The organism is Curtobacterium sp. YC1 (assembly GCF_016267665.1).
Classification (GTDB): Bacteria; Actinomycetota; Actinomycetes; order Actinomycetales; family Microbacteriaceae; genus Curtobacterium.
Genome location: NZ_CP066341.1, coordinates 2,060,906 through 2,118,576 on the forward strand (window position 1 = coordinate 2,060,906; position 57,671 = coordinate 2,118,576).

The window sequence follows — 57,671 nt, forward strand, 5'->3', positions numbered from 1 at the left end:
CGCTGACCTTGCCGGAGAAGATGCCCCGGGCACCGGGCACGAGGTCCTTCGTGCGCCACCCCTGGTTGAAGAACGTGAGGGTGAGCAGGCCCTTGCCGTCGCCGATCTTCGCTTCGAGGATCGAGCCGCGGCGCGCACGCATGGTCCGTTCGCGGACGTCGACCACCTCGGCCACGATCGTGACCGGCTCGCCGATCGCGAGCGAGTCGAGGGCGGTCAGTGCCCCACGCTCGGCGTAGCGGCGGGGCGCGTGCTCGAGGAACTCCCCCACCGTGCGGTACCCGAAGGCCTTCTCGATCGCGGTCGCCGTGCGGCCACCGAGCACGTTCGCGAGCCGCGCGTCGAGCGGCGCCGGACCGAGGTCGGGCGCGGCCGGCGCAGCGGGGGTTCCGGAGGTGACCACGCTCCAACGGTACCGGGCACGACCGACCTCACCCGCGCCTCCCGAGCGGCCTGTGGAGAACGCCGGGCCGGAGCCGTCGCGCCGGTACGGTGGCTCCATGACCCGCATCATCGCCGGCGCCGCCGGCTCCCTGACGCTCCGGGTGCCGAAGTCCGGTACCCGCCCGACGAGCGACCGCGTGCGCGAGGCGCTGTTCTCGTCGCTCGAGGCACGGGGGCTCGTCGAGGGCACGTCGGTGGCCGACCTGTACGCGGGGACGGGTGCACTCGGGCTCGAGGCGGCGTCCCGCGGTGCGGCGGAGGTGGTCCTGGTCGACCGCGCGTCGGCGGCAGCGCAGGCCTGCCGGGCGAACGCGAAGGCCGTGCAGCAGCGGATCCCCGGCGTGCGGATCGACGTGCAGCCGCAGCCCGTGCTCGGCTACCTGCGCGGCACGGTCCGGACGTTCGACCTGGTCTTCATCGACCCGCCGTACGACGTCACGGAGCACGAGCTGGCCGAGGTGCTCGAGACCCTGGTGCCGAAGCTGACGACCGACGCGGTGGTGGTCGTGGAGCGGAGCAAGCGCTCCCCCGAACCGACCTGGCCCGCGGGGCTCGCGCCGTTCAGCAAGCGGAGCTACGGCGAGACGGTGGCGTGGGAGGCCGTCGCGGACTGAACCGCCCGTGCCGCCCGTACCGCCCGTGCGGGTTCACCCGGCGGCGCCGTCCCAGTCGGCGTACGGGTCCCAGCCGGTCGTCGGCACCGGTGCCCCGCCGCGCACGAGGTCCGCGTCGCCGCGTTCCCGGACGACCCCGATCCGCCGGAAGCCCCCGGGGAGCACCGCGTCGGCCGGGAACGTCGCGAGCAGGCCGTGGTCCTCGCCCCCGTGCAGGGCGGCCTCGTCGAGTCCGGTCGCGGCGGCGTCGAGTCCGGTCGCGGCGTCGTCGAGCCCGGTCGCGGCGTCGAGCTCCAGCGTGACGCGGCTCGCTCGGGCCATCCGGCCCCCGTCGATCGCGAGCCCGTCGGACAGGTCGAGCATCGCCGTCGCCCCCGCCCCGGCCGCGAGCGGGCCGTCCGCGATCGGTGGGACCGGTCGGCGCTGCCGTCCGACGTCCGGGTCCGCGTCGGCGCCGCTCGCCACGGTGGCCGCGCGGTCCGGCTCGCCGCGCTGGTCGACGCCGTCGCGGAACAACCGGGCCAACCCGCGGGCAGCGCGTCCGAGTTCGCCGGACACCGCCAGGACGTCGCCAGGCCGGGCGCCGGAGCGCAGGACGGGTCCGAGCGGGTGCGGGTCACCGAACGCCGTGACGGTCACGGTGAACGTGGCCGACGTCGACAGGTCGCCGCCCACCACGCCGCACCCGGGGGCCAGAGCCTCCACCGCGAGCCGGAACCCGTCCGCGATGCCCTCGAGCACCGCGGCGGGGGTGTCCTGGGGTGCGGCGATGGCGACGACGAGACCGCTCGGCGTCGCCCCCATGGCGGCGACGTCGGACAGGTTCGTGGCCGCCGCCTTCCACCCGACGTCCTCGGGCGAGGACCACGCCCAGCGGAAGTCCGGGCCGTGCACCATCATGTCCGTCGTCACGACGAAGCTGCCGTCGGGAGCGGCCACGACGGCGCAGTCGTCGCCCGGACCGAGGATCGGCGCGCCCGCGGGCAGGCGGCTCGTGATGCGGTCGAGGACGGCGAGTTCGCCGAGCTCCCCGACGGTCGGTCCGGCCCAGGCGTCGTACGTCGCGTCCACACGAGAACGGTAGCCTGGACCGCGATGGACACCGCGCGCCGCACCCCTCGCACCCTCGCGATCGTGGGGGCCGTCGTGGCCCTCGCCGCCGGGTTGACCGGGTGCACGAACGCGGTGTCGATGGCGCCCGCCCCATCTGCGAACGACGCCGCCTGCGCCGCCGTGCAGGTGCGCCTGCCCGAGACCGTCGGTTCGGGATCGGCCCTCCGCGCGACGAACGCGCAGGCCACCGCCGCCTGGGGCGATCCCGAGGTGGCGATCTACCACTGCGGCGTCGCCGTGCCGACGGTGTCCGACCTGCCGTGCTTCTCGCAGGGCGGGGTGGACTGGATCCGCGACGACCGGGGCGACCAGGTCGTCTTCACCACCTTCGGACGGTCACCCGCGGCGCAGGTCGTCGTCGACACGACGAAGACCACCGCACAGGTGGTGCAGGACCTGTCCGACGCGGTGTCGACGCTGCCGAAGGACGGTCACGCCTGCCTCGACCCGTCCGACGTGCAGGGCTGACGCGGCCCGCGCCGGTCAGCGGACGGCGGCCCGCCCCAGTTCGATGAGTTCGGTGACGAGTTCGCCGTACGAGACGCCGGACGCCGCCCAGCAGCGCGGGTACATCGACAGGGGCGTGAACCCGGGCATGGTGTTGACCTCGTTCACGACGAAGCCGTCCTCGGTCAGGAAGCAGTCGACCCGCGCCAGCCCGGCCCCGCCGATCGCCTCGAACGCGCGCGCGCCGATCGACCGGATCTCGTCGGTCTGCGCCGCGGTCAGGGGCGCGGGGCAGAGCAGTGACTCGTCACCGCCCAGGTACTTCGACGCGAAGTCGTAGAACCCCTCGTCGGGCACGACGATCTCGCCGGGCAGGCTCGTGCGCGGCACGCCGTCGCGCCCCTCGAGCACGGCGACCTCGACCTCGCGGCCGACCACGCGGGGCTCGACGATGACCTTGGAGTCGTGTCCGAAGGCCAGGTCCATCGCGGCGGCGAGCTGCGAGGGGTCGTCGACGCGCGAGACCCCCATGCTCGAACCGGCGCGGGCGGGCTTCACGAACAGCGGCCAGCCGTGCGCGGCGACCGCCCCGGCGACGCCGTCCGGGTCGGCGGCCCACTGCCGGCGGAGCACGGTGCTCCACGGCGCGACCCGCAGCCCGGCGTGCTCGAGCACGGCCTTCGCCACGTGCTTGTCCATCGCCAGGGCACTCGCGAGCACCCCGTCGCCGACGTACGGCAGACCGGCGATCTCGAGCATGCCCTGGATCGTGCCGTCCTCGCCGAACGGGCCGTGCAGGATCGGGAACACCACGTCGACCTCGATCATCGAGACCGTGCCGTCGGGGTGCGAGACGACGAGCTCGTTGGTGGCGGGCGACGTCGGGAACGCGATGCGGGTGCCGTTGTCGGGCACCGTCGGCAGCACGCCGTCCTGGATCGTCCACTGCGCCGGGTCGTCGGGCTGCAGGGTGAAGGCACCGTCGCGCGTGATGCCGATCGGGACGACCAGGTACTCGCCCCGGTCGACGACGTCCATGATGCCGCCGGCCGTGACGCAGCTGATCTCGTGCTCACTCGACCGCCCGCCGAAGAGCACGGCGACGGTGGTCGTGGGCATGGTTCCCTCGGGGATCGTGGGCACGGGAGTCCCTTCGTGACTCGGTGCGGGACCGGTCACTCGCCCTGGGGCTCGTCGGTCTCGGTGAGGTGCGGCGCGATGTTGCGCGGATCGAGCCTACCGGCGAGCACCTCGCCGACCTGGCTGACGATCGGCATGTCGACGCCGTTCGCGGCGGCGAGCTCGAGGATCGGGGCGACGGATGCCAGACCCTCTGCGGTCTGGTCCATCTGGCGCACGACCTCGTCGAACCGGTACCCCTGACCCAGCAGCCGGCCGGCGGTGTTGTTCCGCGACAGCGGCGACTGGCAGGTGGCGATGAGGTCGCCCAGGCCGGCCAGCCCGGACAGCGTGGACGGCTGCGCGCCGAGGGACACCGCGAACTCGGTCATCTCGGCGAGCCCACGCGTGATGATGGACGCCTTGGTGTTCTCGCCGTAGCCGACCCCGTCGACGATGCCGATCGCCACCGCGATGAGGTTCTTCAGCACGCCGCCGAACTCGGTGCCGATGACGTCGGTGTTCGTGAACGACCGGAAGTACGGGTTCGTCGCGACGGCGGCGACGGCGGTCGCGGTGTCCGCGCTCGACGACGACACCACGGCTGCGGTGGGCTGCCGACGGGCGATCTCGAGCGCCAGGTTCGGGCCGCTCGCGACGGCGATGCGGTCCTGGTCGATGCCGAGGCCCTGCAGCAGGACCTCACTCATCCGCAGACCGGTCGCCTTCTCGACGCCCTTCATCAGGCTGACGACGGGGACGCCCTCGGGCAGCAGCTCCTTGATCGCGGCGAGGTTCGACCGCAGGGTCTGCGACGGCACCGAGACGTACACCTGCTCCGCTCCCGACAGCACGGCTGCCAGGGACGTCGACGCGGTGAGCGTGCGCGGCAGGTTGATGCCGGGCAGGTAGTCGGAGTTGCGCTTCGTCTCGGTGATCTCGCGGGCGACCTCGGGTCGGCGGGCCCACAGCACGGTGGAGGCACCGCCCTCGGCCAGCACCTTCGCGAAGGTGGTCCCCCAGCTGCCGGCACCGATGACGGCGACACGCGGCTTGTCGGCGGACTGCATCACCACCCGGATGGCGGCGGTGTCGAAGGCCCCGGGCGCCGCGGCGGCGGGGTCGGGTCGGTCGTCGTGCGGTCGGAGGTCACTCAAACCTGCCGGTCTCCTTCTGGTTGTTGGCGGCCGGGTCCCAGCGGGTGGCCGGAGCCGGTTCGCCGCGGAGCTCCTCGAGCAGCGCGGTGATGCGGCTCATCAGGACCTCGGTCACCTGGAGCAGGGTCTGCTGGTCGATCGGCCGACCGCGGTACGGCGACAGGTCGATCGGGTCCCCGACGACGACGTCGACCCGGGACGGCGGGAACAGCCGGAGCTTCTTGCCGTACCGCGCCATGATGTGCTGCGTGCCCCAGTGCGCCATCGGCACGAGCGGCACGTCGTTCTCGAGCGCGATCCGCGCCGCCCCGGTCTTGCCGCGCATGGGCCACAGATCGGGGTCGCGGGTCAGCGTGCCCTCGGGGTAGACGATGATCGCCCCGCCCTGCTCGACCAGCGACCGTCCGCCACCGAGCGGGTCACTCAAGCGGGTCCGGCCGGACCGCTCGACGGGGATCTGCCCCATGCCCGACATGAGCTTGCCGACGACGGGGACCTTGAACAGCGACGCCTTCGCCAGGAAGCGGGGCGCGCGGCGGCTCAGGTACACCGCCGTGCCGACCACGAGCGGGTCGATGTTCGTGAAGTGGTTCGGCGCGAGCACGAACGCGCCTTCCGCCGGCAGGCGGTTCGGGCCGTGCCAGTGGTAGCGCGCGGAGAACCGGAACGTCGGGATGACGATCGAGGCGACGATGCGGAAGGCCGTGTTCAGCTCACCGCGGCGCCACCGGCGCCCCGGGACCGGGAGGCCCGTGGTGACGTCCGTGGCGGACGCACGCCGGGCCTCCAGGCCGTCACCGTCGCTGCGAGGCGACACGTCGTCGCCCGATCGCGATGACGACACGCGTCTAGCCCGCGAAGTCGAAGTCGGCGCCGAGCTTGCGCAGCTTCGGGATGAAGTGCTCGTAGCCGCGGCTGATGATGCCGACGTTGGTGATGTGCGACTCGCCCTCGGCGGTCAGCGCCGCGATGAGGTGACTGAACCCGCCACGCAGGTCGGGGACGCGCACGTTCGCGGCGTGCAGCGTGGTCGGGCCGGTGATGACCGCGGCCTGCTCGAAGGGGCGACGGGCGACACGGCGGTCGTGGCCGGGCAGGCCCTCCTTGTGCACGACGATGTCGGCACCCATCTCGTTGAGCGCCTCGGTGAAGCCGAACCGGTTCTCGTACACGGTCTCGTGCACGATGCTCGTGCCCTCGGCCTGGGTGAGTGCGACGACGAGCGGCTGCTGCCAGTCCGTCATGAAGCCGGGGTGCACGTCGGTCTCGATGACGACGGGCTTGAGGGTCTCGAGCTCCCGGTAGAACCGGATGCCGTCCTCCTGGATGTCGAAGCCGCCGCCGACCTTGCGGAAGACGTTGAGGAACGTCATGAGTTCCTGCTGCTTCGCGCCCTCGACGAAGATGTCGCCGTTCGTCGCGAGCGCGGCGGAGGCCCAGCTGGCGGCCTCGTTGCGGTCGTTGATCGCCCGGTGCGTGTACCCGCGCAGGCTCGCGACGCCCTCGATGAAGATCGTCCGGCTCGGCTCGACCGTGACGATCGCGCCCATCTTCTGCAGGATCGCGATGAGGTCCATGATCTCGGGCTCGATCGCCGCGTTGCGGAGCTCGGTGACGCCCTCGGCCAGGACCGACGACAGCAGGACCTGCTCGGTGGCGCCGACGCTCGGGTACGGCAGCTCGATGTGCGCGCCCTTGAGGCCGTTCGGAGCCGTGAGGTGGATGCCGTTCAGCTGCTTGTCGACGACGGCACCCATGGCGCGCAGCGCGTCGAGGTGGAAGTCGATCGGACGGTCGCCGATGCGGCAGCCGCCGAGGTCGGGGATGAACGCCTCGCCGAGCTTGTGCAGCAGCGGGCCGCAGAACAGGATCGGGATGCGGCTCGAGCCGGCGTGGGCGTCGATCTCGGCGAAGTGCGCCGACTCGACACGGGACGGGTCGAGGATGAGTTCGCCTCGTGCAGGATCGGTGACGCGCACACCGTGCACCTCGAGCAGGCCGCGGACGACCTTGACGTCGGAGATGTCCGGCACGTCCTTGAGGATCGACGGGGTGTCGCCGAGCAGCGCGGCCACCATGGCCTTCGTCGCGAGGTTCTTCGCCCCGCGGACCTCGATGCGTCCCACCAGGGGCTTGCCCCCGCGGATGACGATCTCGTCCGACTTGAGGCCCACGCGCGCCCCTGCGGCTGCTGCGTCCTGTACGAGAGAGTTCACTACTTCACCGGCAATGTCTTCGGCCGCCAACTGGAGCGGCGGGATTCGAACTCCGTGATCGCGGTCTCGTCACGGAGGGTGAGCCCGATGTCGTCGAGCCCTTCCATCAACCGCCAACGAGTGTAGGCGTCGATCTCGAAGGGGACGTCCACATCCCCGAGCGACACGCGCTGCGTCACGAGGTCGACCGTCGCCTCGATCCCCGGGTGCGCCTTGATGGCGGCCCACAGGCGCTCGACTTCCGATTCGGTCACGATCGCGGTGATCAGGCCCTGCTTGCCGGCGTTCCCCTTGAAGATGTCCGCGAAGCGGGACGACACGACGACCCGGAACCCGAAGTCGCGGAGCGCCCAGACCGCGTGCTCACGGCTCGACCCCGTCCCGAAGTCCGGTCCGGCGACGAGCACCCGGGCACCCTGGTACTCGGGCTGGTTCAGCACGAACGCGGGGTCCTGACGCCACCCGGAGAACAGGGCGTCCTCGAACCCGGTCTTCGTGACGCGCTTGAGGTAGACCGCGGGGATGATCTGGTCGGTGTCGACGTTCGACCGCTCGAGCGGTGCGGCGATGCCGGTGACGGTGGTGATCTTGTCCATCAGAAGGTCCCCTCGGTGGCGGTGGCGGACGTCGCCGCCGCGATCTCGTCGTCGGTCGCCAGGTCCCACGGGCTGGACAGCGTGCCGCGCACGGCGGTGGCGGCGGCGACGAGCGGCGACACCAGGTGCGTCCGGCCGCCCTTGCCCTGGCGCCCCTCGAAGTTGCGGTTCGAGGTGCTGGCGCAGCGCTCCCCCGGCGCGAGCTGGTCGGGGTTCATGCCGAGGCACATCGAGCAGCCGGCGAACCGCCACTCGGCGCCGAACTCCTTGATGACGACGTCGAGCCCCTCGGCCTCGGCCTCGAGCCGGACGCGGGCGGAACCGGGCACCACCATGACGCGCACGCCCGGTGCCTTCTGCCGCCCCTGGATGATCGACGCGAAGGCCCGCAGGTCCTCGATGCGCGAGTTCGTGCAGGACCCCATGAAGACGGCGTCGACGGCGATGTCCTTCATCGGGGTGCCGGCCGCCAGGTCCATGTACTCGAGCGCGCGGGACGCCGCCGCCTGGTCGTTCGGGTCCTCGAAGTCAGCAGGCGAGGGCACGGTCTCGGACAGCGACACGCCCTGACCGGGGTTCGTGCCCCACGTCACGAACGGCTCGAGCTCGTCGGCGTCGATGAACACCTCGGCGTCGAGCACGGCGTCGTCGTCGGTCGCCAGGGTGTCCCAGTACGCGACGGCGTCGTCCCAGTCCTGGCCGGTCGGGGCGTGGTCGCGGCCCTGCACGTAGTCGTACGTGGTCTGGTCGGGTGCGACCATGCCCGCGCGGGCGCCGGCCTCGATCGACATGTTGCAGATGGTCATGCGGCCCTCCATCGAGAGCGCACGGATCGCCGAACCACGGTACTCGAGCACGTAGCCCTGCCCGCCGCCCGTGCCGATCTCCGCGATGACGGCGAGGATGATGTCCTTCGCCGTGACGCCCGGGCGCAGCGTGCCCTCGACCGTGATCGCCATGGTCTTGAAGGGCTTGAGCGGCAGGGTCTGCGTGGCCAGGACGTGCTCGACCTCGGACGTGCCGATGCCGAACGCCATCGCGCCGAACGCCCCGTGCGTGCTGGTGTGCGAGTCGCCGCAGACGACGGTGATGCCGGGCATGGTCAGGCCGAGCTGCGGGCCGACGACGTGGACGATGCCCTGCTCCTTGTCGCCCAGCGAGTGCAGGCGCACGCCGAACTCCTCGCAGTTGCGACGCAGCGTCTCGATCTGGATCCGGCTGGTCGGGTCCGCGATGGGGCGGTCGATGGCGAGGGTCGGGGTGTTGTGGTCCTCGGTCGCGATGGTCAGGTCGAGGCGTCGGACCGGGCGACCGGCCTGCCGCAGGCCGTCGAAGGCCTGGGGGCTCGTGACCTCGTGCACGAGGTGGAGGTCGATGTACAGGAGGTCGGGGTTGCCGTCCTCGCCCTTGACCACGACGTGGTCGTCCCACACCTTCTCGGCGAGCGTCTTTCCCATCGGCTCGGCCCTCCTCGTCATCGTCGGTGCACCGCGACCGCGGCACCATCAGGCGACCCTACCATTGGTATACCAACGCGTGCCACGCCCGCCGCGCTCGCTTCGTCGTGTCCGGCACGGATCCTGCGTCCGGTCCGTCGCGCAGGCCTCGTCACGCCCGTCGCACCGGCCTGGAGGCCCACCCCGGCTCCCCGACACCCGTCGCGGTGGGAGGATGGTCGCGACATGACGACAGCTGCACACTCCGCCCGCACGACCAACCTGGAGGGCGCAGCACGCGCCGCGATCGCCGGGGGCGCCCCGCTCGCCCTGCTCATCGCGCTCGACCTGCCCGAGTACGCGGCGTTCGCGGTGTTCGCCGGGTTCACCGCCATCTTCGGCGCCACGGAGCCGTACCGGCAGCGCGCCGTCACCACCGGGGTCGCCGGCCTGCTGCAGACCCTGTGCATGGCCGCCGGCGTCGGGGTCGCGCTGGCCGGGTCGCAGCTCTGGTTGCAGGCCGTCGGGCTCGTCGTGGTGCTCGTCGTGGCGGTCTGCACGCTCTCCGTGCTCCGGACCATCCCCGCGCAGCCGATCTTCCCGGTGTTCGCGTTCGTCGTGTCGGCGCTCGTGCCGGTCCGGCCGTCCGACCTGCCGCTCGTCGCGGCGATCATCCTCGGCTCGGTGGTGTGGGCGTGGCTCGTCGCGATGTCGGGCCTGGTGCTCCGCCGCGTGTTCCACCCCCACGCGCCGCACCGGTTCCGGCCCCTGTCCGGACGGAAGCACCGCACCCTGGCCGTCCTGCGCACGCCGGCGCTGTGGGAGACCGTGGCGCTCAACGTGGTCGGGGCGCTCGTGGCCGGCGGGGTCGCCGAGTCGATCCCGGTGCTCGGGCACCCGTACTGGGCGGTGATCGCCGTGGTCTCGACCCTGCCCGCGCTCCGGCAGCGGCACACCGTGGCCCGTGCCGGGCAGCGCGTCGTGGGCACGGTCGGCGGCACCGTGATCGCGGTGGGGATCCTGCTGCTCGAGCCGTCGGCGTGGTGGATCGTCGTCATCGCCGTGGTGGGACAGTTCTTCGCCGAGATCTTCGTGGCGCGGTACTACGCCGTCTGCCTGCTGTTCCTGACCCCGTTGGCGCTGGCGGTGTCGTGGCTGAGCGTGCCCGAGGCACCGGAGCTGCTGGCCCTCGACCGCATCGCGCAGACCGTGCTCGGCGCCGTGGTGAGCGTCGGGCTGCTGGTCGTCGGGCGGGCGGTGGAGCGCCGGCGGGGGCGGCCGCTCGGTGCCACCAGCGCGATCCCGACCGTCTGACGGCCGCGAGGTGCGTGGCGGCGTCGCCACGGGCCTCCCGGCAGTCGGCAGACGGTCGAGCCGCCCGGTCAGTCGCGCGGCTGGATGTTCCAGGCGTCGATCACGGGGCGGCCGTGCTCGTAGCCGAGGATGCTGACCGACGCCGTACCGAGCTTCAGCACCGCACCGTCCTGCGGCGCGAGCCGGATCCACGCGGCGCCGAGCGCACGGAGCACGTGCCCGTGGGCGACGAACACGGCGTCGTGCCCCTCGGCGAGCACCGGGCGCGCGCGGTTCAGGATGCGCTCGACGCGGACCCGGACCTCGGCGGCGCTCTCCCCCGGGGTGTCACCCGCGGGCACGCCGTCGGTCCACAGGTCCCACGGCCCGTGCCGCAGCACCTTGATCTGCGGCGTGGTCAGGCCCTCGTACGCGCCGTAGTCCCACTCGTACAGGTCCTCGTCGAGCTCCGGCTCGACGCCGATCAGGTGCGCGGTGTCCCGGGCTCGCTGCAGCGGACTCGACAGTGCGAGCGCGAACGAGCGGTCGGCGAGGTACCTGCCGGCGCGCTGGGCCTGCTCGACGCCGTTCTCGGTGAGCGGGATGTCGGTGCGGCCGGTGTGCTGTCCGCTCTTCGACCACTCCGTCTCTCCGTGACGGACGAGGACGAGTTCGCCGGGGCGTTCCGAGGTCATGTGTTCCTTCCGAGCCAGAGGCCGAGCGCAGCCGCGCCGACCGAGACGACGAGCATCCCGAGGCCGTTCAGGACGGCGAGCCGGGGCTTGCCGGATCGGAGGAGCTGTACGGTCTCGACGCTCGCCGTCGAGAACGTCGTGTACCCACCCATCATGCCCGTCCCGAGCACCACGACCACGGAGGACGGGATGGTGCCCGCCTGGCCGAGCCCCGTCAGCAGGCCCAGCACGAGCGAGCCGGACACGTTGATGAGCACCGTGGCGAGGGGGAACGGAGCGATCCGCGTGCGTGCGGTGCGGGCGCGGACGGCCCCGTCGAGCACGAACCGGAGCGCGGCACCGGCGCCCCCACCGACCGCGACGAGCAGCAGTTCGAGGGGGTTCACCGCGTGTCCCCTCCTGGTCGGGTCGGCCGCGCTCGCGGTCGGGTCGGCCGCGCTCGCGGTCGGGTCAGCCCCGCGATCCACGTGCCGAGCACGACGGCCACGAGTCCGAGCGCCACGGACAGCAGCGCGTACCCGGAGCCGGCGCCCCACCGACCGGCGTCGAGGAGCCGTGCCGTGTCGTCGGCGAGGGTGCTGTACGTCGTGAACCCGCCCAGGACGCCCGTCCCGACGAGCAGGCGGATGCCGCGCCGACGACCGGCGTCCGGACCACGGCGGGCGAGCGCGTCGAGCAGCAGTCCGAGGCAGAACGCGCCGACGACGTTGATGCCGAGGACCACCCAGCTGATGCCGTCGCGCGGGGGGAACGCCGCGGCGAGCAGCGCACGTGCTGCGGTGCCGACCGCGCCACCGAGGGCGACGAGGAGGACGAGCCGCCAGCGCAGGTGCAGAGGTCGGTCGTCGCGCACGGCGATCAGGCTACTCTCCCGGCACGGCGGCGGACTGCTCAGCGGACCACCGGCTGGCACCGCGGGCACCACCACACCCGACGCGGTGGCGACCCCACCCGCTCGACGTCGTCGCGTGCGACCACGGCGGTGCCGCAGCGCAGGCACGGGCGACCGGCGCGACCCACGACCCAGTGCCGTTCGCCGCGGCGGGTCCGCCCCGTGGTGACCTGGTACGCCGCCGGCACGGTCGCCGAGTGCAGGAGCATCCGGCGCGCGAGCACGAGCAGCGCGTCGACGTCCACCCGGTCGACCGGGGTGTCCGGGTGCGCTCCGCGGAGGAAGCAGAGCTCGTTCACCCAGAGGTTGCCGAGCCCAGCCACGTTCCGCTGGTCGAGGAGCGCCGCGCGGACGGCACGGTCCGGGCGTGCGGCGAGCCGGTCGGCGGCGTCCGCTGCGTCGAACGGGTCGTGCAGCAGGTCCGGACCGAGGTACGCGAGCACGCGCGGGACGTCGGCGGTCGCGACGTGCTCGACGACCGGGAGCGACAGGCCCCACAGGGTGCGACCGTCGTCGAACGCCATCCGGACCTGGGCGTCCCGTGCGGCGTGGGCGGGCAGGCGACGACCGGCCCCGGTGAGCGTCCACGACCCCTGCATCCGCAGGTGGGTGTGCAGCGTGGTGCCGTCGTCGAACCGGGTGAGCAGGTGCTTGCCGTGTGTGTCGTGTCCCAGGACCCGGCGCCCCGCCAGGCTGCGACCGGCGGCGTCACCACCGCGGAGCTCGCCGCGCAGCACGACGGCACCGTCGACCTGCCGCAGGCGTGCGGCGAGGCGGTGGACCGAGTCGCCCTCTGGCATGCGCTCACGGTAGCCACGACGACCGACACCGCGCGGGCACGGACGGACGCGACGTCGAGCTGCGACGGACGTGGTCCGGAACGACGGAAGCCCCCCGGGCGGACCGGAGGGCTTCGTGCTGGTGACCCCAGCGGGATTCGAACCCGCGTTACCGCCGTGAGAGGGCAGCGTACTAGGCCGCTATACGATGGGGCCGCGGCATGTTGTCGGACTCGGAGGCTAGCCACCTGTGGTGACCCCAGCGGGATTCGAACCCGCGTTACCGCCGTGAGAGGGCAGCGTACTAGGCCGCTATACGATGGGGCCGTTCCGACAACTCGACAAGTATGGCACACCCCGTGCACGCGTACCAAAACGGGGCGTGTCGCCCGGGTGTGCCGCGCCTCCGGGCCGCCGGTCTAGAACGTCAGGGACTCCCCCGGACGGAGCACCACGAGGGACCCGTGGGGCTCGACCGCCTCGCGCAGTCGTGCCGTGTGCGCCTGGTACCCGACGTCGGACAGCGTGGCCTCGTGGATCGGGAACGCCCGCGTCGGCGCGAGCGCGGCGACGTAGTCCATCATCTCGGCGACCTTCAGCCAGGGCGCTCCGACCGGTGCCGCGAGCAGCTCGACCGGCACGCCGGGATCGGTGTACGAGTCGCCGGGGTGGAACAGGCGGCCGTCCACGAGCACGCCGGTGTTGTCGACGATCGGCACCGACGAGTGGATGAGCTGATGCCGCGTGCCGTGGAAGTCGAGCGAGAACGGGCCGACCGTGCGGTGGTCGCCGTCGGTCACCACGTCGACCGCGATGTCCGCGTCGGCGAGCGCGGCGCGGACGCCCTCGGGGCCGATGACGACGGCGTCCGGGTTCGCGTCGAGGATGCGGCGCACCTGGTCGGGCGTGACGTGGTCGGGGTGTTCGTGCGTGACGACGACCGCGACCACACCGGTGGCGTCGACCGAACGGGTGAAGCCCCCGGGGTCGAGGACCAGTCGCGCGTCGCCCTCCCGCAGGACCTGGCAGGCGTGTTCGAGCTTCGTGACCTCCATGCGGCCGACCCTACGCGCCGCCCCGCCCCGCGGTCAGCGCTCACGCGCCGGCCGGCGCCCGCCCCGTCAGCCGGCGCCCGCCGCCGCCCCGCGGGCGCTCCGCACTGCGGAACCCCGCACGAACCCCGCCACTGCGGCTCCGCCCCGTTGTCCGCGCACCGGGCCCGCCCTAGCGTCCACCCCATGACCCTGCACCCCTCCGTCACCGTGCCCGGCCCCCGCCGGGTCGTCAGCGTCGACCTCGACGCTCCGCTGCCGCGCCTCGTCGCCGACGGCACGGGTTCCTCCGCCCTCGTCGTCGGGTACCGCGACGGGTTCCCGGTGACGACGCTCGACGTGCTCCTGACCGCCGACCCGGCCGACGCCGCCCGCGCCCTGGCCCCCCTCATCGCCGACGGAGCCCGTCCGGTCGGTACGGCGCTGCCCCCGGTGCCGGACCTCGAACTCCCCCTCATCTCGATCGTGGTCTCGACCATCGTGACCCGGGTCGAGGACATCCGGAAGCTGCTCGACTTCCTCGAGCACCTGGACTACCCGCGGTACGAGGTCGTCCTCGTCGACAACCGTACGAAGGTGCCCGCGGACGACCCGCTGCCCGGCCTGCTGCAGGGCCGTGACGTCCGACTCGTCGTCGAGCGCCGCCCCGGCTGCTCCGCCGGTCGGAACGCCGGCGTGGCCGAGGCGCACGGCGAGATCATCGCGTTCACCGACGACGACGTCCGCGTCGACCCGCAGTGGCTCCGGTCGATCGGCACCCGCTTCGTCCGTGAGCCGGAGATCGCCGCCGTCACCGGCATGATCCTGCCCGTCGAACTCGAGACCCCGGCGCAGATCTGGTACGAGGCGTACTACGGCGGCTTCAGCGGCGAGCGCACCTTCGACCCCGTGACGATCGTGCCCGACGACGTACCGGGCGTCATGCGGCACGCGCAGGTCTCGGCCGTCGGCCCCGACGGCTCGGTCCGCAAGCACTTCGCGGTCTACGGCATCGGCGGCTACGGCGCCGGCGCGAACTGGGCTGTCCGCCGGTCGGCGTTCGACGCCGTCGGCGGCTTCGACCCCGTGCTCGGCGCCGGGGTCCCCGCCCGCGGCGGCGAGGACCTGGCGATCTTCATCGACCTGCTGTGGAGCGGCGGCCGCATCGGGTTCGAACCGCGTGCGGTCGTGCACCACCGGCACCGCCAGGACCTCGCCGGTCTGCACGGCCAGCTCCACTCGAACGGGGTCGGGTTCACGGCGCTCATGTGCGAGCTCATCGCGAAGGACCGTCGGCACGCGCTCGTGCTGGCCCGCCTGATGCCGCGTGCCGGCAGGATCAAGCTCAAGCAGCTGGTGTCGCGGCTGGCGGGCAGGCGCGACGCGGCGGCCGAGACGATCACCGAGGCGTCGACGACCCGCATCCCCCGGTCCTTGGCGTACCACGAGTTCCGCGGCTTCCCGGCCGGCCCGGCGGCGTACTTCCGCAGCCGCCGGTTCTGGCGCGAGGTCGAGCAGGGGCGCTTCCGTCCCTAGGGGCGTGACCACCCGACGGACGGGAGGCCCGTGGCAGCGTCGCCACGGGCCTCCCGTCCGTCGCGTAGTCGCGTCCGCACCGCAGGTCGAGACCGAGCGACGGTGCGGAGCGACAGAACCGTCGTCGTCCGACACCGGCCCTGTCGCGGATCGCGTGGGGGCGCGCGCCTCAGGGGCGCCGCAGCCGCCCGACCACGTACCGCCACGGGCCGCCGAGCGCCGCGACCAGCTCGACCCGCTTGAGCCCGACGGTCGCCGCGCGGAACTCCTCGTCGACGGGCCACCCGCCGACGGCGTCCACGGCGGCCGACACCTGGTCCGGTCCCGTGCCCTGACCGAGCGCCCCGAGCTGCCGCAGCGCCCCGACGGCCCGCCGCAGCACGGCCACCGCCGTCCGGGGGCGCAGCACGAGCTTCGTGACCCACGCTCCGAGCCCCGTGCCGTAGCCGAGGGCCTGCGAGCGCAGCGCCGCCCGGTCCGACCGGTGCTCGTGCCACACGATGGCGGACGGCTCCACGGCGAGCGCCCCGCCGGAGAACAGCACCCGGGTGAACAGGTCCGGGTCCTCGCCGGCGCGTGCCGGGGTGCCGGGGCCGAGCGCGACGTCGAAGCCGCCGAGTGCGAGCGCGGCCGTCCGGCGCAGCGACATGTTGGCGCCGGTGCCGAAGGCGCCGACCGAGAACGGGAACAGCGGCAGGTCGGCCGGGGGCGCCGAGGTGCGGAACACGCGGCGGTCCGTGTTGCGCGCCCACGTCACGCGCTCGTCGAAGTAGCGCTGCGTCGGGGTGCGGAGTTCGCCGCTGGGCACCAGCCCGGTCACGCAGACCACGTCCGCGTCGCGGGCGTACGCGTCGGCGAGCGCCGCGAGCCACGAGCGGTCGACGACCACGTCGTCGTCGACGAAGGCGACCACGGCCCCGGACGCCAGGGCGAGACCGGCGTTCCGTGCGCGCGAGACGCCGGGTCGGGCCTCCAGGACGTAGCGGACCCGTGGGTCGCCGAGGGCGGCGACGACGTCGCGGGTCGCCGACGTGCTCGGTGCGTTGTCGACGACCAGCACCTCGAGGTCGTCGTGGTCGCTGGCGAGCACGGACCGGACGCACCGGCGGAGCGCCTCGGGGCGGTCGCGGGTGCCGATGACGACCGACATGCGGCCGACGGGCGTGCCCGTCGGCGCCGCCGGGAGGCCCGTGGCACGCAGGGCGCGCAGGGCCGGTCCCAGCTCGGCGGGGTCCACGGCGCCGGCCCCGTCGACGGCGACGTCGACGAAGCCGGCGACCTCGCGGCCGTCGCGGACGAGCAGGCGTGCCCGGCGGAAGCCGTCGGCGTCGGCGAGGCTGACGGCGGACGCGGCGAGCGCCTCCTGTCGGTCGACCGCCCCGACCCAGGCGGCTCCGGCCCAGGCGGGTGCCGCCGTGGACGGCATCGCGGGCGTGAGCGTGAGCACGCGGGTGGTGGTGGCCTGCTGGTCGGTCATGCTCCGATGCTCGGGCGGCGTCGCGGCAGGGTCAACGGCGGCCCACGGGGCGTGCGGCGACGGTCGCCCGACTTGCGGTTTGCCGCCAGTGGACACGCCCCGCCCGGTAGGATCGCGGGGACGACCCGGCGGCAGCACGCCGGGCACGAGGAGGACGCATGTCGATGGGCCCCAGGACCGGACTCGACGCCGCGCTCCCCTCGGAGCGGACCGTGCTCGTGGTGGACGCCGTGACGTGCGTCTGCGGGCACGTGCAGGACGCGCACGAGCACTACCGTCCCGGCTCCGACTGCGCCCTCTGCGACTGCCCGAAGTTCCGCCGCGACCGCTGATCCGACGGGGGTCCTGCGGGAAACCGCCGCTTCCCCGCAGACGGGCTGAGGGCGCCTTGTCCGGCCTGGAACGGCGCGGTTAGCGTCGCGTCCATGGCCATCTCCCCCGCCGCTCCCGCGTGCATCGTCCTCGCCCACGAGGACCCCGTGCACGTGCGCCGGCTCGTCGAGGCGCTCGACCCGTTCGCGGTGTTCCTGCACTGCGACGCGCGGACCCCCGAGCCGGTGTTCCGCGCCATGACCGAGGGACTGCCGGAACGGGTCCGGCTCCTGCCGCGCATCCGCACGGGGTGGGCGCGGTGGGAGAACGTCGCCGCCGAGGTGTCCGGGTACCGGGCCGCGCTCGCGGGGACGGACGCGTCGCACGTCGCCGTGCTGACCGGCAGCGACTACCCGCTGGCGAACCCGGCGGAGATCTCCGCGCTGCTCGAGGCGCACCGCGAGCGGTCCTTCATCGACGTGCACCCGCTGCCGTTCGCGCCGTGGGGGCGGGACGGCGGGGTGTCCCGCATCCGCTTCCGGCACTGGGCGTGGCGCAAGCACATGCTCCGGCTCCCGGTCCCCCGTCGGGTCCCCGGCGGCGTGGTGTTCTCCGGGGCGTCCCAGCTCAAGGTGCTCGCCCGGCACCACGCCGCGGCGGTCGTCGACGCCGTCGACCGGCGCCCGGACCTCGTCCGGTTCTGGCGTCGCACCTGGGTCGCCGACGAGACCTTCGTGCCGTCGGTCCTCAACTCGCCCGCGCTGACGCCCGGGTTCGCCGACGAGCACGTGCCGCAGCCGCTGTGGTGGATCGGGTGGGACGGCACGGCACGGAAGAGCCCGCCGTGGTTGACGGTCGCCGACGCCGGGCAGTTGCTCGAGCGCCGGACCGAGCCGGACGTCGAGGTGCAGCACCTGTTCGCGCGGAAGTTCTCGACGGAGCGGAGCAGTGACCTGCTCGACGTCGTCGACGGCGCGTCCGGGCTGCGCCAGGGCGCCTCGGTCCGGTCCGAGCAGGGCGTGACCGGGGCGGGGGCGGTCGCACCGTGACGGTCCCCCAGCAGACACCGCAGACCCGGCGGGAGGCCCGCGCGGCGCGGGACGCAGCGGAGGCCGCTGCGGACGCGGCACGCGGGGCAACGGAGTCCGACGACCCCGTCGCCACAGCGCCCGAGTCGCTCGACACCGGCGCCGTCGCCGTCCGCAAGGGCTCGTCCGTCCTCTTCGGTCGTGGTCTGCTGTACGTCGTCGTCTGGTCGATGCAGCTCGTCGTCTCGTCGCTCATCTCCCCAGTCCTCGCGCACCTGATGCCGCCGTCGGAGTTCGGCGTCCTCGCCTCGGCGATCGCGCTGTTCCAGGCGCTCGTCGTGCTCGCGGTCGCCGGCATCGACCAGGCGTCGGTCCTGCAGCGCGCCGAGGACGGCGACGACCGCAAGGCCCGGGGGCTGCTCGCCGTCGGCATGATCACCGCGAGCGTCGTCACCGTCGTCGCGCTCACCACGATCCCGGTCTGGGGCGACGCGGCCGGGTTCGTCGGCGAGCACCCGCTGCTCCTGGTCGCCGTGCTCTGGACGGGCCCCGCCGCCGTCGTGCAGATCTCGCTGGCGCTGCTCGTCGCGCAGGACCGCATCCGGGTCTTCGCCGTGACCAGTCTGCTGTCGTCGATCGGCGGCTCGGTCATCGGCCTCGGGCTCCTCACCTGGGTGCACGCCGACGCCACCACCTACGCCTGGGGCGGCGTCGTCGCCCAGGGCGTCGCGATGGTGATCGGCATCGCGGCCACCCGACCGCGCCTCGCCGGCCTGCTCGACGCCAGGACCACGGCGCGCGCCTTCCGGCTGGGCATCCCGGTCGCGCTCGGCAACCTGTCGTACTTCGTGCTGAACGCCGGCGACCGCATCGTCGTGCAGCGGCTGCTCGGGCCCGACGAGGTCGCCCGCTACCAGATCGCCTACGTCGTCGGCTCGGCCGTCATCCTGCTGCTGACCTTCACGAACCAGGCCTGGGCGCCGCACTTCGCCGCGCTCCGCGACGCCGTCGCACGCCGACGGCTCGCGATGCACTCCCGTGACGAGCTCTACCGGATGCTCGCACCGGTGCTCCTCGCGGTGACGCTGGTGTCGCCGGTGGCGCTGCCGGTCCTCGCCCCGGCGTCGTACCGGGTGCAGGAGCTGTCGGTCGTGGTCTTCGTCGTCGCGGTCACCGCGTACCCGGTGGTCGCCAGCGGCGCGACCGGACGGTTGCTCCTGGTCGAGCGCCGCGGCGTCGCGGTCGGCGTGATCGCCGCGATCGCCGGAGCCGTCAACATCGGGGCGAACCTCGTGCTCGTGCCCGTGTTCGGCATCGCCGGGGCCGGCCTGGCGACCGTCGTGGCGTACGTGGTCCTCGCCGCCATGCAGTTGCTGGCGATGCCGGACCGCCGCGAGTGGCGCGGGCCGGGCCCGAGGATCGTCCTGACGACCGTCGCCGCCCTCGCCGTGGCAGCCGGTTCGCTGCTCCTGCCGCAGGACGTCCTGTGGAACTGGGTCCGCGTCGCGGGCGTGCTCGCCTGCCTGCCGTGGTTCCTCCGCCGGCTGCAGACCGCCAGGGGTGGTGTGGCATGACGACGCGACGGACGACCGACGACGGCACGCGCCGGCTCCGGGTCGGGGTCCTGGTGACCGGGCTCGCCATCACCGGCGGACTCGAACGCTGCGTCCTCGAGGACACCCGCGAGCTCGTCGCCGCCGGGCACGAGGTCGAGGTGTGGCACCGGAACCGGACCGCCCCACGTCAGGACGAGGGCCTCGCACCGTACGAGGCGATGGGCGTCCGCCTGGTCGAGGCCACCGACTACCGGTTCGGGGTGCGCACGGCCGTCCGCGACGCCTGGCGCTTCGCCCGCGAGGGGCTGCGCATCCGCCGGTCCCGCCTCGACGTGCTGTGGCTGAACCGGCCCGAGTACCTGCCGTTCGGACGTGTCGTGTCGATGCTGTCCGGCGTCCCGCTCGCGGTGCACCTGCACCACGCCCCGAACTACCGCCGGCTCGGACCGATCGCCGGCGGCCGGACGCGCTACTTCGCCGTCTCCCACGCCATGGCACGTGCCTGGGCGGCGTCGGGCGTCCCCACCGACGCGATCACGATCGTCCCCAACGGCGTCGACACCGACGCCTTCCCCGCTGCGACCCCGGCGTCCGCCGACCACGCGCGTGCCGCGCTCGGCATCCCCGAGGGGACGCCGACGGTGCTCTACTACGGTCGGCTCACGCGGTCGAAGGGCGTGCTCGCCCTCCTGGAGGCGTGGGGGCGCGTCCGTGCGTCGGCTGCGGCCCGCACCGCGGTCACCACTCCCCCCTCGGTCGGCTCCGCACGACCGGCGCCGCTCCTGGTGCTCGCCGGCGCGCTCTACCCCGACGAGGCCCCCGCGGTGCGCTCGGCGATCGCCGAGTTGCCGGCCGGGTCGGTGCTCGTCCTGCCCGAACGGGACGACGTCGTCCCGCTCCTGCACGCCGCCGACGTGGTCGTCGCGCCGTCGATCGAGCCCGAGGGCTTCGGCCGCGTGGTGGTCGAGGCGATGTCGGCGGGGCGCCCGGTCGTGGCCGCCGCATCAGGCGGGACGGGCGAGATCCTGTCCGGCGACTGGGCGCGGTTCACCGTGGACCCGGCCGACCCCGACGCGCTGGCCGAGCGGGTCCTGGCCACGCTCGACGAGGCCGAGCTCGACCCCGCGCTGGGCGACCGGTGCCGTGCGTTCGTCCGGGACCGTTACGGGCGCGAGCCGCACGTGGCGGCCCTGCTCGACGCGCTGCTCGAGCACGCACGCTGACCGGCGGCCGGGCGGTCCGGCGGAGGGCTCACCGGGTTCCGACTCTCTGGCGGCCCGCTCGCCGCGGAGCGAGTCCGCGCGGGTCAACCGGCGACGGGCGCACCGGACGGCAGGGTGGCCTGCGGCGTCTCTCCCTCGGCCGGCACGTCGATCGTCATCCAGTCGATGAGCAGCGAGCCCTCGGCGTCCCGCGGCGGCAGCCCCTGCAGCGACCCCGTCTGCACGACGAGGTGCATGCGCTCCACGGGGATGTCCTCGGTCGTGGAGCCGACGACCTCGTCGTCCACCAGGAACGACATCCGCGTCGGCGTCCACTCGATCGTGTACGTGTGCCAGTCGGCCAGCGAGGCGTCGGTCTCGTGGTGGACGCACTTCTCGGCCGGGTCCACCAGGCAGTGCACGTTGAGCCAGGCGGGAGCACCGAGCGCGCCCTCGGGGAAGTCGACCTCGCCGTGCTCCCAGACGTTCTGGTCGCTCCAGAGCAGCACCGCCACCCCGTAGCCGTCGACCTCGTCGCTCCGCATCCTGATGCTGTACCGGCCCGCGGTCTGTCCGCCCCACCGACCGTCGACGAGCGGGACGACGCCGCCCGCGAGCGGGGTGCCGTCCTCGGCGGTCCGGAGGTGCATGTCGAGCACTCCGTCGTGCGCGCTCAGCGTCGACGCCTGGTAGCGGCCCGTCCCCGCGGTGTCGGCGAAGCCGTGGTACACCGTGAACCGGTCGTCGTACGCGGCCTCGAACCCGCCCGGCCCCGTGGCGTCGTCGAAGTCCTCGGAGAACACGCGGTCCCACCCGGCGCGTTCCTCCGTCGGCATCGCGACACCGCTCGGCCCGGTGCCGCTCGAGGACGTTCCCGTGGTCGCCGCCGCGACGGCCCCAGCGGCGATCACGAGCGCCCCGGCCGCGAGCGCGATCCGTCGACCCCGCGCGCGGAGCGGTGGCCGGTGACGGGGCAGACCCGCGCCGTGTGCCGGGGGTGCGCCGTGCGCGGCGGCCGACTGCTCGGCGAGGGGCCGGGTGCCCGGTTCGTCCGGGATCACTGCGCGGCCCATGCCCGGACCTCCGAGAGCCCGACGTTGATCGTGCTCGGCGAGACGCCCGTCGTGGTGAACCGCACCCACGTGACGTTCCGCGCCGCGAAGTCGACCGTGCTGGCGCTGCCGTCGTCCGGGAGCGCCCCCACCGTCACGCTACTGCCGTCCGAGAAGGTCAGGACGCCGCTCGTGATCCGGTCGTCGCCGTTGGGGCGGTCGTGCAGGACGATGCGCTGCAGGGCGACGGGTCGGGCCCAGTCGAGCTGCAGCCAGATGCCCGTCCGGCCCCAGGGCACCGCCCACTCGGCGGTGTGGTCGACCGGGTGGCCGGACACCACGCCGTCGACGGCCTTCGCGACGGTCTGGCCGTCGGCCGGGTTGTCCGCCACGGCCGTCGGGGTCGCCGAGTCGGTGACGTCGCGGAGGTTCGGCGTCGGGGTCGGAGTCGGAGTCGGAGTCGGAGTCGGCGTCGGCGTGGGGGTCGGAGTCGGCGTCGGCGTCGACGTCGGCGTCGGCGTCGGCGTCCCGCCACTGCTCGCCGGTGCGAGGGCGCGGATCTCGGCCAGGCCGACGTTCTCCGTCCCACCCCGCACCGAGGTCACCGAGAACCGAACCCACGTCACGCTGCGCGCCGCGAACGTCACCCGCTGCACCGCACCACCGTTCTCCAACGCCGGCACCACAACGCTCGAACCGTCCGAGAACGTCAACGTCCCACCGGTCACCTGGTCCACCGAGTTCGGCCGGTCGGCCAACTCGACCGCATCGAGCTTTGTCGCTCCCGCCCACCCGAGCTGGATCCACGACCCCGCCCGACCACCCGGAGCCACCCACTCCGCCGTCGGCGCCTCCGGGTACCCGCTCACCACACCGTCCACGGCCTTCACCGCCGTCTGACCGTCCGCCCCGTTCTCCGCACTCGCCGTCACCGACGCCGAACCCGTCACGTCCGACCGCGTCGGCGGCGGTGCGTCGACCGGTGCGAGGGCGCGGATCTCGGCCAGGCCGACGTTCTCCGTCCCACCCCGCACCGAGGTCACCGAGAACCGAACCCACGTCACGCTGCGCGCCGCGAACGTCACCCGCTGCACCGCACCACCGTTCTCCAACGCCGGCACCACAACGCTCGAACCGTCCGAGAACGTCAACGTCCCACCGGTCACCTGGTCCACCGAGTTCGGCCGGTCGGCCAACTCGACCGCATCGAGCTTTGTCGCTCCCGCCCACCCGAGCTGGATCCACGACCCCGCCCGACCACCCGGAGCCACCCACTCCGCCGTCGGCGCGTCCGGGTACCCGCTCACCACACCGTCCACGGCCTTCACCGCCGTCTGACCGTCCGCCCCGTTCTCCGCACTCGCCGTCACCGACGCCGAACCCGTCACGTCCGACCGTTCGGCACCCGGCTCGGAGGGCGCGGACGGCTCGGAGGGCTGCGTCGGCACCGGTGACCCGGCGGTGTACTCGCGGCTGAGCCAGCTGGTCTCGGGACGGGCCGAGCACGCCTGCCAGGACGCGCAGGTCTCGGTGTCGTGTGCGGCGTAGGTGAAGAAGGCGTCTGCCTTCGCCTGCGTCTGCGCCGCCGTCAGGTTCGCCGGTCGGTCCGCGATCGGGTACCCCATGTACCCGGTGAAGTCGTGCGCTCCGGTGTACTGCTGCTGCACCTGGTCGGTCAGGTAGGCGACCGTGTGGTGGTCGCTGTGGTCCCCGTCGCCGTACGTGCCCTCGTGGTCGAGCGTGTGGATGTCCGTCGGTGCGAAGTCCTGCACGATCCCCTGCAGCGTCGCACGCAACTGCGTGAGCGTGTACGACGCAGCCTCGGGCGCGTCGGCGACGGTGTGGATCGTGTCGCGGTCGCCGGTGTACAGCCGCTGCAGCGACGCGTAGTCGTTCGCCCAGAAGCCGTTCCCCCCGACGTTGCCGTCGGGCAGGTCCAGGAACACCAGGCTGATCCGCGGATCGGCGGTGAGTGTCTCGGTGCGCAGGGTGCGCCCGGCGACGGACGTGCTCCCGGCGGTCGACGCCGGGTCGACGCCGGCGATGCTCGCGTACGCGGCCAGCAACCCGACCTGGCGCTCCTGCCAGTACCAGCGGGGTCTGCCGGCGTCGCCCGCGGTCACCACGACCGAGCGGACGCAGCGTCCGGCCGCGATGTCCTTCCGCAGGTCCGCACCCAGGAAGAGCAGGTCGTCGTCGGGGTGCGCGATGACGCTGAGCACCCGGCCCGCAGTGCAGGCCGCAGACGTGGCGGCCGCAGCGGCCTGTCCCGTCAGCCCCGGTGCAACGAGCACCGCGAGCGCCGACACGAGCACGACCGCGACGGACGCGACGCGCAGGCGCCGTGTCCGTCGGGAGTGACCCGCTGCCGGGTCAGTCGGTGGCATGCCGCATGCCCTCGGTGGTCAGCTCGTACATGGCGGTCGTCCCGGACGACCAGACCCGCTCCCAGTAGGGCGAGTCCGCCATGGCGGCCCCGAGCTCCTGGTAGTCGTCGTCACTCTGGTACCCGTACCGCTCGTCGTAGGCGCCGAACGGCTCGGCGACGAGGGCGTAGTACTCGGTGGCCGGCCAGTTCTCGACCAGCTCGCGCGTCAGGTCCGACACGTCGCCGGCGGCGTCGTAGTCGCCGGCCGGGTCCGGGTAGGGGCCGAGGGCTTCGCGGGTCAGGTAGCCCACGTCGAAGTAGCGTGCACCGGTGTTGCTCGGCACGGCGTTCGCCGACCCGGTGAGCAGCATCAGGCTCCCGGCCGGCGCGGTGCGGTCGTAGAAGCGCGTGGCCTCGGACTGACTCCGCGTCATCACGCGGTTCCAGTCGAGCGCGGTCTGCCCGAACGCTCCGATCGCCACGAGCGCCGCCACGGCTGCGCCGGCCACGGCGAACCGCACGGTCGGGCGACGCATCCCCCGTCCGAGCAGTGCGCCCACGGGAGCGAGCCTTCCCGACGGAGCCGGGAGCGCGGCCGCCAGGATCGCGATCCACGGCGTCGCGAACAGCACGACGCGGAAGATCCCCTCCTGCCCGTAGTTCGTCGCCACCAGCAGCGAGATCGGGCTGGCCGCCGCGGCGAGCAGCGCCCAGTGCGTCCGGTCCCGACGCACGAGCACGGTGACGACGGCGGCGATCCCGAGCAGCACGAGTGCGGCTGCGGGCACGTCGAACGCCAGGCGGGTCACGAGCGGCTTCGGCAGGACGGTCATGTCGTGCGTCGGCGGTTGCACGTTGTCGAGCACGCGCCCGACGGCCGCGAGCGACAGGAACCGCCCGAGGATGTCGCCGTTCATCGCCGCGAAGGCCACCGCCGGCACGAGGACGACGACCGGCAGCCACCACGGGCGCAGCATCCGGAAGACGATGAGCGTGACGAGCGCCGCGACCGTCAGGTACGGCGAGATCTGGTGCGTGACGACGAGCACGATGCCGATGACCGTGATCCCGATGATCCGCGACAGGCCCACGCGGCGGGCGCGGGGCTTCGCGGCCACGCTCCCGTCACCGGTGTTCGCGGCAGCGACACGCAACGGGCCCGTCGCGAGCACGAGGATGACGAGCGACATCAGGATGCCGGTCGACTGCGGCGAGAAGTACGTGGTGTTCAACGACCCGGTCATCGCGGTCAGCAGGGCGGCGATCCACGGCCGACGGGCCCCCGGCAGCCAGTGCGCTGCCAGCACCCCCACCGCGGCGGTGGTGCTGAAGGCGAGCAGGACCGGGAACCACGCGGCGATGAGCATGGTGTTGCCGATGCCGCCGACGTCGGCGACCCACGCGGCGCCGGCGAACAGACCGGACCAGGTCTGGAAGATGTCACGGGACGGGTCGGTGCCACCGAACTGCCGGATGTACTCGACCACGCCGATGTGCCGCGCCGCGGCCGTGACGGTCGGGACGCCGTAGGCGATCGCCTGGGCGAGCTGCACGACACCGCCGAGCACGACCACCGGGACGGCGAGACCGCGACCCCGCACCAGCGCGACGACGGCCGCACCGACGACGAGCGCGAGCCCGACCACCAGCGCCGGGCCGAGCGAACCGAACAGGCCCGCGGGAACCGGGTCGCCCGCGTGCACGAGCGCGGCGACGACCACGACGACGAGTCCGGCGAGCGACAGCGTCGTGACGGTGGCGGTGGTCCCCCACCGGGGGCGCACGGCTGCGGTGGGGACCAGTCGCGCGCGCCGGAGTTCGGCCAGGTCGCGCGGGACGGCGACGGCGAGGGCGGCGGCCGTCAGCACCACGGCTCCGACGAAGGGTACGGTCGGTGCCCAGACGTGGAAGGTCGCCATCGTGTAGCCGATGCCGATCGTGCCGACGAGCGACGCGGTCACGGCGAACACCGCGAACCGGGCCAGGGGCACCGGCCGGACGAGCAGCATCGGGGCGACCCCGAGCAGCGCGAACAGGAAGACCGCGACGGCGCTGGCGCGCAGGGCGCCGAGGTCGGCCACGCTGCCCACGGCGGCGAGCAGGAGCGTCAGCACCACGACCGCGGCGGCAGCCAGGCGCGCGACCGGACCCATGGCGTCGTCCTGGGTCGGACGGGGTGCGTGGGTGGTGGCGAGTCCACGCTGCAGCTGGTGGCGACCGTGTGCGGTGCGGTCGATGGTCCCCGCCCCGCCGAGCCGCTCACGGAGCGCCAGGAACGGCGCGGTGAGCACGGAGCGTCGCTCGACGCGGCGCAGTCGTCGGGTCGTCGCGGTGAACTCGGCGTCGACGGCGTCGCGCCCGACGGTCCCGGCGTTGCGCCCGACGGGCACGGCGCCGTGCCCGACGCCCGCAGCGCCGTCCGGGTCCCCGTCCGGCTCGAGGCCGAGGCGGGCGAAGGCGCTCAGGGCCTCCGGCACCGCGTCGACCGAGGCGGTCAGCGTGTCGCGGTCGAGGGCGTTCTTGGTCATCCAGGCTCCGAGTCCGTGGCCGTGCGCAGCAGCGGCTGCGCGGAGCGACGCGACGTCGTCCGCCGATCGCTGCCACGCGATCGCGGCCGGTTCGACGGCGATCGCGGATCCGGCGAACAGCAGTCGGGTGAAGAGGTCGAGGTCGTCGCCGCCGCCGACGCGGGTGCCCGGCCCGAAGGCGGTGTCGAAGCCGCCGATCCGGAGCGCGGTCGCGCGGTGCACGGCGAGGTTCGCGCCGGTGCCGTAGGCCGAGGCGGCGAAGGGGTGCAGCGGCACGTCGTCCGCGGCGTCGTCGAGGCGGAACACCCGTCGGCGCACGGTGCGTCCGCCGGGTGTGTGGTCGTCGTGCCAGCGCTGCGCGGGCGTCCGCAGCTCGGCGCTGGGGACGAGCCCGGTGACGCAGGCCACGTCGGGGTCGGCCGCGAAGGCCCGGGCGATCGCGTCGACCCAGCCGGCGTCGACGACGGCGCCCTCGTCGGCGAAGGCGACGACCTCGCCGGTGGCGGCGAGCAGTCCCGCGTTCCGGGCCGCCGCGAGGCCGCCGTCGGGTGCGGGGATCGTCGTGACCCGACGTCCGTCGAGCTGCACGGTCGCGACGCCACCGTCGTCGGCGCCGTGCGAGACGACGACGACGTCGAGGTCGGGGTGGCGGTTCGCCAGGACCGAGCGCATGGTGGTGCCGGCGGCGCCGTCCGTGCAGAGCACCACCGTGACGGACGGCAGCACCAGACCTGCTGCCGGCCGACGGTCGGGCACCGGCATGGGCCGGACGGCGCGCTGCAGGGCGCGGACGTCGACGGTCCCGCCGATGCGGCGACGCTCGGTGACGTCGACCTCGACGAAGCCGAGCGGCTCACCGTGGTCGCGGACGAGCAGCCGGGCGCGGCGGTACCCCGCCGCGCCCTCGAGGGCGACCACGTCGCGGTGACCGGACGCGTGCACGTCGGCACGGTCCACCTCGCCGACCCACAGGGCCCCGTCCCAGGTGGGGACGAGCGGCCCCGCCACGATCGGCGAGAGCACCATCGCCAGGGTCGCGCGGGTCACGGTGTGCCCACCGGCTGCGGGACGGGCGTGGCGGCGGGCGTCCGCACCACGACGGTGCCGAGCACGCGACCGACGGCGTAGCCGGTGACGGTCGACGCGACGGACACCAGGATCGCGGCGGCACGCAGCCCGCCGCCGCGCCCGAGGGCACGCAGCTCGCGCAGCACCGCCCCGGGGATCACCCGGGTCAGGTACGTCGACTCGCTGGCGAGGGAGTCCCCGGTGCCGACCCGACGGCTCAGCACGGCCTTCGAGATCCCCTCGTAGTAACTGCGCCGGCGCAGGTAGCGCATGGTGACGCGGTCCGGGGAGACCCGGTGCGAGACGTTCGACCGCGGCTCGTGCCGGATGCGGGCGCCCGGACGGGCCTGGGCGATGCGGATGCACAGCTCGGTCTCCTCGCACCCGAGGGGCTGGTTGCCGACGCGGCCGATGCCGGACCGGAAGCCGCCGGCGAGCAGGATCGCCTCGCGGCGGAACGCCATGCTCGAACCGATGACGTTGCGGACGTCGCCGGGGGTCTCCGGCAGCCCACGGTAGGAGCACCCGACGATCCACAGCAGCTCGTCGGCGTACGGCCCCGCCCCGGTGGCGTCCGGCCACGAGGGGGTCGCACGGCCGCCCACGCCGACGACCTCGGGGTCGTCGAGCGCGGTGAGCATGTGTCCCAGCCAGTCGGGGTCGGCCGTGGCGTCGTCGTCGAGGAACGCGACGACGTCGGCGTCCGTCAGGGCGACACCCGTGTTGCGTGCCCCGGAGAGGCCGCGGTCCTCGGTGTTCGCGACGACGCGCAGGTCGGGCCACCGCGCGGCCGCCCGGGCGAGGAGCTCGGGCTCGTGGTCGATCACCACGACGACCTCGGGCGCCTCGGGCTGACGCCTGGCCGACTCGACGCTGTCCTGCAGGTCGCCCCAGCGCTGCTGGGTGTAGGCGCAGATGACGACCGCGACGCTCGTCACGCGACGTCCTCGTCGGCGCCCACGACGGCGGCGACGACGGGCGCGCCGACCGCGGGCACGACCGGGCTGACGGGACCGACCGGGACCAACGGTGCGGCGGCGGCCGGCGCCGCGGGCGTGGCCGCGAGCTGCTCGGCGGGTGCGACGACGCTCATCGCCGCGCGCCGGACCTCGGCACGTCCGATCGCCGCGCGGCGACGCTCGTGCATGATCGACTTGAGCACGCGGATGCCGTCGGTCACGGCGTTGAGGTTGCTGGCCCCGTGCACGCGGAGCTTCTCGTGGCTCGGCACCTCGGTGATCGCCAGCTCGGCGGCCGACCACCGGCAGGTGAGCACGGTCTCGATCTCGAACCCGTCGCCCCACAGCATCGAGCCGTCGGCCGGCTTCGGCAGCTCCGACGACAGCAGTCCGATCTCCGGCAGCACGTCGGCCCAGAAGGCGTTGTAGCCGTAGCAGAGGTCGCTGTAGCGGGTGCCGAGGATGATGTTGCAGAGCATGTTGAGCCCGCGGTTGCCCAGGTTGCGGACGACGGTGATGTCGTCGCTGCCACCGCCGAGCGCGTAGCGCGTGCCCTTCGCGACGTCGGCGCCGTCGACGAGCGCCTGCACGAAGCGCGGGATCTCGTCGGGGTCGGCGGAGCAGTCGGCGTCGAACATCACGACGACGTCGCCGGTCACGGCCTCGAACCCGCAGGCCAGGGCGTTGCCCTTGCCCTTCCGGGTCTGGTGCACGACACGGATGTCGGGCATCACGCGCTGGGCGGCGGCCACGGTGTCGTCGACGGAGTTGCCGTCGACCAGGATCACCTCGTACACGGGCGGGAGCTTCGGGAGGATGATCTCGAGGTTGCGGGCCTCGTTCCGCGCCGGGATGACGACGGAGACCCTCGGGTCTGCAGGGCGGACGGTTCGTGCGGGCATGATCGCGGTCCTGTCGGGTCAGGGTGGTTGTCGGGGCGTGCTCGCGGGTCGAGCGGCGCCTCGTCGGGCGATGCGACGACGGTCGGACGTCGTCGGTCGGGATGCGGACGCGGGTACGGCGCCGCCGGGTTCCGCGGGTGAGTGGGTACCCTCCCCCGCGGCTCCTACCCTCGCCGCGGGCAGCAGGCCGGTCAATGCGCGGCGCGGTCCCTTGCGGACACCCGGGTGCGGATACGGAAACCCGCAACCGCCGTGCGGGCGGCGCGTCGGCGACGGCGGCCCGCGTGCCGTGGGCGCACCAGGACGACGGACGGGAGGCTCGGGGGCACGGCCGCCCCGCGCCTCCCGTCCGCCCGTGGTCGCGACCACCGCACCGAGGGCGCAGGGGACGTCGCCGCCGCCGGGGGCGGGGGGGCGGAAGCGACGTCGCGTGCGCGCGGCGTCGCCCGGCTCAGTCCCCGGCGGCCTCCGCCGAGACGAACGCGGCGCGGAGCGCGGTGGCGAGCTCCGCGACGTGCGGTTCGCGCAGCAACGACGTGTGCTCGGCGGCGATCCGCACCATCTCGGTGGGGCCGCGCAGCAGTGCCGACCACCCGGCGGCGTCGGGGTTCGCGTCCGCGAGCACGTACGTGGCCCGGCCGTGGAACGGCGTGGGGTGGTGCCGTCTGGTGACGATCTCGGCCTGGTCGAAGAACGCGTCGAAGCCCTTCTGTCCGTCGTGCCGCAGCACGCCGGCGGTGTAGGCCCGGACCCGCTTGGCGAACAGCGCGCCGTACGGCACCCCGGCGGGCAGCACGCGGCGGACGGCACGGTCGAGGCCGCGCTGCACGGCGCGGACGGCGGTGTCCGGCTGGTCGCGGGGCTCCATCCGACCGAAGTGCAGGCGCGCCTGCTCGGACTTCGTGCGGGGCAGGTAGGTGTCGAGCAGCGCGACGTGCTCGACCTGCTCACCGTTCTCGACGAGCAGGCGTGCGATCTCGAGCGCCACGAGACCGCCGAGCGAGTGCCCGACGAGCAGGTACGGTCCGCGCGGCTGCACGATCCGCATGAGCGCGACCGCGCGGCGGGCGCTCCGCTCGATGCTCCAGTCCGGCAGACCGCGACGCTCCAGGGCGTGCTGCTGGAACGCGTACAGGTCGTGTTCCGGCAGGTGCCGCGACAGCGGCAGGAACGTCAGGGCCAGGGCACCGCCGCCGGCGAAGCAGAACACCGGCGGCCGGCCGGCGACCCGGGCCTCGGACACCTTGACGACGTCGGGGTGGCTCGGCAGCGCGCTCGTACCGCCACGGACGCGGCGGGCGAAGGACCGGAGCGTGGGGTGCTCGAGCACGTCCGAGGACCGCAGGTCGACCCCGAGCCGGTCCTGCACGACGGCGAGCATCTCCTCGGCGGAGAGCGAGTCCCCGCCGAGCGCCGAGAAGTCCTCGTCCAGGTGCACGCCGCGCAGCCCGAGCACCTCGGCCCAGATCTGCCCGACGACGAGCTCCCACTGGTCGTACTCGCCCTCGACCATCTCGGTCTCGACGCTCGGTGCGGCGGGCAGCTCGGCCCGGTCGACCTTGCCGCGCTCGTTGCGGGGCAGCTCGGTCATCGGCACGATCGACGCCGGCACCATGTACTCGGGCAGGCGGTCGCGCAACGCCCGTCGGAGCGCGGCGGGCGCCGGCGTCCGGTGGCCCGGCCGACCGACCACGTAGGCGACCAGCCGGGTGACCGCGGGCGGGTCGACCTGCGCCGTGACGACGGCGTCGTGCACCTCCGGCACCGCACGGAGCGCTGCCTCCACCTCGCTCGGCTCGACCAGGTACCCGCGGACCTTGACGGCGTCGTCGGACCGGCCGAGCAGGACGAGTCGGCCGTCCGGGTCGAACCGGGCCAGGTCGCCCTGGCGCCAGCTCGGTGTCCCGACGGGGATCCCGAGCGCCGCTTCGGCCTCGCCGGTCGTCCCCGCGCGCTCCGCGGTCTTCTCGGGCGCACCCCAGTACCCCGCGGTCATGCCGTCGGAGACGACGACGAGCTCACCGGTCTCCCCCGGATCGGCGGGGCTGCCGTCCTCGCGCAGCACCAGCACCGTCTTGCCCGGCAGCGGCCAGCCGGCCGGCACGACGCCGACGGGCACCGGCTGCCCCGGCTCGATCGGGCAGTACGCCACGCAGGCGGTCTCGCTCGACCCGAACGCGTTGAGCAGCAGGGTGTCCGGGTCGAGGTGCGGGCGTGCGGCCTCGAGGTCGGCACCGGTGACGGCCTCGCCGGTGGTCATCAGGAACCGGAGCCCACCGAGCACGGGCGCGGTCCCGGAGGCCGTCGCGTGCGCACCCGGGGCCGTCTGCGACCCGACGATCGACCGCAGCAGGTGCGGCGTGCACACGAGCACGGTGACGTGCTCCTCGGCGAACCGACCGACCAGCCGTTCGACGCCGAGTTCGCGGGGTTCGAGCAGCACCGCGGCGCCCCCGCACAGCAGGGTGTCGAACGAGAACAGCAGTCCGGCCGCGAACGACAGCGGCAGCACCACCCCGAGCCGGTCGCCGGGGCCGAGCCCGAGGGCGGCGGCGTCCTGCTCCGCGTTCGCGAGCTGCTGCCGGTGGGTCAGCACGACGCCCTTCGGCATGCCGGTCGATCCGGAGGTGAAGACGATCGCGAACGGGTCCCGTCCCCCGGGGCGCTCCGCGGGTGCCGGGCCGTCCGTCGCCACCGCACCGCGCGCCAGCAGGTCCCCGAGCCCGTGGACCGAGCCGGCGCGTTCGGCGACGACGTCGGCAGCCAGGGCAGCGCGCTCACCGTCCGCCAAGATTTCGTCGACCCCCGCGAGCCGGGCGACGTGCTCGAGTCGTGCCGTGGGCAGGTGGTCGTCGAGCACCACCACGGTCCGTCCGGCGCGGACCAGGGCCAGCACCGCGACCACGGCCTCCGACGTCTGACCGGCCATGATCCCGACGGGCTTCGACGCGCCGCCGGCGACCGCACCGACTCCCGCCCCGCTGTGGTCGTCGGGTCGCAGCGTCGTCGCGAGCACGGTCGCCAGACCCCGAGCAGCACGGTCCGCCTCGCCGAAGGTGTAGGAACGCCCGTTGCCGGCGAGGGCCGGCGCATCGGCGTGGGCCGCCACCACGCGGTCCCAGCGGTCGAGCACCGAGTGGTCGTCGGCTGCGGGCACGGCGGCGGTGCGGTCGCTCCAGGGGTGGACGGTGGTCAGCGGATCGTCGGAGATCAGCGGATCGACGGAGGTCACGGTGACACCTCGGGGCTCGGCAGCGGACCGCCGCGACACCCGCGACGGTCCTCCGACCGTAGGTCCGCGCCGATCGCGCCCGCGACCCGGCGAGCGTGCCCTGCGGGGAACCGCAACCGGCCTGGAGGCGCGGCTCGCGTCCGCCTCGGACGCCCACCTCCGCTTGGTGGACGGTCGAGCACCTCGGCGGCACACGCGCTGCCCCGGCGCTGTTCCTGGGTCGGCCCGCTCGGCGCGATGCCCGACCACGCCGGCGCAGCACGCTGCGCCGGGTCGGCGCGCTGGTCCAGCGCCGGTCGGTGCTCTTCCGAGGCGACATCGTGCGGTTCCGCGCAACGCCCCGGGACCGGGGGCGCGCGCCGAGGGCCGGGTTTCGCGGGCGCCCGTGGACGGCGCCGGGAACGAGAACAGCCCCCGGGATGTCCCGGGGGCTGTTCGTCGAGTGCTGGGGTACCTGGACTCGAACCAAGAACGACGGTACCAGAAACCGCTGTGTTGCCAATTACACCATACCCCAAGAAGCCTGTCGGCCTCTCGCCCCGATCACCCGGGGCACGATCAACTACTGTACAGCATCCCGGAGGTCCGTGAGACCACCCACCAGGTCGCGGTGCACCGCAGCAGCCGTCGCCGCACCGTGTCCGGCTGCGACGATGAGCTGTTCCGGCCCGGGAGGAGTGACGTCTCCCACCGCGTACAGGCCCGCGACCGAGGTCCGGCCCACCCGGTCGACCACGAGCAACCCGTCCGGATCTCGTCGGAGCACAGGTGGAGCGTCGGGCGTGTCGCGGGCGGCGCCCCCTGCTGCCCCGCCGTGCGCGTCCTCGGCGGAGTCGCCGGTCTCGGCGCTGGCGGTGACCTGGAGCCAGTCGAGGTCGGCGTGCCACGTCGGACGCACGAACCCGCCGGTCCGGGGCTCAATGTGTCCGTCGGCGAGCCGCACCCCGGTCATCCCGGTCCGGTCCCCCTCGAGGTCGGCGACGGGCCGCTCGTCCACCCGGACCCCTGCCGCATCCAGGCGAGCGCGTCCGGCGTCGTCGAGCGGCGCGACGCCGTTCGTGTAGACGATCAGGTCGTCGGTCCACGTGGCGATCAGCAGGGCACGGTCCACGACGTCGTCGGTCTCGCACACGAACGCGAGCGGCTGGCCGGCCTTGTCGTAAGCGTCGCACTCCACGCAGCTGTGCATCGACGTGCCGTAGAAGGCGCGCAGCATGGGCAGCGCCGGGAACTCCTCACGCAGACCGGTGGCCACGACGACCGTCCGCGCGCGGGCGTCCAGCTCGACGCCCCGCCACGAGCCGTGCACCGTCCACCCCGCGCCGTCAGGGGCCGGAGCGACCCGGTCCACGACGGACTGCACGACGGTCGCCTCCGGGTACCCCTCCACCTCGGTACGGCCGAGCTTGCGGAGTTCCAGCGGCGAGATCCCGTCCCGCGTCAGGAAGCCGTGTGACCGCAGGGTCGCCGCATTCCGGGGCCGGTTCGCGTCGACCAGCAGCACGGTGCGCTTGGCCCGGACCAGGTTGAGCGCTGCACTCAGCCCGGCCGGCCCGGCACCGATCACCGCGACGTCGTGCACGATGTCCTCGGACGTCGGCACCGGGACCGGGACCGCCGGACTGCTCATGGTCGGCGGTTCAGCTGCCCGCGAGGGCGCGCAGTCGGGTCAGCGTCGACGCCTTGCCGAGGATCTCCATCGACTCGAAGAGCGGCGGGCTGATACGACGGCCGGAGACGGCGACGCGGAGGGGTCCGAAAGCGACCCGGGGCTTGAGGCCGAGCTCGTCGATGAGCGCGGAGCGGAGCGCCTCCTCGATCGAGACCGTCGTCCAGGTGTCGAGCGGCTCGAGCGCCGCGATGCCGGCCGTCAGCACGGCGTCCGTGTCGCCCTTGAGCGAGGCCCGGGCATCGTCCCCGACCACCAGGTCGTCGTCGGCCGTGAACAGGAACCCCAGCATCGCGGGCGCCTCACCGAGCAGCTGCATGCGCTCCTGGACGAGCGGTGCGGCCTTGGTGAGCAGCTCGAGCTGCTCCGGGGTCGCGGGGTCGGACACGAACGCCGTCAGGTACGGCAGGAGCCGGTCGCGGAAGTCCTCCGGCGTGAGCAGGCGGATGTGGTCCCCGTTGATCGCCTCGGCCTTCTTGTGGTCGAAGCGTGCCGGGTTGGGGTTGACGTCGGTGACGTCGAACGCCTGCACCATCTCGTCGATCGAGAACACGTCGCGGTCGGGTCCGATCGACCAGCCGAGCAGTGCCAGGTAGTTGACGAGCCCTTCGGGGATCATGCCTGCGGCGCGGTGGTGGAACAGGTTCGACTCGGGGTCGCGCTTCGACAGCTTCTTGTTGCCCTCCCCCATCACGTAGGGCAGGTGGCCGAACACCGGGATCGACGGCGCCAGCCCGATCTCGTACAGGGCCTCGTACAGCGCGATCTGCCGCGGCGTCGACGACAGCAGGTCCTCGCCGCGCAGGACGTGCGTGATGCCCATCAGCGCGTCGTCCACCGGGTTCGTGAACGTGTACAGCGGGGTCCCGTTCGGACGCACCACGACGAAGTCCGGGAACGTGCCCTGCTTGAACGTGATCTCGCCGCGCACCAGGTCGTCGAAACTGAGGTCGCGGTCGGGCACCCGCAGCCGCAGTGCCGGCGAACGGCCCTCGTCGCGGAACGCCTGGCGCTCGGCGTCGGTCAGGTCCCGCTCGTGGTTGTCGTAGCCCTGCTTGGGGTCACGGCCGGCGGCACGGTTCCGGGCCTCCATCTCGTCGGGCGTCACGTAGGACTCGTAGATGTGGCCGGACGCCTTGAGCTTCGCGATCACGTCCTCGTAGATCGCCGTGCGCTCGGACTGCCGGTACGGGCCGTGCTCGCCGCCGGCGTCGACACCCTCGTCCCAGTCGAGCCGGAGCCAGCGCAGGGCGTCGAGGATCTGCGCGTACGACTCCTCGCTGTCCCGGGCGGCGTCGGTGTCCTCGATGCGGAACACGAGCTTGCCGCCGGTGTGCCGCGCGTAGGCCCAGTTGAACAGCGCAGTACGGATGAGCCCGACGTGCGGGGTCCCCGTCGGGCTGGGGCAGAAGCGGACGCGGACGTCGGGGCCAGAGGCAGTGGTGAAGGGCGCAGTCATGACCCGACAACCCTACCGCGGTGGCGGTTCGTCCCACTTCCCTGGAACGCAGAAAACCCCTGACCATGACTGGTCAGGGGTTCCCTGGTGTTTCCAACGTTAAGTCCGGCGGCGTCCTACTCTCCCACAAGGTCCCCCTTGCAGTACCATCGGCGCTGAGAGGCTTAGCTTCCGGGTTCGGAATGTGACCGGGCGTTTCCCTCTCGCTATGACCACCGGAACACTCTCGACCATGATGATGCTTGGTCTCAAAGCTGTCCCGGCTACCACCCACACAAAAGTGGGTGGAGCGGTGTATTCAGTTTGATTCCCGATCGTCTGTCGGGAACCACAAAGTGGACGCGAGCCCCGCACACAAGGTGCGGGAAATCAGTGTGTTATCAAGTCTTCGGCTTATTAGTACCGGTCAGCTCCACGGGTCGTTAGTCCCCGCTTCCACATCCGGCCTATCAACCCAGTAGTCTGCTGGGAGCCTCTCACACTCAAGGTGCATTGAAATCTCATCTCGAAGACGGCTTCCCGCTTAGATGCTTTCAGCGGTTATCCGGTCCGAACGTAGCTAATCAGCGGTGCCCTTGGCAGAACAACTGACACACCAGAGGTTCGTCCATCCCGGTCCTCTCGTACTAGGGATAGATCTTCTCAAATTTCCAACGCGCGCAGCGGATAGGGACCGAACTGTCTCACGACGTTCTAAACCCAGCTCGCGTACCGCTTTAATGGGCGAACAGCCCAACCCTTGGGACCTACTCCAGCCCCAGGATGCGACGAGCCGACATCGAGGTGCCAAACCATGCCGTCGATATGGACTCTTGGGCAAGATCAGCCTGTTATCCCCGAGGTACCTTTTATCCGTTGAGCGACAGCGCTTCCACAAGCCACTGCCGGATCACTAGTCCCGACTTTCGTCCCTGCTCGACCTGTCAGTCTCACAGTCAAGCTCCCTTGTGCACTTACACTCGCCACCTGATTGCCAACCAGGTTGAGGGAACCTTTGGGCGCCTCCGTTACTCTTTGGGAGGCAACCGCCCCAGTTAAACTACCCATCAGGCACTGTCCATGAACCCGATCAGGGTCCTACGTTAGACATCCAAAGTGACCAGAGTGGTATTTCAACAATGACTCCACGAACACTAGCGTGCCCGCTTCACAGTCTCCCACCTATCCTACACAAGCCACTCCGAACACCAATACCAAACTGTAGTAAAGGTCACGGGGTCTTTCCGTCCTGCTGCGCGTAACGAGCATCTTTACTCGTAGTGCAATTTCGCCGAGTTCGCGGTTGAGACAGCTGGGAAGTCGTTACGCCATTCGTGCAGGTCGGAACTTACCCGACAAGGAATTTCGCTACCTTAGGATGGTTATAGTTACCACCGCCGTTTACTGGGGCTTAAATTCAGAGCTTCGCCCAAAGGCTAACCCTTCCTCTTAACCTTCCAGCACCGGGCAGGCGTCAGTCCGTATACATCGTCTTGCGACTTCGCACGGACCTGTGTTTTTAGTAAACAGTCGCTTCCCACTGGTCTCTGCGGCCTTCAACGCTCACGGAGCAAGTCCGGTCACGCGTCCGGCCCCCCTTCTCCCGAAGTTACGGGGGCATTTTGCCGAGTTCCTTAACCACGATTCTCTCGATCTCCTTGGTATTCTCTACCTGACCACCTGAGTCGGTTTCGGGTACGGGCGGCTGCAACCTCGCGTCGATGCTTTTCTCGGCAGCATAGGATCACTGATTTCCCCTTACGGGTACGCGTCGGATCTCAGGCACACAGACGACGGATTTGCCTATCGTCAGCCCTACATCCTTACACCAGGATCACCTTACGGATACCATCGCCTGGCTCAGCTACCTTCCTGCGTCACACCTGTTCATACGCTAACCGCACCAGCATGGGGTCGAGCGTTAGACCGGACACCATCACCCCGAAGGGATCCGGTGAGCCGGGTTAGGACTCTTAGCACCACTGGATTAGCTTGGGCGGTTGTTCGCCGGTACGGGAATATCAACCCGTTGTCCATCGACTACGCCTGTCGGCCTCGCCTTAGGTCCCGACTTACCCAGGGCGGATTAACCTGGCCCTGGAACCCTTGGTCTTTCGGAGGACGGGTTTCTCACCCGTCTTTCGCTACTCATGCCTGCATTCTCACTCGTGTAGCGTCCACGGCTGGATCACTCCGCCGCTTCACTCGCCACACGACGCTCTCCTACCACTCCGCACGACTGAACCACGAAGGCTTGTCGAATGTGCGAAATCTACAACTTCGGTGGTGTGCTTGAGCCCCGTTACATTGTCGGCGCGGAATCACTTGACCAGTGAGCTATTACGCACTCTTTCAAGGGTGGCTGCTTCTAAGCCAACCTCCTGGTTGTCTGTGCAACTCCACATCCTTTCCCACTTAGCACACGCTTAGGGACCTTAGTTGGTAGTCTGGGTTGTTTCCCTCTCGACGATGAAGCTTATCCCCCACCGTCTCACTGCTGCGCTCTCACTCACCGGCATTCGGAGTTTGGCTGACGTCAGTAACCTGTTGAGGCCCATCGGCCATCCAGTAGCTCTACCTCCGGCGAGAAACACGCAACGCTGCACCTAAATGCATTTCGGAGAGAACCAGCTATCACGAAGTTTGATTGGCCTTTCACCCCTATCCACAGCTCATCCCCTCCATTTTCAACTGAAGTGGGTTCGGTCCTCCACGACGTCTTACCGTCGCTTCAACCTGGCCATGGATAGATCACTTCGCTTCGGGTCTAGAACATGCGACTCAAACGCCCTATTCAGACTCGCTTTCGCTACGGCTGCCCCACACGGGTTAACCTCGCCACATATCACTAACTCGCAGGCTCATTCTTCAAAAGGCACGCCGTCACCCCTACAAGGAGGCTCCGACGGTTTGTAAGCAAACGGTTTCAGGTACTATTTCACTCCCCTCCCGGGGTACTTTTCACCTTTCCCTCACGGTACTTGTCCGCTATCGGTCATCTGGGAGTATTTAGGCTTATCAGGTGGTCCTGACAGATTCACACGGGATTTCTCGGGCCCCGTGCTACTTGGGATACACATCCGGCCATAACACCATTTCGTCTACGGGGCTGGCACCCACTACGGCCCGGCTTTCAAACCGGTTCGACTATGATGCGCTGTAACCGCCCCAGTCCGGCAGAACTGAGCGACGTGTCCCACAACCCCGACCATGCAACGCCCGCCGGCTATCACACATGATCGGTTTAGCCTCATCCGCTTTCGCTCGCCACTACTCACGGAATCACATGTTGTTTTCTCTTCCTGTGGGTACTGAGATGTTTCACTTCCCCACGTTCCCTCTACCCGCCCTATATATTCAGGCGGGAGTCACCAGGTCGCAGAACGCCTGGCGGGGTTTCCCCATTCGGAAATCCTCGGATCAAAGCTCGATTATCAGCTCCCCGAGGCTTATCGCAGATTTCTACGTCCTTCTTCGGCTCCAGATGCCAAGGCATCCACCGTTTGCTCTTAGAAACTTGACCACAAAGATTAAAATTGCGATCCAACGTCACCAATCAACAACCCAAAGGCTGATCATGGATGACGCGAATCAAAGATGCTCGCGTCCACTGTGTAGTTCTCAACATACGATCGGCACCAGCACTCCCCCACCAACAGGTAGGATCACACCGGCCCGACGAAGAACCAGCAACCAGAACGAACCCGTCCCAGTCACAGCTCAACCCTCAGTCCATCACAGACCGAGAAGCCTGGTCCCTCAGGACCCAACAACGTGCACCAGCCAGCAGCTCCACCCCAACCCGTTCCAACCCTGCAAGCAGGACGTACTGAGACCGGAAGCATCACTCCCAACTGCACTGTCAATGTTCCACCCATGAGCTACCCGTCGGACACGTTCGGTCCGAATCGGGCGCCTGGACACCGCAAGCGATGCCAGATGCTCCTTAGAAAGGAGGTGATCCAGCCGCACCTTCCGGTACGGCTACCTTGTTACGACTTAGTCCTAATCACCGATCCCACCTTCGACGGCTCCTTCCACAAGGGTTAGGCCACCGGCTTCGGGTGTTACCGACTTTCATGACTTGACGGGCGGTGTGTACAAGGCCCGGGAACGTATTCACCGCAGCGTTGCTGATCTGCGATTACTAGCGACTCCGACTTCATGAGGTCGAGTTGCAGACCTCAATCCGAACTGAGACCGGCTTTTTGGGATTCGCTCCACCTTACGGTATCGCAGCCCTTTGTACCGGCCATTGTAGCATGCGTGAAGCCCAAGACATAAGGGGCATGATGATTTGACGTCATCCCCACCTTCCTCCGAGTTGACCCCGGCAGTCTCCTATGAGTCCCCGGCATAACCCGCTGGCAACATAGAACGAGGGTTGCGCTCGTTGCGGGACTTAACCCAACATCTCACGACACGAGCTGACGACAACCATGCACCACCTGTACACCGACCACAAGGGGGCGACCATCTCTGGCCGTTTCCGGTGTATGTCAAGCCTTGGTAAGGTTCTTCGCGTTGCATCGAATTAATCCGCATGCTCCGCCGCTTGTGCGGGCCCCCGTCAATTCCTTTGAGTTTTAGCCTTGCGGCCGTACTCCCCAGGCGGGGCGCTTAATGCGTTAGCTACGACACAGAAACCGTGGAAAGGTCCCTACATCTAGCGCCCAACGTTTACGGCATGGACTACCAGGGTATCTAATCCTGTTCGCTCCCCATGCTTTCGCTCCTCAGCGTCAGTTACGGCCCAGAGATCTGCCTTCGCCATCGGTGTTCCTCCTGATATCTGCGCATTCCACCGCTACACCAGGAATTCCAATCTCCCCTACCGCACTCTAGTCTGCCCGTACCCACTGCAAGCCCGAGGTTGAGCCTCGGGATTTCACAGCAGACGCGACAAACCGCCTACGAGCTCTTTACGCCCAATAATTCCGGACAACGCTTGCACCCTACGTATTACCGCGGCTGCTGGCACGTAGTTAGCCGGTGCTTTTTCTGCAGGTACCGTCACTTTCGCTTCTTCCCTACTAAAAGAGGTTTACAACCCGAAGGCCGTCATCCCTCACGCGGCGTTGCTGCATCAGGCTTTCGCCCATTGTGCAATATTCCCCACTGCTGCCTCCCGTAGGAGTCTGGGCCGTGTCTCAGTCCCAGTGTGGCCGGTCACCCTCTCAGGCCGGCTACCCGTCGTCGCCTTGGTGAGCCATTACCTCACCAACAAGCTGATAGGCCGCGAGTCCATCCCCAACCAAAAAATCTTTCCACCACCAGACCATGCGGCCGGCAGTCGTATCCAGTATTAGACGTCGTTTCCAACGCTTATCCCAGAGTCAGGGGCAGGTTACTCACGTGTTACTCACCCGTTCGCCACTAATCCACCCAGCAAGCTGGGCATCATCGTTCGACTTGCATGTGTTAAGCACGCCGCCAGCGTTCGTCCTGAGCCAGGATCAAACTCTCCGTAAAAAATTACAACCAACACCCGAAAGCGTCAGCGAGTTGATTCTGACTGTCGACTGTCTACTGACAATCTTCAATCCAAAAGGAATTGTCTCAAACCCAGCCCGAAGGCCAGGCACGAGGTCAATAAAATTGGCATTGACAATGTGCACGCTGTTGAGTTCTCAAGGACCAGACGCACTCCCCGCTCCGCCCGAAACACGAGCATCGCCAGAGAGGCATTCGTCTTGCACCACCCGAACACACGCCGAATCACTCCGACTGTTCAGGGGGATGGTTGCCTGAGCGGGACCCCGTCCGGACTGCGTCTCAGGGGTTCAACCCTGTGACCGTCTCGGCCGTTCCGTTCTCCGCCTCAGCGGCAACGAGTGATTACTTTACGCAGAGGTGAACACCAGCGCCAAGCCAGCCCACATCCCGGGCGTGTCGTACCCCGACTCCCCCGGAAACACGCGGAACACGGGGTACTCGGGGCAGCTGAGGCGCTCAACGCAGTCCCCCGGGAACGGCGAACGGCCCGCTCCCCACGGGGAACGGGCCGTCTCCGGTCGTGTCAGTGCTTGGCGATGACGGGGTTCTTCAGTGACCCGATGCCCGAGACCGTCACCTCGACGATCTCGCCGTCGCGGATCTGACCGACGCCGGCCGGGGTGCCGGTCAGGATGACGTCGCCGGGCAGCAGGGTCCAGATCGAGGACACGAACTCGACGAGCGACGGGATGTCGTGCACCATCTCGTTCGTCGAGGCGGCCTGACGCAGGTCGCCGTCCACCCGGGTCTCGATGCGGATGTCCGACGGGTCGATCTCGGTCTCGATGACCGGACCGAGCGGGCAGAACGTGTCGAAGCCCTTGGCGCGGGTCCACTGTCCGTCGCGAGCCTGCAGGTCTCGGGCGGTGACGTCGTTCGCGATCGTGTACCCGAGGATGACGCTCGCGAAGTCCTCGCGGCGGACGTTCTTGGCCAGCGACCCGATCACGATGGCGAGTTCGCCCTCGTGGTCGACGCGCCCGATGTCGGCCGGCAGCCGGATGGGCTCGTCAGGACCGATGACCGAGGTGTTCGGCTTGAGGAACACCACCGGGTCGTCACCGGCACGCTCGTCCATCTCGGACGCGTGCTCGGAGTAGTTGAGGCCGACGCCGATGACCTTCGACCGCGGGATGACGGGGGCCAGGAGCTTGGCGTCCGCGAGCGCGACCCGCTCCCCCGTGGTCTCGAAGCCCTGGTACATCGGGTCACCGGCGAGCACCACCAGGTGCCGCTCGTCGAGGATGCCGTACCGGGGGTCTTCACCCTTGCTGCTGAACCGTGCGATCTTCACCGTTCGACCCTACCCACGCTCGCCGGTCGATCAGGACGCGTCGGTCAGCTTGGTCATCCACCCGTGCGGGTCGGGACGACGGCCGTACTGGATGTCGGTGAGCTCGTCACGCAGCGACATCGTGAGCTCGCCGGCGCCGACGGTCGGGGACCCGATGGTGAAGCCCTCGCCGCGGAGCTCCGCGATCGGGGTCACCACGGCGGCCGTCCCGCAGGCGAACGCCTCGGTGATCGAGCCGTCCGCGACGCCGTCGCGCCACTCGTCGAGGGTGACCCGACGCTTCTCGACGGTGAGCCCGCGGTCCTCCGCCAACTGCAGGATCGAGTCGCGGGTGATCCCCTCGAGGATCGAGTCGGAGTCCGGCGTGACGAGCGTGCCGTCCGACTTCACCAGGACGACGTTCATGCCGCCGAGCTCCTCGAGGTACTTGCCCTCCACCGAGTCGAGGAACATCACCTGCTGGCACCCGTGCTCGTAGGCCTCCTGCTGGGGCAACAGGGACGACGCGTAGTTGCCGCCGGTCTTCGCCGCTCCGGTCCCGCCCTTGCCGGCCCGCGCGTACTGCGTCGACAGCCAGATCGAGACCGGCTTCGGTCCGGACGTGAAGTACGCACCGGCCGGGCTCGCGATGCAGTGGTAGGCCACCGCCTGTGCCGCACGGACGCCCAGGAACGACTCGGTCGCGATCATGAACGGTCGCAGGTACAGGCTGGTCTCGGGCGCCGAGGGCACCCAGTCGACGTCGGTGCGCACGAGCTGCCGGATCGACTCGACGAACGCCTCGACCGGCAGCTCCGGCAGCGCCAGGCGCCGGGCGGACCGCTGGAAGCGTCGCGCGTTGGCGTCCGGCCGGAAGGACCACACCGAGCCGTCCGCGTGCCGGTACGCCTTGAGCCCCTCGAAGATCTCCTGCGCGTAGTGCAGGACACTCGCGCTCGGGTCGAGGGACAGCGGGCCGTACGGGTGGATCGATGCGCTGTGCCAGCCGTCGTCGAGCGTCCACTCGACCGTCGCCATGTGGTCGGTGAAGTGCTTGCCGAAGCCCGGGTCGGCGAGGATCTGCTCGCGCTCGGCGGCGGCTCGTCGGTCGACGGACGGTGTGCTGGCGAACTCGAGTCCGAAGTCGGTGTCGGTGCTCATGGGGAGGACTCCTTCTCAGGCGGTGGTGGTGCGTGCCGTGGCCGCGGCGGCGATCGCGTCGCCGATCGCGGCCGTGCTGCGCTGCGTGGTGCCCCGGTCGGCGAGGTCGGACTCCACCGCGCTCGTCACCGCCGCCGCCAGGTCGCTGCGACCGAGGTGGTCGAGCAACAGGGCGACGGACAGGATCGCGGCGGTGGGGTCGGCCAGCTGCTGACCGGCGATGTCCGGTGCGGAACCGTGCACCGGCTCGAACATGCTGGGGAAGGCGCCGTCCGGGTTGACGTTGCCCGAGGCCGCCAGCCCGATGCCGCCGCTGATCGCGCCGGCGAGGTCGGTGATGATGTCGCCGAACAGGTTGTCGGTGACGATGACGTCGAAGCGCGCGGGGTCGCGGACCATGTGGATGGTGACCGCGTCGACGTGCTGGTAGTCGACCGTGACGTCCGGGTACTCGCTGGCGACGGCCGCGACGGTGCGCTGCCACAGGGCGCCGGCGTGCACCAGGACGTTGCTCTTGTGCACGAGCGTCAGGTGCCGGCGAGGGCGCCGGTCGGCCAGGTCGAAGGCGTACCGGACGACCCGCTCGACCCCGAAGGCCGTGTTCAGCGAGACCTCGGTCGCGATCTCCTGCGGGGTGCCGGTGCGGATGGCTCCCCCGTTGCCCACGTAGGGCCCCTCGGTGCCCTCGCGCACCACCACGAAGTCGACCTCGCCCGGGTCGGCAAGCGGGGTCGCCACCGCCGCGTGCACCTTCGTCGGGCGGAGGTTGACGTAGTGGTCGAACGCGAACCGCAGCTTCAGGAGCAGGCCGCGCTCGATGATGCCGCCGGCGAGCCGCGGGTCGCGCGGGTCCCCACCCACCGCGCCGAGCAGGATCGCGTCGTGCTCGGCGATCTCGGCCATGTCGTCCTCGGTGAGGATGTCCCCGGTCGACAGGTACCGCGCGGCACCGAGTGCGAACGGTGTCTCCTGGACCACGAGGTCGTCGGGGAGGACGGCGTGCAGGACCTTCAGGGCCTCGTCGACGACCTCCGGGCCGATGCCGTCGCCGCGGATGACCGCGAGCCTGATCGTCTGGACGGTCATCAGAGGGTGATGTCGATCTCGCGGAGGGACGACGCGTCGATCGTCGACCGGACGTGCTCGAGGATCTCCGTGGGGACGGGCGAGTCGACCGTCAGGACGCTGAGCGCCTGACCACCCGCGGCCTCGCGCGAGATCTGCATCGCCGCGATGTTGATGCCGGCCTCGCCGAACTCCTTGCCGTAGACCGCGACGATGCCGGGTCGGTCCGTGTACTCCATCACGACGTGGTGCCGGTCGAGCGGGACCTCGACGTCGTGCCCGTTGATCTCGACGAGCTTCTCGACCTGCTTCTGGCCGGTGAGCGTGCCGGAGACGCTGATCGCAGGGCCGTCGGACTGCGCGCCGCGGATCGTCAGGACGTTGCGGTACTCGGGGCTGTCCGTCTCGGTGATGAGCCGGACGGTGACCCCGCGCTGCTCCGCGATGAGCGGGGCGTTGACGTACGAGACCTGGTCGCTGACGACGTCGGTGAAGACGCCCTTGAGCGCCGCCAGCTTCAGCACGCTGGCGTCGTACCCGGCGAGTTCGCCGCGCACCTCGACGTCGATGCTCGTGACGGGCGAGGTCGCGAGGGCGGTGAACACCTGGCCGAGCTTCTCGATCAGCGGGATGCCGGGACGCACGTAGGGGTCGATGACGCCGCCGGCGACGTTCACGGCGTCCGGGACGAGCTCGCCGCCGAGCGCCAGGCGCACGGACTTGGCGACCGAGACGCCCGCCTTCTCCTGCGCCTCGTCGGTGGAGGCACCGAGGTGCGGCGTCACGACGACGTTCGGCAGGGACACGAGCGGCGAGTCCTTCGGCGGCTCCGAGACGAAGACGTCGAGACCGGCACCGGCGATCGTGTTCGCCGTGAGCGCCCGGTGCAGGGCGTCCTCGTCGATGAGCCCGCCGCGGGCGACGTTCACGACGAACGCGGTCGGCTTCATGAGCGCGAACTGGTCGTCGGAGATCATCCCGAGGGTCTCCGGCGTCCGGGGCATGTGGATCGTGACGAAGTCCGCGCGCCGCAGCAGGTCGTCGAGGGAGACGAGCTCCACCCCGAGCTGCTGCGCGCGAGCCGTCGTGACGTAGGGGTCGTACGCGATGACCGACACCCCGAAGGCCTGCAGGCGCTGCGTGATGAGCGCGCCGATGCGGCCGAGACCGATGATGCCGACGGTCTTCTCGTAGAGCTCGACGCCCGTGTAGGACGAGCGCTTCCAGGCACCGGCCGCCAGGGACGCGTGCGCGGCCGGGATGTGCCGGGCGAGGGACAGGATGTGCCCGACGGTGAGTTCCGCCGCCGAGATGATGTTCGACGTCGGAGCGTTCACCACCATCACGCCTGCGGTGGTCGCCGCCTTGATGTCCACGTTGTCGAGGCCGACGCCGGCACGGGCGATGACCTTGAGCTCCGGAGCGGCCGCGATGGCCTCGGCGTCGACCTTGGTGGCGGACCGCACGAGCACGGCATGCGCGTCGGACAGCGCGTCCAGGAGCGCGGCGCGGTCGGTGCCGTCCACGTTCCGGATCTCGAAGTCGGGCCCGAGGGCGTCGACCGTGGCGGGCGAGAGTTCTTCGGCGATCAGGACGACCGGCTTCGACACAGCAGCTGTTTCCTCACACGAGACGGTTGGTATCCCACCATGCTATCGACGCAGGCGGTCGGTTACGACCGCCCGGGGCGGCCTGTCGAGGACCACACGGGCCGAGCCCACGCCGCCGGTCCCGGACCGACGCACCAGCGGCGGTCCGGCCGTACCGGTGACGGGAGGCGCGGGGCGGGACCGACCCGCGCCTCCAGGCCGGCGGGCGGTCGCGTCAGAAGTCCAGCAGCGTCGGCACGAACAGCTGGAGGTCCAACCAGAGCGCGCCGGCCCCCGCGAAGGCGACGACGAACACCGCGAGGGTGACGCGGAGGCTCGCTCGTCGGGTGACGACGAGCGCGACGACGAAGGCGACGGGGGCGATGAGGATGTCGAGCACCAGCCAGAGCCACGGCGTGCTGGTCTGCAGCGAGTCGCCGCCGGAGGTGGTCTCGAGGAAGGCGTTGAACGCCTCGACCCGCTGCGCGATCTGCGCGAGGTTCCCGACGGCCTGGGCCGTCATGTAGGCGAAGAGCACGGCGAACACGACCCAGACGACGACCCGACCCACGACGGTCGCCGAGGGGCGCCGCGTCGTCGCCGGCACCGCGCCGGTCACCCGAAGCTCCGCGTGAGGAGGAACGGCCAGGGGAACAGCACGGCGGCACCGAGGAGCATCCAGAGCAGGCGTGTGCGCGTCCGGCTGCCACGGGCAGCCCAGAGGACGACCGTGAACCAGAGTGCCGGCGCGAGGATGGCGAGGAACCGCAGGACCTCGACGAAGACGGTCAGCACCGAGTCGACGCCGGAGACGTACGCGGTGGACGCGGTGAGCAACCAGGCCACCGTGTACAGCAGGTACAGGCCGCCGAAGACGCCGAAGCCGACGAGCGCGCCGGAGGTCTCGGGGGCCTCGGGGTCGCGCGCACCGCGCTCTCGCACGGCGACCGGGTTGTGTGCGGCGTCGACGTGCGTGGCGTCGTCGGCGTCACCCCAGCTGAGCGCGGCCTCGTCGGTGTCGACGGCGTTCGTCACGTCCGGGTCGGTCGACCCGTCTGGTGGGGATGCTGCCGTGGTCATGCCCTCGATCCTACGAGGGACCCGCTCCCCGCGGCACCACCGCGGGTCCGGAGCGGTGCGGTCAGGCGTCGGCTGGCTGCGACTCGAGGACCTGGGCGACGACGTCGCGGACGGCCGGGAAGAGCGGGTGGCTCTCCATCAGGCCGGTGAGGATCTCGGTGAGCGCGTGCGCGGTGGCACCGGAGCGCAGCAGTGCGTGCAGCTCGATCGACTCCGGGTCGTTCTCGTCGTCGAAGGCGAGGGCGGCGCGCACCGACCCGAGCAGGTGCTCGACGGGCAGGCCGCGCTCGGCGAGCTGCGACGCCGGCCCCACGAACCGCTCGCGGCGGCCGAGCTTGCGGAGCGGGTTCCGTCCCACACGCGCCGTGGTGTCCGGGAGGTGCGGGTTCGCGATGCGGGACAGGTTCGCGGCGACGTAGCGGGCGTGCGCCGCCGGGTCGAAGCCGTGCTTGGCGACCAGCAGCGCGGTCGTCTCGGCGAGCACACCGTCCACCTCGGCGCGGACGGCGTCGTCCTCGAGGGCCTCGCGGATGAGGCGGATCCCCCGGACGTAGCCGTGGTAGGCGGCGGTGGCGTGCGCGGTGTTGACCGTGTAGAGCTTCCGCTCGACGAACGGCTGCAGGTCGTCGACCCAGGTGACGCCCTCGATCGTGGGCGGTTCGGCGTCGGAGCCGAGGAACGGGGTGCGCTCGATGACCCACTCGTAGAACGGCTCGAGCACGACGTCGAGCCCACCGGACTGTCCGAGCACGCCGGACTGGTCCGGCACGATGCGGTCGATGGCGCAGTTCGCGAAGACGGCGGCGATGACGCGGTCCTCGAGGATCGGGGCGCGACGGATGCTGGCGTGCAGGGAGTCCGTGGCGTTGAACGCGTTCTCGCAGGCGACGATCGTCACGTCACCGCGCTCGAGCGGACGTGCCGCGAGGCCCTCGGCGATGAGCGGTGCCACGAGCGGCAGGGTGCGGGCACCGACCGCCGTGGTCACGACGTCGGCCTCGGCGATGGCCTGCACGACGCGCTCGCGGTCGGTCTTGCTGTTGAGTGCGCGGAACCCGTGCACGAGGTGCTCGACCGGCATCTCGCCGACCTCGTGCACCACGAAGCGGCCGGCTTCGTTGAGGGCGGAGACCACCCGGTCGTCGACGTCGACGAAGGTGAGCTCGAAGCCGCTCGCCACGAGGAACTGGCCCACGAACCCGCGCCCGATCTTGCCGGCGCCGATGTGGACCGCTCGCTTCGTCACCGCCATCCGACGATCCTCCCACGCTGCTCGCACCGGTCGTGACCGCGGACGCTCGGAACGGACACGGTCGGTCGGGATCCGACCCGTCGCAGGACGGAGTTCGGCCGCTGGGCCGCGCGGGGACTGGATGAGAGCTGCTGCATAACGTTCGGGTCACATCGCGAGGCGGCGGTGCAGGACTGCACCGCCGCCTCGAGAGTCGAGTGGTCCTCCAGAGACTACCGCGCGGCCGAGCCGTCGACGTAGTCGCCGTCGTTCTGCTTCCACGCGAAGAGCGCGCGGAGCTCACGACCGGTGGCCTCGATCGGGTGGCCCTCGCCCTTGGCGCGGAGTTCCTTGAACTCGGGGGCGCCGGCGTCCTGGTCGTCGATGAAGCGCTTGGCGAAGGCACCGTTCTGGATGTCCGCGAGCACGGCCTTCATGTTCTCCTTGACCTCGGGCGAGATCACGCGCGGGCCGGAGACGTAGTCACCGAACTCGGCGGTGTCGGAGATCGACCAGCGCTGCTTGGTGAGGCCGCCCTCCCAGATGAGGTCCACGATGAGCTTGAGCTCGTGCAGGACCTCGAAGTACGCGATCTGCGGCTGGTAGCCCGCCTCGACCAGGGTCTCGAAGCCGTACTGGATGAGCTGCGAGGTGCCACCGCACAGGACGGCCTGCTCGCCGAACAGGTCGGTCTCGGTCTCCTCGGTGAAGGTGGTCTTGATGCCACCGGAGCGCAGGCCGCCGATGGCCTTGGAGTAGGACCACGCGAGGTCCCACGCCGAGCCGGACGCGTCGACCTCGACCGCGACGATGACCGGCACACCGCGGCCGGCCTCGTACTCGCGGCGCACGGTGTGACCGGGGCCCTTCGGTGCGACGAGCGAGACGTCGACGCCCTCGGGGGCCTGGATGTACCCGAAGCGGATGTTGAAGCCGTGGCCGAAGACGAGCGTGGCGCCCTGCTTGAGGTTCGGCTCGATGTCCTCGGCGTACACGATGCGCTGGACCTGGTCCGGCGCGAGGATGACGACGACGTCCGCCCAGGCGGTGGCCTCGGCCGGGGTGAGGACCTCGAAGCCCGCCTCCTCCGCCTTCTGCCGGCTCTTCGAGCCCTCCTTGAGGCCGATCTTCACCTCGACGCCGCTGTCGCGGAGGTTGAGGGCGTGGGCGTGGCCCTGCGAGCCGTAGCCGATGACGGCGACCTTCTTGCCCTGGATGAGCGTCAGGTCGGCGTCGGCGTCGTACACGATGTCAGTCACGGTGCTGGTTCTCCTTGGTGGTGGTCTGTGCGGGTGCGGCGGTGCTCAACGCACCCGGTCGGTGATGCTCTTCGGTCCGCGGCCCATGCCGAGCAGGCCCGCGCGGGCGAGCTCCTTGATGCCGTAGGGCTCGAGCACACGGAGGATCGCCTGGATCTTGCCGGGGTCACCGGTGACCTCGACGATCAGGGAGTCGGTCGCCACGTCGACGACCTGGGCACGGAACAGGTTCACTGCTTCGAGCACCGCCGAGCGCGTCTGGTTGTCGACACGCACCTTCACGAGCATGTGCTCGCGCTGCACGGACTGCGGGAAGTCCAGCTCGACGATCTTGATGACGTTGACCAGCTTGTTGAGCTGCTTCGTCACCTGTTCCAGCGGCAGGTCCTCGACGTCGACCACGACGGTGATGCGGCTGAGGCCGTCCACCTCGGTGTTGCCGACGGCGAGCGACTCGATGTTGAACCCGCGCCGGGCGAACAGGCCGGCGACACGGGTCAGCAGGCCGGGCTTGTCCTCGACCAGGAGGGAAAGGACGTGGCTCATGCGGTCTCCCCCGTCATGTCGGCTTCCTCGTCGTCCCAGGTGGGCGCGAGGGCTCGGGCGTACTCGATCGAGGAGTTGCCGACCCCCTGCGGGACCATCGGCCAGACCATCGAGTCGCGGCTGACCACGAAGTCGATGACCACGGGACGGTCGTTCGTCGCGAGGGCGAGCTCGATGGCGGCGTCGACCTCGTCGGCCTTCTCGACGCGGATGCCGAGGGCACCGTACGCGTCGGCGAGCTTCACGAAGTCGGGCACACGGCGCGACTGGTGGCCGGTCTCGAGGTCGGTGAACGAGTGGCGGCCGTCGTAGAACAGCGTCTGCCACTGCCGCACCATGCCGAGCGACGAGTTGTTGATGATCGCGACCTTGATCGGGATGTCGTTGATGACACAGGTCGCGAGCTCCTGGTTCGTCATCTGGAAGCAGCCGTCACCGTCGATCGCCCAGACCACGCGGTCCGGCTGGGCGACCTTGGCGCCCATGGCCGCGGGGATCGAGTAGCCCATCGTGCCGGCGCCGCCCGAGTTGAGCCAGGCGTTCGGCCGCTCGTACTTGATGAACTGCGCGGACCACATCTGGTGCTGTCCGACGCCCGAGGCGTACACGGCCTCGGGTCCGGTGAGCTCGCCGATGCGCTTGATGATCGCCTGCGGGGCGAGGAGCCCGTCGGTCGGCTCGGCGTACCCGAGCGGGAAGTCGGTCTTCAGCTGCTCGAGCTTCGCCCACCACGCGGCGGTCGATGCACGGTCCTCGGGGGCGATGCCGCCCCAGGCGTCGAGCAGGTCGGCCAGCACCTCTCGCGCGTCGCCCACGATCGGGACGTCGGCGAAGCGGATCTTCGAGATCTCGGCGGGGTCGATGTCGACGTGCACGACCTTGGCGTCCGGAGCGAACTCGTCGGCCTTGCCGGTCACGCGGTCGTCGAAGCGGGCGCCGAGGGCGATGATGAGGTCGCTGTCCTGCAGGCCGAGCACCGCGGGCACCGTGCCGTGCATCCCCGGCATGCCGAGGTGCTGCGGGTGCGAGTCGGGGAACGCGCCGCGGGCCATCAGCGTCGTCACGACCGGGGCGCCGGTGGCCTCGGCGAAGGCGAGCAGCTCGGCGTTCGCGCCGGAGCGGACGACACCGCCGCCGACGTACAGCACGGGTCGTTCGGCCTCGGACAGCAGCTGCGCGGCCGCGGTGATCTGCTTGCCGTGCGCCTTGGTGACCGGGCGGTAGCCGGGCAGGTCGATCTTCGGCGGCCACACGTAGGGCGCCGACTTCTGCTGGGCGTCCTTCGTGATGTCCACCAGCACGGGGCCGGGGCGGCCGGTGGTCGCGATGAGGTGCGCCGCGGCCAGGGTCGCCGGCACGTCGGCCGGGTCGGTGACCAGGAACGAGTGCTTGGTGATCGGCATCGTGATGCCGACGATGTCGGCTTCCTGGAACGCGTCGGTGCCCATCAGCGTCGAGAACACCTGGCCGGTGATCGCGATGAACGGCACCGAGTCCATGTAGGCGTCGGCGATCGCGGTGACGAGGTTCGTCGCGCCGGGGCCGGACGTGGCGATGGCGACGCCGACCTTGCCGGACGACGACGCGTAGCCCTCGGCGGCGTGGCCGGCGCCCTGCTCGTGCCGGACGAGGATGTGGCGGATGGTCGTCGAGGCCATCAGCTCGTCGTAGAACGGGATGATGGCGCCGCCCGGCAGGCCGAAGACGTCGGTGATCCCGAGGTGCTCGAGCGTCCGGAGGACGGCTCCCGAGCCGGTCAGGATCTCCGGCGACCGGCGTGCACCGGCGGCCGCGGACAACGGGGTTGCTTCCGTGGGCATGAGGTGGTCCTTGCCTGGAGAGGTGGCGATGGTGCGGGTGTCGGACGCTAGCCCGTGACCGCGCCCTGGGCGGCGGACTTGACGAGCTTGGCGTACTTCGCGAGGACTCCGCGGGTGTAGCGCGGGGGCAGCGGGGCCCAGCCGTCACGGCGGGCCTCCAGCTCGGCCGGGTCGACCAGTAGGTCGAGCGAGCGAGCCGCGATGTCGACACGGATGCGGTCGCCATCGCGAACGAAAGCGACGGGACCTGCGTCCACTGCTTCCGGTGCGATGTGGCCGATGCACAGGCCGGTTGTGCCGCCTGAGAATCGACCGTCGGTCAAGAGTAGTACATCCTTGCCGAGGCCCGCGCCCTTGATGGCGGCCGTGATCGCGAGCATCTCGCGCATGCCCGGGCCGCCCTTGGGGCCCTCGTAGCGGATGACGACGACGTCGCCCTTCTCGATGCGTCCCTCGGTCAGGGCGTCCATCGCGGCGCGCTCGCGGTCGAACACCCGCGCCGGCCCCTCGAACACCGAGGCGTCGAAGCCCGCGGTCTTCACCACGGCGCCCTCGGGGGCGAAGGAGCCCTGCAGCACGGTGAGGCCACCGGTCTCGTGGATCGGGTTCTCGAGGGTGCGGAAGACCTCGCCGTCGAGCGCCGGCGGGTCGATCTCGGCGAGGTTCTCGGCGACGGTCTTGCCCGTCACGGTGAGGCAGTCGCCGTGCAGCAGGCCCGCGTCGAGCAGCGCCTTCATGATGACCGGGATGCCGCCGTTGCGGTCCACGTCGACCATGACGTACTTGCCGAAGGGCTTCATGTCGGCGAGGTGCGGGACCTTCGAGCCGATGCGGTTGAAGTCGTCCAGCGTCAGCTCGACCTCGGCCTCGTAGGCGATCGCGAGCAGGTGCAGGATGACGTTCGTCGAGCCGCCGAGGGCCATCGCGACGGCGATGGCGTTCTCGAAGGCCTCCTTGGTGAGGATCTGCCGTGCGGTGATGCCGTGCTCGAGCATGTTCACGACGGCCTCGCCGGAGCGGTGCGCGTAGTAGTCGCGGCGACGGTCGGCGCTCGGCGGGGCGGCGGAGCCCGGCAGCGACATGCCGAGGGCCTCGGCCACGCTCGCCATCGTGTTCGCCGTGTACATGCCACCGCAGGCGCCCTCGCCCGGGACGATGGCGCACTCGATCTTCTTGAGCTCCTCTTCGGACATGGTGCCCGCCTTGCAGGCCCCGACGCCCTCGAAGGAGTCGATGATCGTGACCTCCTTCATGGTGCCGTCGGCCTGCTTCACGTAGCCCGGCATGACCGAGCCCGCGTAGAGGAAGACGCTCGCGAGGTCGAGTCGCGCGGCAGCCATGAGCATGCCGGGGAGGGACTTGTCGCACCCGGCGAGCAGGACGGTGCCGTCCAGACGCTCGGCGTTCACGACGGTCTCGACGCTGTCCGCGATGACCTCACGCGAGACGAGCGAGAAGTGCATGCCCTCGTGGCCCATCGAGATGCCGTCGGAGACGGAGATGGTGCCGAACTGCAGCGGGTACCCGCCACCGGAGTGCACGCCCTCCTTCGCGCCCTGCGCGAGGCGGTCGAGCGACAGGTTGCAGGGCGTGATCTCGTTCCACGAGGACGCGATGCCGATCTGCGGCTTGCTCCAGTCCTCGTCTCCCATACCGACGGCCCGCAGCATGCCACGTGAGGTGGTTGCTTCGATCCCGTCGGTGACGACCCGGCTGCGCGGCTTGACGTCGATATCAGGCATGGATGGAGTCTAGGACGCTTTGGGATACCAGTCGCGCAACAACATGCATCTGCATGGTGAAGGGCGGTCGGGAGGCGCGGATCGCCCTGGTCAGCGCGTCGCGCGGAGCCTCGCCAGCTGCTTCAGCACCCCGGTCAGCGCGGCCGGGTCGGCGATGCGGTACCCGGCGAGGGTCTCCCCCGGTCCGACCTTCACCCCGACGTCGCCGTCGCCGAGCACACGGAAGGCGTCCTCGTCGGTGACGTCGTCACCCGCGAAGAACACCGCGTCCGCGCCGTGCAGCTCGCGCAACCGGGCGATCGCGTCGCCCTTCGTGACGTGCCGGACGGCGAACTCGACGATGTCCTTGCCGCCGCGCTCGAGCACCTCGGGGTCGGCCTCGTGCGCCGCACGGCTCGCCGCCGCGTCCGCCTCGGCCGCGACCTCGGCGGAGACACGGCGCGTGTGCACCCCGTGCCCGGCCGGCTTGTGCTCGATCACCACGCCGGGGAACCGGGCGCCGACCTCGTCCAGCGCCGCACCGACGCGGGCCACCCGCTCGAGCTCGTCGGCGGTGAGCGCGGCCTCGGCGTGGCCGTCGACGCGCCACTCGACGCCGTGCGACCCGACCAGCGCCATCTCCTGGGGTGCGTGCGTGACCGCGGCGAGGCTGTCGAGCGGACGGCCGGAGACGAGCACCACCTCGGTGTCCCGCGCCCGGTGCAGGGTCAGCACCGCCGCCCACGAGCCGGGCAGCGCGCCGACCTGCGACGGGTCGTCGGCGAAGGGCGCGAGCGTGCCGTCGAAGTCGAGCGCGACGATCAGTCGCGGCGCAGCCGCGAGCGTCTCGAGGGCCTGGTCGAGGTCGCCGGTGGTGGTCTCGTCACGCATCACGGGCCTCCCGGGTGTCCTCGGCGGCACGCGCGGACTGGGCGTCCTGGTCGAAGATCGACATGTTGTCGGTCTGCGCCTCGCGGTGCCGGTCCGCCGGGTCGGTGGCGGACGGGTCGAGCTGGGCGTTCCGCGGCGCGTGCCGGTCGAGCGCCTCGAGGAACGAGCGCGACCAGCGGGCCACGTCGTTGTCGCGGACGCGCTTGCGGAGCGCGCGCATGCGCGTGGAGCGCTCGCGGCGCGGCATCTCGATCGCACGCTCGATGCTGTCCTTGAGTGCGCCGATGTCGTGCGGGTTGACGATGAGGGCCTGCTTGAGCTCGTCGGCGGCCCCGGCGAACTCGGACAGGATGAGCACGCCGTCGTTGTCGAACCGCGCGGCGACGTACTCCTTGGCGACGAGGTTCATGCCGTCGCGCAGCGCGGTCACGAGCATGATGTCGGCGGCCAGGTAGAGCGCGACCATCTCCTCGCGCGGGTAGCCGTGGTGCAGGTACGAGATGGGCTGGTGGCCGATGACGCCGAGGTCGCCGTTGATGCGGCCGACGCTCAGCTCGATCTCGTCGCGGAGTGCGGCGTACGAGTCGACGCGCTCGCGGCTCGGGCTGGCCACCTGGATGAGCGTGGCGTCCTCGACCGCGATGCGGCCGTCCTCGACGAGCTCACCGAAGGCCTTGATGCGGTGCCGGATGCCCTTGGTGTAGTCGAGCCGGTCGACGCCGAGCAGCACCGTCTTGGGGTTGCCGAGGCTCTCGCGGATCTCGCGCGCACGCTCCTGCACCTCGGGCCGGTGCGCGATCGCCTCGAAGCTCTCGGCGTCGATGGAGATCGGGAAGTGCCGCGCCTCGACGTGGCGCACGGTGATGCCCTTGCGGCTGCGCGGTGCGGCCGGGTCGTCAACGGGGACGTCGATCGTCGTGCCCTTGGTGGTGTAGCCCTTGATGTGGCGGACCGCGCGGAGGAAGTCGCTCGCGTCGTCGTGCCGCTGGAACCCGATGACGTCGGCGCCGAGCAGCCCGTCGAGGATCTGCGCGCGCCACGGCAGCTGCGCGTAGATGCCGACCGGCGGGAACGGGATGTGGTTGAAGAAGCCGATCGTCAGGTCGGGACGCTTGGCGCGGAGCAGCGCCGGCACGAGCTGCAGCTGGTAGTCCTGCACCCAGACGATGCCGTCCTGCTCGACGATCTGGGCGATCTGCTCGGCGAAGCGCTCGTTCACGCGCTTGTACGCGTTCCACCAGTCGCGGTGGTAGCTCGGGTGCTCGATCACGTCGTGGTACAGCGGCCAGAGCGTGTCGTTGCTGAAGCCCTCGTAGTACTCCTCGACGTCGTCGTCGGAGAGCGGCACGGGGACGATGTGGATGCCCTCGTTGTCGAACGGGGCCACCTCGACCTCGGGCTGCCCCACCCAGCCGACCCAGGCCCCGTCGTTCGCACGCATCACGGGTTCGAGGGCGGTGACGAGGCCGCCGGGCGAGTGCCGCCAGCCCTCGTTGCCGTCCTGGTCGACGACGCGGTCCACCGGGAGGCGGTTGGAGGCGACGACGAACGAGTAGCGGGTCTGTTCGGTGCGGTCGGCAGGCATGGGGTGGTGTGTTCTCCGTTCCGCCCGGGGTGACGGGCGCGTCGGTCCGGCGGCGAGCGCCGGGTGGGCTGGGCACGTGCGGTGGTGCCACGTGCGCCGGGGAGCGTCGGGTCGCACCGTGGTGCTGGTGCTGGTGCTGGTGCTGGTGCGCAGCCGAAGTTACCAGCGCCCGGACAGCGCATTCACGGCGGATCGGCGGTTCCGGTACGCTGCAGCCACGTGTCGGGGGGACACGGGTGCTGGAGTGCGGCGCCGGCCCTCCGGTCGGAGAGGACCACCACTCGTGAGCGAGAACCCGCCCACCCCGCCCGGGCAGCCCGGTCAGTCGGCCCCGCAGGGCCAGCCCGGCCCGCAGGACCAGCCGTTCCAGCAGGGCCAGCAGGCCTGGCAGCACCAGGGGTGGCAGCAGGGTCAGCCCGTCCCGCAGGGCCAGCAGCAGGGGTGGCAGCAGGGTCAGCCCGTCCGGCAGGGCCAGCAGCAGGGGTGGCAGCAGCCGGGAGGCCCGCAGCAGCCGTCCGGACCGTTCGCGCCCGCCCTGCAGCAGCCCGGTGCGTTCGGTCGCGCCCTGCAGGCCGTCACCGGTCGCGACTGGCTCGCCGCGGTGCTCGCCGCCGTCGGCGGCTGGGTCGCCGCGTACGTCGTCGCGGGGCTCTCGCTCCTGCTCACGGTGGCGCTCCTGGCGTCCGGCGGGAGTGGTTCGTCCACCCCGTCCACCGGGCCCGGCTCCGCTCCGGACATGGGCGGCACGACGCCCGACATCGAGTCGCTGCTGTCCGGCGTGAGCGTCCTGCTCGG

44 protein-coding genes, 3 tRNA genes and 3 rRNA genes (2 of these 50 running past the window's edge) are annotated in these 57,671 nt (G+C 71.0%); 9 read left to right on the forward strand and 41 right to left on the reverse strand.

What is annotated here, in order from left to right; translation table 11 throughout:
* Positions 1-403, reverse strand: the 5' end (the start) of a protein-coding gene (locus tag I8920_RS09675; protein ID WP_232832712.1) for an ATP-dependent DNA helicase RecG. Its footprint begins 1,826 nt before the window's first position; 403 of the gene's 2,229 nt are visible here — the first part of the coding sequence; the start codon lies at positions 401-403; its stop codon lies beyond the left edge, outside the window.
* 97 nt (positions 404-500) lie between these two features.
* Between I8920_RS09675 and I8920_RS09680 the strand changes: the two genes are divergently transcribed.
* Positions 501-1,058 (forward strand): RsmD family RNA methyltransferase, encoded by a 558-nt coding sequence (locus I8920_RS09680; protein ID WP_198656162.1) that lies wholly within the window; start codon positions 501-503, stop codon positions 1,056-1,058.
* Positions 1,059-1,091: 33 nt separating this feature from the next.
* On the opposite strand, the gene thiL is transcribed toward I8920_RS09680, so the two are convergent.
* The gene (gene thiL, locus I8920_RS09685) at positions 1,092-2,129 is read right to left on the reverse strand and encodes a thiamine-phosphate kinase (RefSeq protein WP_198656163.1); all 1,038 of its coding nucleotides are present in this window, start codon (positions 2,127-2,129) and stop codon (positions 1,092-1,094) included.
* 24 nt (positions 2,130-2,153) lie between these two features.
* On the opposite strand from thiL, the gene I8920_RS09690 reads away from it, so the two are divergent.
* Positions 2,154-2,639 (forward strand): DUF3515 family protein, encoded by a 486-nt coding sequence (locus I8920_RS09690; protein ID WP_198656164.1) that lies wholly within the window; start codon positions 2,154-2,156, stop codon positions 2,637-2,639.
* Positions 2,640-2,654: 15 nt separating this feature from the next.
* On the opposite strand, the gene I8920_RS09695 is transcribed toward I8920_RS09690, so the two are convergent.
* The 6 genes from I8920_RS09695 to leuC all read right to left on the reverse strand — a co-directional run bounded on the left by I8920_RS09695 (position 2,655) and on the right by leuC (position 9,163).
* Positions 2,655-3,737, reverse strand: a complete 1,083-nt coding sequence (locus I8920_RS09695) for a D-alanine--D-alanine ligase family protein (RefSeq protein WP_198656165.1) — start codon at positions 3,735-3,737, stop codon at positions 2,655-2,657.
* Between the two features lie 56 nt (positions 3,738-3,793).
* Entirely contained in the window at positions 3,794-4,807 is a 1,014-nt protein-coding gene (locus I8920_RS09700; protein ID WP_198658708.1) for an NAD(P)H-dependent glycerol-3-phosphate dehydrogenase, read from the reverse strand.
* 79 nt (positions 4,808-4,886) lie between these two features.
* Entirely contained in the window at positions 4,887-5,711 is an 825-nt protein-coding gene (locus I8920_RS09705) for a lysophospholipid acyltransferase family protein (protein ID WP_232832713.1), read from the reverse strand.
* A 31-nt stretch (positions 5,712-5,742) separates the two neighbouring features.
* Complete coding sequence (gene murA, locus I8920_RS09710; protein ID WP_198656166.1) at positions 5,743-7,110, reverse strand: UDP-N-acetylglucosamine 1-carboxyvinyltransferase; 1,368 nt, start codon at positions 7,108-7,110, stop codon at positions 5,743-5,745.
* Positions 7,110-7,706 (reverse strand): 3-isopropylmalate dehydratase small subunit, encoded by a 597-nt coding sequence (gene leuD, locus I8920_RS09715; protein WP_198656167.1) that lies wholly within the window; start codon positions 7,704-7,706, stop codon positions 7,110-7,112. Before leuD ends, murA begins: the two co-directional genes overlap by 1 nt.
* Complete coding sequence (gene leuC / locus I8920_RS09720; RefSeq protein ID WP_198656168.1) at positions 7,706-9,163, reverse strand: 3-isopropylmalate dehydratase large subunit; 1,458 nt, start codon at positions 9,161-9,163, stop codon at positions 7,706-7,708. Before leuC ends, leuD begins: the two co-directional genes overlap by 1 nt.
* 225 nt (positions 9,164-9,388) lie before the next feature.
* Here leuC and I8920_RS09725 point away from each other — a divergent pair, with 225 nt between their 5' ends.
* Entirely contained in the window at positions 9,389-10,456 is a 1,068-nt protein-coding gene (locus I8920_RS09725) for an FUSC family protein (RefSeq protein WP_198656169.1), read from the forward strand.
* A gap of 68 nt (positions 10,457-10,524) precedes the next feature.
* Here the strand turns inward: I8920_RS09725 and I8920_RS09730 are convergent, their stop codons facing one another.
* The 7 genes from I8920_RS09730 to I8920_RS09760 form a co-directional block, all read right to left on the reverse strand.
* On the reverse strand, positions 10,525-11,130 hold the full coding sequence (locus I8920_RS09730) for a histidine phosphatase family protein (protein ID WP_198656170.1): 606 nt from the start codon (positions 11,128-11,130) through the stop codon (positions 10,525-10,527).
* A complete protein-coding gene (crcB, locus tag I8920_RS09735) occupies positions 11,127-11,516 on the reverse strand; it encodes a fluoride efflux transporter CrcB (RefSeq protein ID WP_198656171.1) in 390 nt (129 codons plus the stop codon). The genes I8920_RS09730 and crcB overlap by 4 nt, the downstream gene beginning before the upstream one ends.
* Complete coding sequence (locus I8920_RS09740; protein ID WP_232832714.1) at positions 11,513-11,983, reverse strand: fluoride efflux transporter FluC; 471 nt, start codon at positions 11,981-11,983, stop codon at positions 11,513-11,515. The genes crcB and I8920_RS09740 overlap by 4 nt, the downstream gene beginning before the upstream one ends.
* 38 nt (positions 11,984-12,021) lie before the next feature.
* Positions 12,022-12,822: a DNA-formamidopyrimidine glycosylase family protein gene (locus I8920_RS09745; protein ID WP_198656172.1), complete on the reverse strand. Its 801-nt coding sequence runs from the start codon at positions 12,820-12,822 to the stop codon at positions 12,022-12,024.
* A gap of 119 nt (positions 12,823-12,941) precedes the next feature.
* Positions 12,942-13,017, reverse strand: a tRNA-Glu gene (locus I8920_RS09750).
* Positions 13,018-13,052: 35 nt separating this feature from the next.
* Positions 13,053-13,128, reverse strand: a tRNA-Glu gene (locus I8920_RS09755).
* A gap of 92 nt (positions 13,129-13,220) precedes the next feature.
* The gene (locus tag I8920_RS09760) at positions 13,221-13,856 is read right to left on the reverse strand and encodes an MBL fold metallo-hydrolase (RefSeq protein WP_198656173.1); all 636 of its coding nucleotides are present in this window, start codon (positions 13,854-13,856) and stop codon (positions 13,221-13,223) included.
* 183 nt (positions 13,857-14,039) lie between these two features.
* Here I8920_RS09760 and I8920_RS09765 point away from each other — a divergent pair, with 183 nt between their 5' ends.
* Entirely contained in the window at positions 14,040-15,368 is a 1,329-nt protein-coding gene (locus I8920_RS09765) for a glycosyltransferase (protein ID WP_198656174.1), read from the forward strand.
* Positions 15,369-15,537: 169 nt separating this feature from the next.
* On the opposite strand, the gene I8920_RS09770 is transcribed toward I8920_RS09765, so the two are convergent.
* Entirely contained in the window at positions 15,538-16,845 is a 1,308-nt protein-coding gene (locus I8920_RS09770) for a glycosyltransferase family 2 protein (protein ID WP_198656175.1), read from the reverse strand.
* A 158-nt stretch (positions 16,846-17,003) separates the two neighbouring features.
* Between I8920_RS09770 and I8920_RS09775 the strand changes: the two genes are divergently transcribed.
* From I8920_RS09775 to I8920_RS09790, 4 genes are all read left to right on the forward strand, one after another.
* A complete protein-coding gene (locus tag I8920_RS09775) occupies positions 17,004-17,177 on the forward strand; it encodes a hypothetical protein (RefSeq protein ID WP_198656176.1) in 174 nt (57 codons plus the stop codon).
* A 93-nt stretch (positions 17,178-17,270) separates the two neighbouring features.
* Positions 17,271-18,206: a beta-1,6-N-acetylglucosaminyltransferase gene (locus tag I8920_RS09780; protein WP_198656177.1), complete on the forward strand. Its 936-nt coding sequence runs from the start codon at positions 17,271-17,273 to the stop codon at positions 18,204-18,206.
* The gene (locus I8920_RS09785; RefSeq protein ID WP_198656178.1) at positions 18,203-19,759 is read left to right on the forward strand and encodes a lipopolysaccharide biosynthesis protein; all 1,557 of its coding nucleotides are present in this window, start codon (positions 18,203-18,205) and stop codon (positions 19,757-19,759) included. The genes I8920_RS09780 and I8920_RS09785 overlap by 4 nt, the downstream gene beginning before the upstream one ends.
* Positions 19,756-20,964, forward strand: coding sequence for a glycosyltransferase family 4 protein (locus I8920_RS09790; RefSeq protein WP_198656179.1), 1,209 nt, complete (start codon positions 19,756-19,758; stop codon positions 20,962-20,964). The genes I8920_RS09785 and I8920_RS09790 overlap by 4 nt, the downstream gene beginning before the upstream one ends.
* An 83-nt stretch (positions 20,965-21,047) precedes the next feature.
* Here the strand turns inward: I8920_RS09790 and I8920_RS09795 are convergent, their stop codons facing one another.
* The 25 genes from I8920_RS09795 to otsA all read right to left on the reverse strand — a co-directional run bounded on the left by I8920_RS09795 (position 21,048) and on the right by otsA (position 56,876).
* Positions 21,048-22,016: a glycoside hydrolase family 16 protein gene (locus I8920_RS09795; protein ID WP_198656180.1), complete on the reverse strand. Its 969-nt coding sequence runs from the start codon at positions 22,014-22,016 to the stop codon at positions 21,048-21,050.
* The gene (locus I8920_RS09800) at positions 22,001-24,382 is read right to left on the reverse strand and encodes a PIG-L family deacetylase (protein WP_198656181.1); all 2,382 of its coding nucleotides are present in this window, start codon (positions 24,380-24,382) and stop codon (positions 22,001-22,003) included. The genes I8920_RS09795 and I8920_RS09800 overlap by 16 nt, the downstream gene beginning before the upstream one ends.
* Positions 24,369-27,938, reverse strand: coding sequence for a glycosyltransferase (locus I8920_RS09805; protein ID WP_198656182.1), 3,570 nt, complete (start codon positions 27,936-27,938; stop codon positions 24,369-24,371). The genes I8920_RS09800 and I8920_RS09805 overlap by 14 nt, the downstream gene beginning before the upstream one ends.
* Positions 27,935-28,897: a glycosyltransferase family 2 protein gene (locus tag I8920_RS09810; RefSeq protein WP_198656183.1), complete on the reverse strand. Its 963-nt coding sequence runs from the start codon at positions 28,895-28,897 to the stop codon at positions 27,935-27,937. The genes I8920_RS09805 and I8920_RS09810 overlap by 4 nt, the downstream gene beginning before the upstream one ends.
* Complete coding sequence (locus I8920_RS09815; protein WP_232832715.1) at positions 28,894-29,820, reverse strand: glycosyltransferase family 2 protein; 927 nt, start codon at positions 29,818-29,820, stop codon at positions 28,894-28,896. The genes I8920_RS09810 and I8920_RS09815 overlap by 4 nt, the downstream gene beginning before the upstream one ends.
* 451 nt (positions 29,821-30,271) lie before the next feature.
* Complete coding sequence (locus I8920_RS09820) at positions 30,272-33,052, reverse strand: AMP-binding protein (RefSeq protein ID WP_198656184.1); 2,781 nt, start codon at positions 33,050-33,052, stop codon at positions 30,272-30,274.
* A gap of 445 nt (positions 33,053-33,497) precedes the next feature.
* Positions 33,498-33,569 (reverse strand) — tRNA-Gln (locus I8920_RS09825).
* A gap of 45 nt (positions 33,570-33,614) precedes the next feature.
* Positions 33,615-34,682, reverse strand: a complete 1,068-nt coding sequence (locus I8920_RS09830) for an NAD(P)/FAD-dependent oxidoreductase (RefSeq protein WP_198656185.1) — start codon at positions 34,680-34,682, stop codon at positions 33,615-33,617.
* A 10-nt stretch (positions 34,683-34,692) separates the two neighbouring features.
* On the reverse strand, positions 34,693-36,180 hold the full coding sequence (gltX, locus tag I8920_RS09835) for a glutamate--tRNA ligase (protein ID WP_198656186.1): 1,488 nt from the start codon (positions 36,178-36,180) through the stop codon (positions 34,693-34,695).
* A gap of 103 nt (positions 36,181-36,283) precedes the next feature.
* A 5S ribosomal RNA gene (rrf, locus tag I8920_RS09840) occupies positions 36,284-36,400 on the reverse strand.
* Between the two features lie 156 nt (positions 36,401-36,556).
* A 23S ribosomal RNA gene (locus tag I8920_RS09845) occupies positions 36,557-39,682 on the reverse strand.
* Between the two features lie 427 nt (positions 39,683-40,109).
* Positions 40,110-41,631: ribosomal RNA gene (locus tag I8920_RS09850) — 16S ribosomal RNA — on the reverse strand.
* The 16S, 23S and 5S rRNA genes sit together here, the layout of an rRNA operon.
* 547 nt (positions 41,632-42,178) lie before the next feature.
* Positions 42,179-42,949, reverse strand: coding sequence for a fumarylacetoacetate hydrolase family protein (locus I8920_RS09855; protein WP_198656187.1), 771 nt, complete (start codon positions 42,947-42,949; stop codon positions 42,179-42,181).
* 30 nt (positions 42,950-42,979) lie between these two features.
* Positions 42,980-44,089: a branched-chain amino acid aminotransferase gene (locus tag I8920_RS09860; RefSeq protein ID WP_198656188.1), complete on the reverse strand. Its 1,110-nt coding sequence runs from the start codon at positions 44,087-44,089 to the stop codon at positions 42,980-42,982.
* Between the two features lie 15 nt (positions 44,090-44,104).
* Positions 44,105-45,175 carry a 3-isopropylmalate dehydrogenase gene (locus I8920_RS09865; protein WP_198656189.1) on the reverse strand — a complete coding sequence of 357 codons (1,071 nt, stop codon included), beginning with the start codon at positions 45,173-45,175 and terminating at the stop codon, positions 44,105-44,107.
* The gene (serA, locus tag I8920_RS09870) at positions 45,175-46,764 is read right to left on the reverse strand and encodes a phosphoglycerate dehydrogenase (RefSeq protein ID WP_198656190.1); all 1,590 of its coding nucleotides are present in this window, start codon (positions 46,762-46,764) and stop codon (positions 45,175-45,177) included. Before serA ends, I8920_RS09865 begins: the two co-directional genes overlap by 1 nt.
* A 214-nt stretch (positions 46,765-46,978) precedes the next feature.
* Complete coding sequence (locus I8920_RS09875) at positions 46,979-47,362, reverse strand: hypothetical protein (RefSeq protein WP_198656191.1); 384 nt, start codon at positions 47,360-47,362, stop codon at positions 46,979-46,981.
* Positions 47,359-47,823 (reverse strand): hypothetical protein, encoded by a 465-nt coding sequence (locus I8920_RS09880; protein WP_198656192.1) that lies wholly within the window; start codon positions 47,821-47,823, stop codon positions 47,359-47,361. Before I8920_RS09880 ends, I8920_RS09875 begins: the two co-directional genes overlap by 4 nt.
* Positions 47,824-47,884: 61 nt before the next feature.
* Complete coding sequence (locus tag I8920_RS09885; RefSeq protein WP_198656193.1) at positions 47,885-49,075, reverse strand: mannitol-1-phosphate 5-dehydrogenase; 1,191 nt, start codon at positions 49,073-49,075, stop codon at positions 47,885-47,887.
* A 212-nt stretch (positions 49,076-49,287) separates the two neighbouring features.
* Positions 49,288-50,313: a ketol-acid reductoisomerase gene (ilvC, locus tag I8920_RS09890; RefSeq protein ID WP_198656194.1), complete on the reverse strand. Its 1,026-nt coding sequence runs from the start codon at positions 50,311-50,313 to the stop codon at positions 49,288-49,290.
* Positions 50,314-50,358: 45 nt separating this feature from the next.
* Positions 50,359-50,859, reverse strand: a complete 501-nt coding sequence (ilvN, locus tag I8920_RS09895) for an acetolactate synthase small subunit (RefSeq protein WP_198656195.1) — start codon at positions 50,857-50,859, stop codon at positions 50,359-50,361.
* On the reverse strand, positions 50,856-52,679 hold the full coding sequence (locus I8920_RS09900; protein ID WP_198656196.1) for an acetolactate synthase large subunit: 1,824 nt from the start codon (positions 52,677-52,679) through the stop codon (positions 50,856-50,858). Before I8920_RS09900 ends, ilvN begins: the two co-directional genes overlap by 4 nt.
* A gap of 47 nt (positions 52,680-52,726) precedes the next feature.
* Positions 52,727-54,421, reverse strand: a complete 1,695-nt coding sequence (ilvD, locus tag I8920_RS09905) for a dihydroxy-acid dehydratase (RefSeq protein ID WP_198656197.1) — start codon at positions 54,419-54,421, stop codon at positions 52,727-52,729.
* A 90-nt stretch (positions 54,422-54,511) separates the two neighbouring features.
* The gene (gene otsB / locus I8920_RS09910; RefSeq protein WP_198656198.1) at positions 54,512-55,291 is read right to left on the reverse strand and encodes a trehalose-phosphatase; all 780 of its coding nucleotides are present in this window, start codon (positions 55,289-55,291) and stop codon (positions 54,512-54,514) included.
* Complete coding sequence (gene otsA, locus I8920_RS09915) at positions 55,284-56,876, reverse strand: alpha,alpha-trehalose-phosphate synthase (UDP-forming) (protein WP_198656199.1); 1,593 nt, start codon at positions 56,874-56,876, stop codon at positions 55,284-55,286. The genes otsB and otsA overlap by 8 nt, the downstream gene beginning before the upstream one ends.
* Before the next feature lie 283 nt (positions 56,877-57,159).
* On the opposite strand from otsA, the gene I8920_RS09920 reads away from it, so the two are divergent.
* Positions 57,160-57,671, forward strand: the 5' end (the start) of a protein-coding gene (locus I8920_RS09920; RefSeq protein ID WP_198656200.1) for a hypothetical protein. 2,326 nt of this gene lie beyond the right edge of the window; only the first 512 of its 2,838 coding nucleotides appear in the window; the start codon lies at positions 57,160-57,162; its stop codon lies off the right edge, out of view.

Excerpts from the sequence above, each read along its gene's own strand:
- I8920_RS09690 (WP_198656164.1), top strand. The coding sequence starts at position 2,154 with ATGGACACCGCGCGCCGCACCCCTCGCACCCTCGCGATCGTGGGGGCC.
- otsB (WP_198656198.1), bottom strand. The coding sequence starts at position 55,291 with ATGCGTGACGAGACCACCACCGGCGACCTCGACCAGGCCCTCGAGACG.
- gltX (WP_198656186.1), bottom strand. The coding sequence starts at position 36,180 with ATGACTGCGCCCTTCACCACTGCCTCTGGCCCCGACGTCCGCGTCCGC.
- I8920_RS09795 (WP_198656180.1), bottom strand. The coding sequence starts at position 22,016 with ATGGGCCGCGCAGTGATCCCGGACGAACCGGGCACCCGGCCCCTCGCC.
- I8920_RS09800 (WP_198656181.1), bottom strand. The coding sequence starts at position 24,382 with ATGCCACCGACTGACCCGGCAGCGGGTCACTCCCGACGGACACGGCGC.
- I8920_RS09790 (WP_198656179.1), top strand. The coding sequence starts at position 19,756 with ATGACGACGCGACGGACGACCGACGACGGCACGCGCCGGCTCCGGGTC.
- I8920_RS09760 (WP_198656173.1), bottom strand. The coding sequence starts at position 13,856 with ATGGAGGTCACGAAGCTCGAACACGCCTGCCAGGTCCTGCGGGAGGGC.
- I8920_RS09770 (WP_198656175.1), bottom strand. The coding sequence starts at position 16,845 with ATGACCGACCAGCAGGCCACCACCACCCGCGTGCTCACGCTCACGCCC.
- I8920_RS09775 (WP_198656176.1), top strand. The coding sequence starts at position 17,004 with ATGTCGATGGGCCCCAGGACCGGACTCGACGCCGCGCTCCCCTCGGAG.
- leuD (WP_198656167.1), bottom strand. The coding sequence starts at position 7,706 with ATGGACAAGATCACCACCGTCACCGGCATCGCCGCACCGCTCGAGCGG.
- I8920_RS09900 (WP_198656196.1), bottom strand. The coding sequence starts at position 52,679 with ATGCCCACGGAAGCAACCCCGTTGTCCGCGGCCGCCGGTGCACGCCGG.
- I8920_RS09865 (WP_198656189.1), bottom strand. The coding sequence starts at position 45,175 with ATGACCGTCCAGACGATCAGGCTCGCGGTCATCCGCGGCGACGGCATC.
- I8920_RS09725 (WP_198656169.1), top strand. The coding sequence starts at position 9,389 with ATGACGACAGCTGCACACTCCGCCCGCACGACCAACCTGGAGGGCGCA.
- ilvN (WP_198656195.1), bottom strand. The coding sequence starts at position 50,859 with ATGAGCCACGTCCTTTCCCTCCTGGTCGAGGACAAGCCCGGCCTGCTG.
- I8920_RS09780 (WP_198656177.1), top strand. The coding sequence starts at position 17,271 with ATGGCCATCTCCCCCGCCGCTCCCGCGTGCATCGTCCTCGCCCACGAG.
- I8920_RS09860 (WP_198656188.1), bottom strand. The coding sequence starts at position 44,089 with ATGAGCACCGACACCGACTTCGGACTCGAGTTCGCCAGCACACCGTCC.
- I8920_RS09765 (WP_198656174.1), top strand. The coding sequence starts at position 14,040 with ATGACCCTGCACCCCTCCGTCACCGTGCCCGGCCCCCGCCGGGTCGTC.
- I8920_RS09830 (WP_198656185.1), bottom strand. The coding sequence starts at position 34,682 with ATGAGCAGTCCGGCGGTCCCGGTCCCGGTGCCGACGTCCGAGGACATC.
- I8920_RS09695 (WP_198656165.1), bottom strand. The coding sequence starts at position 3,737 with ATGCCCACGACCACCGTCGCCGTGCTCTTCGGCGGGCGGTCGAGTGAG.
- ilvD (WP_198656197.1), bottom strand. The coding sequence starts at position 54,421 with ATGCCTGATATCGACGTCAAGCCGCGCAGCCGGGTCGTCACCGACGGG.
- leuC (WP_198656168.1), bottom strand. The coding sequence starts at position 9,163 with ATGGGAAAGACGCTCGCCGAGAAGGTGTGGGACGACCACGTCGTGGTC.
- I8920_RS09680 (WP_198656162.1), top strand. The coding sequence starts at position 501 with ATGACCCGCATCATCGCCGGCGCCGCCGGCTCCCTGACGCTCCGGGTG.
- I8920_RS09880 (WP_198656192.1), bottom strand. The coding sequence starts at position 47,823 with ATGACCACGGCAGCATCCCCACCAGACGGGTCGACCGACCCGGACGTG.
- otsA (WP_198656199.1), bottom strand. The coding sequence starts at position 56,876 with ATGCCTGCCGACCGCACCGAACAGACCCGCTACTCGTTCGTCGTCGCC.
- I8920_RS09885 (WP_198656193.1), bottom strand. The coding sequence starts at position 49,075 with ATGGCGGTGACGAAGCGAGCGGTCCACATCGGCGCCGGCAAGATCGGG.
- I8920_RS09730 (WP_198656170.1), bottom strand. The coding sequence starts at position 11,130 with ATGACCTCGGAACGCCCCGGCGAACTCGTCCTCGTCCGTCACGGAGAG.
- I8920_RS09745 (WP_198656172.1), bottom strand. The coding sequence starts at position 12,822 with ATGCCAGAGGGCGACTCGGTCCACCGCCTCGCCGCACGCCTGCGGCAG.
- I8920_RS09700 (WP_198658708.1), bottom strand. The coding sequence starts at position 4,807 with ATGCAGTCCGCCGACAAGCCGCGTGTCGCCGTCATCGGTGCCGGCAGC.
- I8920_RS09815 (WP_232832715.1), bottom strand. The coding sequence starts at position 29,820 with ATGCCCGCACGAACCGTCCGCCCTGCAGACCCGAGGGTCTCCGTCGTC.